Origin of the sequence: Microbacterium sp. T2.11-28 (genome assembly GCF_950097975.1) — a bacterium.
In the GTDB taxonomy this organism is placed as follows: domain Bacteria; phylum Actinomycetota; class Actinomycetes; order Actinomycetales; family Microbacteriaceae; genus Microbacterium.
The window spans coordinates 109105-166617 of record NZ_CATNHF010000012.1; the positions used below are offsets into that span (position 1 = coordinate 109105).

52 protein-coding genes and 3 tRNA genes (2 of these 55 cut by a window edge) are annotated in these 57513 nt (G+C 70.0%); 28 read left to right on the top strand and 27 right to left on the bottom strand.

What is annotated here, in order from left to right; genetic code table 11:
* Nucleotides 1-363, top strand: partial view of a hypothetical protein gene (locus QQZ13_RS07585; RefSeq protein ID WP_284528419.1) — the 3' end only. The gene continues 843 nt to the left of window position 1, outside the view; 363 of the gene's 1206 nt are visible here — the last part of the coding sequence; the start codon falls outside the window, past its left edge; the stop codon is at nucleotides 361-363.
* On the opposite strand, the gene QQZ13_RS07590 is transcribed toward QQZ13_RS07585, so the two are convergent.
* The 6 genes from QQZ13_RS07590 to QQZ13_RS07615 form a co-directional block, all read right to left on the bottom strand.
* Nucleotides 344-766, bottom strand: a complete 423-nt coding sequence (locus QQZ13_RS07590; RefSeq protein WP_284528420.1) for a DUF779 domain-containing protein — start codon at nucleotides 764-766, stop codon at nucleotides 344-346. The two genes, QQZ13_RS07585 and QQZ13_RS07590, sit on opposite strands and share 20 nt — an antisense overlap.
* A gap of 133 nt (nucleotides 767-899) precedes the next feature.
* Entirely contained in the window at nucleotides 900-2447 is a 1548-nt protein-coding gene (locus tag QQZ13_RS07595) for an aldehyde dehydrogenase family protein (protein ID WP_284528421.1), read from the bottom strand.
* A 201-nt stretch (nucleotides 2448-2648) separates the two neighbouring features.
* Nucleotides 2649-4784, bottom strand: a complete 2136-nt coding sequence (gene malQ / locus QQZ13_RS07600) for a 4-alpha-glucanotransferase (RefSeq protein ID WP_284528422.1) — start codon at nucleotides 4782-4784, stop codon at nucleotides 2649-2651.
* Nucleotides 4785-4848: 64 nt separating this feature from the next.
* Complete coding sequence (locus tag QQZ13_RS07605; protein ID WP_284528423.1) at nucleotides 4849-6165, bottom strand: GAF domain-containing protein; 1317 nt, start codon at nucleotides 6163-6165, stop codon at nucleotides 4849-4851.
* 108 nt (nucleotides 6166-6273) lie between these two features.
* The gene (locus QQZ13_RS07610; protein ID WP_284528424.1) at nucleotides 6274-7719 is read right to left on the bottom strand and encodes a CCA tRNA nucleotidyltransferase; all 1446 of its coding nucleotides are present in this window, start codon (nucleotides 7717-7719) and stop codon (nucleotides 6274-6276) included.
* 68 nt (nucleotides 7720-7787) lie between these two features.
* The gene (locus tag QQZ13_RS07615) at nucleotides 7788-9344 is read right to left on the bottom strand and encodes a methyltransferase (RefSeq protein ID WP_284528425.1); all 1557 of its coding nucleotides are present in this window, start codon (nucleotides 9342-9344) and stop codon (nucleotides 7788-7790) included.
* A 144-nt stretch (nucleotides 9345-9488) separates the two neighbouring features.
* On the opposite strand from QQZ13_RS07615, the gene QQZ13_RS07620 reads away from it, so the two are divergent.
* The 4 genes from QQZ13_RS07620 (at nucleotide 9489) to trxA (ending at nucleotide 14728) form a co-directional block, all read left to right on the top strand.
* Entirely contained in the window at nucleotides 9489-11594 is a 2106-nt protein-coding gene (locus tag QQZ13_RS07620; RefSeq protein ID WP_284528426.1) for a DUF6049 family protein, read from the top strand.
* The gene (gene murJ, locus QQZ13_RS07625; protein ID WP_284528427.1) at nucleotides 11587-13188 is read left to right on the top strand and encodes a murein biosynthesis integral membrane protein MurJ; all 1602 of its coding nucleotides are present in this window, start codon (nucleotides 11587-11589) and stop codon (nucleotides 13186-13188) included. Before QQZ13_RS07620 ends, murJ begins: the two co-directional genes overlap by 8 nt.
* 147 nt (nucleotides 13189-13335) lie before the next feature.
* The gene (trxB, locus tag QQZ13_RS07630) at nucleotides 13336-14322 is read left to right on the top strand and encodes a thioredoxin-disulfide reductase (RefSeq protein WP_284528428.1); all 987 of its coding nucleotides are present in this window, start codon (nucleotides 13336-13338) and stop codon (nucleotides 14320-14322) included.
* An 82-nt stretch (nucleotides 14323-14404) separates the two neighbouring features.
* Nucleotides 14405-14728: a thioredoxin gene (gene trxA, locus QQZ13_RS07635; protein WP_284528429.1), complete on the top strand. Its 324-nt coding sequence runs from the start codon at nucleotides 14405-14407 to the stop codon at nucleotides 14726-14728.
* 89 nt (nucleotides 14729-14817) lie between these two features.
* Here trxA and QQZ13_RS07640 read toward each other — a convergent pair whose 3' ends face one another.
* The 9 genes from QQZ13_RS07640 to rpmH form a co-directional block, all read right to left on the bottom strand.
* On the bottom strand, nucleotides 14818-15159 hold the full coding sequence (locus tag QQZ13_RS07640; protein WP_284528430.1) for a tryptophan synthase subunit alpha: 342 nt from the start codon (nucleotides 15157-15159) through the stop codon (nucleotides 14818-14820).
* Between the two features lie 62 nt (nucleotides 15160-15221).
* Complete coding sequence (locus QQZ13_RS07645) at nucleotides 15222-16172, bottom strand: ParB/RepB/Spo0J family partition protein (protein ID WP_284528431.1); 951 nt, start codon at nucleotides 16170-16172, stop codon at nucleotides 15222-15224.
* Nucleotides 16172-17104, bottom strand: coding sequence for a ParA family protein (locus QQZ13_RS07650; RefSeq protein WP_284528432.1), 933 nt, complete (start codon nucleotides 17102-17104; stop codon nucleotides 16172-16174). Before QQZ13_RS07650 ends, QQZ13_RS07645 begins: the two co-directional genes overlap by 1 nt.
* 171 nt (nucleotides 17105-17275) lie before the next feature.
* The gene (gene rsmG / locus QQZ13_RS07655; protein ID WP_284528433.1) at nucleotides 17276-17905 is read right to left on the bottom strand and encodes a 16S rRNA (guanine(527)-N(7))-methyltransferase RsmG; all 630 of its coding nucleotides are present in this window, start codon (nucleotides 17903-17905) and stop codon (nucleotides 17276-17278) included.
* Between the two features lie 19 nt (nucleotides 17906-17924).
* Nucleotides 17925-18416, bottom strand: a complete 492-nt coding sequence (locus QQZ13_RS07660; protein WP_284528434.1) for a R3H domain-containing nucleic acid-binding protein — start codon at nucleotides 18414-18416, stop codon at nucleotides 17925-17927.
* Nucleotides 18417-18436: 20 nt separating this feature from the next.
* Nucleotides 18437-19654, bottom strand: a complete 1218-nt coding sequence (gene yidC, locus QQZ13_RS07665; RefSeq protein WP_284528808.1) for a membrane protein insertase YidC — start codon at nucleotides 19652-19654, stop codon at nucleotides 18437-18439.
* A 6-nt stretch (nucleotides 19655-19660) separates the two neighbouring features.
* Nucleotides 19661-20002, bottom strand: coding sequence for a membrane protein insertion efficiency factor YidD (yidD, locus tag QQZ13_RS07670; RefSeq protein WP_284528809.1), 342 nt, complete (start codon nucleotides 20000-20002; stop codon nucleotides 19661-19663).
* A gap of 11 nt (nucleotides 20003-20013) precedes the next feature.
* The gene (rnpA, locus tag QQZ13_RS07675) at nucleotides 20014-20352 is read right to left on the bottom strand and encodes a ribonuclease P protein component (RefSeq protein WP_284528435.1); all 339 of its coding nucleotides are present in this window, start codon (nucleotides 20350-20352) and stop codon (nucleotides 20014-20016) included.
* A gap of 12 nt (nucleotides 20353-20364) precedes the next feature.
* Entirely contained in the window at nucleotides 20365-20502 is a 138-nt protein-coding gene (gene rpmH / locus QQZ13_RS07680) for a 50S ribosomal protein L34 (protein WP_005054680.1), read from the bottom strand.
* A gap of 357 nt (nucleotides 20503-20859) precedes the next feature.
* On the opposite strand from rpmH, the gene dnaA reads away from it, so the two are divergent.
* From dnaA to QQZ13_RS07725, 9 genes are all read left to right on the top strand, one after another.
* Nucleotides 20860-22278 (top strand): chromosomal replication initiator protein DnaA, encoded by a 1419-nt coding sequence (gene dnaA / locus QQZ13_RS07685; protein ID WP_284528436.1) that lies wholly within the window; start codon nucleotides 20860-20862, stop codon nucleotides 22276-22278.
* Nucleotides 22279-22731: 453 nt separating this feature from the next.
* Nucleotides 22732-23880 carry a DNA polymerase III subunit beta gene (dnaN, locus tag QQZ13_RS07690; RefSeq protein WP_284528437.1) on the top strand — a complete coding sequence of 383 codons (1149 nt, stop codon included), beginning with the start codon at nucleotides 22732-22734 and terminating at the stop codon, nucleotides 23878-23880.
* A gap of 90 nt (nucleotides 23881-23970) precedes the next feature.
* The gene (gene recF / locus QQZ13_RS07695) at nucleotides 23971-25155 is read left to right on the top strand and encodes a DNA replication/repair protein RecF (protein WP_284528438.1); all 1185 of its coding nucleotides are present in this window, start codon (nucleotides 23971-23973) and stop codon (nucleotides 25153-25155) included.
* Entirely contained in the window at nucleotides 25148-25642 is a 495-nt protein-coding gene (locus QQZ13_RS07700) for a DUF721 domain-containing protein (protein WP_284528439.1), read from the top strand. Before recF ends, QQZ13_RS07700 begins: the two co-directional genes overlap by 8 nt.
* Before the next feature lie 122 nt (nucleotides 25643-25764).
* Nucleotides 25765-27807 (top strand): DNA topoisomerase (ATP-hydrolyzing) subunit B, encoded by a 2043-nt coding sequence (gene gyrB / locus QQZ13_RS07705; protein WP_284528440.1) that lies wholly within the window; start codon nucleotides 25765-25767, stop codon nucleotides 27805-27807.
* A gap of 191 nt (nucleotides 27808-27998) precedes the next feature.
* Nucleotides 27999-30605, top strand: coding sequence for a DNA gyrase subunit A (gene gyrA / locus QQZ13_RS07710; protein ID WP_284528441.1), 2607 nt, complete (start codon nucleotides 27999-28001; stop codon nucleotides 30603-30605).
* The gene (locus QQZ13_RS07715; RefSeq protein ID WP_284528442.1) at nucleotides 30602-31006 is read left to right on the top strand and encodes a DUF3566 domain-containing protein; all 405 of its coding nucleotides are present in this window, start codon (nucleotides 30602-30604) and stop codon (nucleotides 31004-31006) included. Before gyrA ends, QQZ13_RS07715 begins: the two co-directional genes overlap by 4 nt.
* Before the next feature lie 81 nt (nucleotides 31007-31087).
* Nucleotides 31088-31161 (top strand) — tRNA-Ile (locus tag QQZ13_RS07720).
* Between the two features lie 17 nt (nucleotides 31162-31178).
* Nucleotides 31179-31251: transfer RNA gene (locus QQZ13_RS07725), tRNA-Ala, on the top strand.
* Nucleotides 31252-31309: 58 nt separating this feature from the next.
* On the opposite strand, the gene QQZ13_RS07730 is transcribed toward QQZ13_RS07725, so the two are convergent.
* Both QQZ13_RS07730 and QQZ13_RS07735 read right to left on the bottom strand, forming a co-directional pair.
* On the bottom strand, nucleotides 31310-32944 hold the full coding sequence (locus QQZ13_RS07730; RefSeq protein ID WP_284528443.1) for a DUF1501 domain-containing protein: 1635 nt from the start codon (nucleotides 32942-32944) through the stop codon (nucleotides 31310-31312).
* Between the two features lie 10 nt (nucleotides 32945-32954).
* Nucleotides 32955-34574 carry a DUF1800 domain-containing protein gene (locus QQZ13_RS07735; RefSeq protein WP_284528444.1) on the bottom strand — a complete coding sequence of 540 codons (1620 nt, stop codon included), beginning with the start codon at nucleotides 34572-34574 and terminating at the stop codon, nucleotides 32955-32957.
* 133 nt (nucleotides 34575-34707) lie between these two features.
* Between QQZ13_RS07735 and QQZ13_RS07740 the strand changes: the two genes are divergently transcribed.
* Nucleotides 34708-35136, top strand: a complete 429-nt coding sequence (locus QQZ13_RS07740; RefSeq protein WP_284528445.1) for an NUDIX hydrolase — start codon at nucleotides 34708-34710, stop codon at nucleotides 35134-35136.
* Between the two features lie 9 nt (nucleotides 35137-35145).
* Here QQZ13_RS07740 and QQZ13_RS07745 read toward each other — a convergent pair whose 3' ends face one another.
* Both QQZ13_RS07745 and QQZ13_RS07750 read right to left on the bottom strand, forming a co-directional pair.
* Nucleotides 35146-35640, bottom strand: coding sequence for an aminoacyl-tRNA deacylase (locus QQZ13_RS07745; protein WP_284528446.1), 495 nt, complete (start codon nucleotides 35638-35640; stop codon nucleotides 35146-35148).
* Nucleotides 35637-36209, bottom strand: a complete 573-nt coding sequence (locus QQZ13_RS07750) for a DNA helicase (RefSeq protein ID WP_284528447.1) — start codon at nucleotides 36207-36209, stop codon at nucleotides 35637-35639. The genes QQZ13_RS07745 and QQZ13_RS07750 overlap by 4 nt, the downstream gene beginning before the upstream one ends.
* A gap of 123 nt (nucleotides 36210-36332) precedes the next feature.
* Between QQZ13_RS07750 and QQZ13_RS07755 the strand changes: the two genes are divergently transcribed.
* On the top strand, nucleotides 36333-36890 hold the full coding sequence (locus QQZ13_RS07755) for a peptidylprolyl isomerase (protein WP_284528448.1): 558 nt from the start codon (nucleotides 36333-36335) through the stop codon (nucleotides 36888-36890).
* Between the two features lie 27 nt (nucleotides 36891-36917).
* Nucleotides 36918-37790: a rhomboid family intramembrane serine protease gene (locus tag QQZ13_RS07760; protein ID WP_284528449.1), complete on the top strand. Its 873-nt coding sequence runs from the start codon at nucleotides 36918-36920 to the stop codon at nucleotides 37788-37790.
* A 186-nt stretch (nucleotides 37791-37976) separates the two neighbouring features.
* On the opposite strand, the gene QQZ13_RS07765 is transcribed toward QQZ13_RS07760, so the two are convergent.
* Nucleotides 37977-38216, bottom strand: a complete 240-nt coding sequence (locus tag QQZ13_RS07765; RefSeq protein WP_284528450.1) for a cell division protein CrgA — start codon at nucleotides 38214-38216, stop codon at nucleotides 37977-37979.
* A 70-nt stretch (nucleotides 38217-38286) separates the two neighbouring features.
* Here QQZ13_RS07765 and QQZ13_RS07770 point away from each other — a divergent pair, with 70 nt between their 5' ends.
* The 3 genes from QQZ13_RS07770 to QQZ13_RS07780 are packed head-to-tail and all read left to right on the top strand — an operon-like array spanning nucleotide 38287 to nucleotide 39849.
* Nucleotides 38287-39057, top strand: coding sequence for a class E sortase (locus QQZ13_RS07770; protein WP_284528451.1), 771 nt, complete (start codon nucleotides 38287-38289; stop codon nucleotides 39055-39057).
* The gene (locus tag QQZ13_RS07775; RefSeq protein WP_284528452.1) at nucleotides 39057-39215 is read left to right on the top strand and encodes a hypothetical protein; all 159 of its coding nucleotides are present in this window, start codon (nucleotides 39057-39059) and stop codon (nucleotides 39213-39215) included. The genes QQZ13_RS07770 and QQZ13_RS07775 overlap by 1 nt, the downstream gene beginning before the upstream one ends.
* Nucleotides 39208-39849 (top strand): aminodeoxychorismate/anthranilate synthase component II, encoded by a 642-nt coding sequence (locus QQZ13_RS07780; protein ID WP_284528453.1) that lies wholly within the window; start codon nucleotides 39208-39210, stop codon nucleotides 39847-39849. The genes QQZ13_RS07775 and QQZ13_RS07780 overlap by 8 nt, the downstream gene beginning before the upstream one ends.
* Before the next feature lie 12 nt (nucleotides 39850-39861).
* Here QQZ13_RS07780 and pknB read toward each other — a convergent pair whose 3' ends face one another.
* The 7 genes from pknB to QQZ13_RS07815 all read right to left on the bottom strand — a co-directional run bounded on the left by pknB (nucleotide 39862) and on the right by QQZ13_RS07815 (nucleotide 48857).
* Nucleotides 39862-41562: a Stk1 family PASTA domain-containing Ser/Thr kinase gene (pknB, locus tag QQZ13_RS07785; RefSeq protein ID WP_284528454.1), complete on the bottom strand. Its 1701-nt coding sequence runs from the start codon at nucleotides 41560-41562 to the stop codon at nucleotides 39862-39864.
* A gap of 78 nt (nucleotides 41563-41640) precedes the next feature.
* On the bottom strand, nucleotides 41641-43413 hold the full coding sequence (locus QQZ13_RS07790) for a serine/threonine-protein kinase (protein ID WP_284528455.1): 1773 nt from the start codon (nucleotides 43411-43413) through the stop codon (nucleotides 41641-41643).
* Nucleotides 43410-44867, bottom strand: a complete 1458-nt coding sequence (locus QQZ13_RS07795; protein WP_284528456.1) for a penicillin-binding protein 2 — start codon at nucleotides 44865-44867, stop codon at nucleotides 43410-43412. The genes QQZ13_RS07790 and QQZ13_RS07795 overlap by 4 nt, the downstream gene beginning before the upstream one ends.
* Before the next feature lie 58 nt (nucleotides 44868-44925).
* Complete coding sequence (locus QQZ13_RS07800; RefSeq protein WP_284528457.1) at nucleotides 44926-46302, bottom strand: FtsW/RodA/SpoVE family cell cycle protein; 1377 nt, start codon at nucleotides 46300-46302, stop codon at nucleotides 44926-44928.
* Nucleotides 46299-47579: a PP2C family serine/threonine-protein phosphatase gene (locus QQZ13_RS07805; protein ID WP_284528458.1), complete on the bottom strand. Its 1281-nt coding sequence runs from the start codon at nucleotides 47577-47579 to the stop codon at nucleotides 46299-46301. Before QQZ13_RS07805 ends, QQZ13_RS07800 begins: the two co-directional genes overlap by 4 nt.
* Nucleotides 47580-47592: 13 nt before the next feature.
* Nucleotides 47593-48129, bottom strand: coding sequence for an FHA domain-containing protein (locus tag QQZ13_RS07810; protein ID WP_284528459.1), 537 nt, complete (start codon nucleotides 48127-48129; stop codon nucleotides 47593-47595).
* Complete coding sequence (locus QQZ13_RS07815; protein ID WP_284528460.1) at nucleotides 48126-48857, bottom strand: DUF3662 and FHA domain-containing protein; 732 nt, start codon at nucleotides 48855-48857, stop codon at nucleotides 48126-48128. Before QQZ13_RS07815 ends, QQZ13_RS07810 begins: the two co-directional genes overlap by 4 nt.
* A gap of 146 nt (nucleotides 48858-49003) precedes the next feature.
* On the opposite strand from QQZ13_RS07815, the gene QQZ13_RS07820 reads away from it, so the two are divergent.
* The 8 genes from QQZ13_RS07820 to QQZ13_RS07855 form a co-directional block, all read left to right on the top strand.
* Nucleotides 49004-49087, top strand: a tRNA-Leu gene (locus tag QQZ13_RS07820).
* Between the two features lie 712 nt (nucleotides 49088-49799).
* Complete coding sequence (locus QQZ13_RS07825; RefSeq protein WP_284528461.1) at nucleotides 49800-51929, top strand: RHS repeat-associated core domain-containing protein; 2130 nt, start codon at nucleotides 49800-49802, stop codon at nucleotides 51927-51929.
* 1 nt (nucleotide 51930) lies between these two features.
* Nucleotides 51931-52380, top strand: coding sequence for a hypothetical protein (locus QQZ13_RS07830; protein ID WP_284528462.1), 450 nt, complete (start codon nucleotides 51931-51933; stop codon nucleotides 52378-52380).
* 130 nt (nucleotides 52381-52510) lie between these two features.
* Nucleotides 52511-52858, top strand: coding sequence for a hypothetical protein (locus QQZ13_RS07835; RefSeq protein ID WP_284528463.1), 348 nt, complete (start codon nucleotides 52511-52513; stop codon nucleotides 52856-52858).
* Nucleotides 52859-53356: 498 nt separating this feature from the next.
* Entirely contained in the window at nucleotides 53357-53683 is a 327-nt protein-coding gene (locus QQZ13_RS07840) for an immunity 53 family protein (protein WP_284528464.1), read from the top strand.
* A gap of 314 nt (nucleotides 53684-53997) precedes the next feature.
* Nucleotides 53998-55017, top strand: a complete 1020-nt coding sequence (locus QQZ13_RS07845; protein WP_284528465.1) for a TerC family protein — start codon at nucleotides 53998-54000, stop codon at nucleotides 55015-55017.
* A gap of 8 nt (nucleotides 55018-55025) precedes the next feature.
* The gene (locus tag QQZ13_RS07850) at nucleotides 55026-56312 is read left to right on the top strand and encodes a hemolysin family protein (protein WP_284528810.1); all 1287 of its coding nucleotides are present in this window, start codon (nucleotides 55026-55028) and stop codon (nucleotides 56310-56312) included.
* A 119-nt stretch (nucleotides 56313-56431) separates the two neighbouring features.
* Nucleotides 56432-57513, top strand: partial view of an SPFH domain-containing protein gene (locus tag QQZ13_RS07855; RefSeq protein ID WP_284528466.1) — the 5' portion only. Its footprint extends 391 nt past the window's final position; the window shows 1082 of its 1473 coding nt (coding positions 1-1082); the start codon lies at nucleotides 56432-56434; the stop codon falls past the right edge of the window.

The window sequence follows — 57513 nt, forward strand, 5'->3', positions numbered from 1 at the left end:
TCGACGCTCGATCCCGGCACGTGGGCGTGGCTGTTCTCGGTCGTCGGGGCGTTCCTCGACAAGTTCGCGCAGTGGGAGCGGTGGCGCGACGACCGTCTCACCGCCGGAGCCGGGGCCGGGACCGCCGGATCGGTGCCCGCCGGCTCGCCGGCCGGGGTCGCCACTCCGGACGGGGCGACGCCGCTGCCGTTCGCCGCGCCGACCGCCCTGCTCCGCCCGCCGCCGGGGGTCGCTCCGCAGGGGCGGCGGCTCAAGCGGGGAGTGCCGTGGGGCGCGATCATCGTCGTCGCGGTGTTCGTCGGGATCTGGCTGCTGATGCAGAGCGGCCTGCTCGGCGCGATCCTCACCGGCTTCGCGCGCTGACGGCCCCCGGGCCGAGCCCGAAGTGCTCGAGCTCGGCCTCGGTGAGCATGCGCGAGCGGACGATGAAGCGCATGCCCGTCGGGCCCTCGACGCTGAATCCCGCCCCGCGGCCGGGCACGACGTCGATCGTGAGGTGCGTGTACTTCCAGTACTCGAACTGCGCCTCCGAGATGAAGACGTCGATCGGGTCGTCGAGGCCGACGTCCAGCGCGTCGAGCTTCACGTCGCTCGGTCCTGTCAGGAACATGCCGACGGGGTAGCACATGGGTGCGCTGCCGTCGCAGCATCCTCCCGACTGGTGGAACATCAGCGGGCCGTGCTGCAGGGTGAGCGTCCGCAGCAGCGCCGCCGCGTCGTCGGTCACATCGACCCGGGTGTAGCGGTCGGCATCGGTCGTCGTCATGGCATCCTCCTGTTCGCCCGTGGGTAGGGCACCATGTCCCACTTTCGGTCGATTTGCGGGAGGTCGACCGACCGAAAGTGGGACATGCTTCGCCGATAGTGGGACATGACCTGCGGGAGCAGGCGGGCTGAGCTCAGAAGAAGCCCATCGCGCCTTCGGCGTAGGAGACGAGCAGGTTCTTCGTCTGCTGGTAGTGGTCGAGCATCTTCAGGTGGTTCTCGCGGCCGATGCCCGACTGCTTGTACCCCCCGAACGCGGCGTGCGCGGGGTACTGGTGGTAGGTGTTCGTCCACACGCGGCCGGCCTCGATCCCGCGCCCGGCGCGGTACATCGTGTCGGCCGAGCGGCTCCACACGCCCGCGCCGAGGCCGTAGAGGGTGTCGTTGGCGATCGACAGCGCGTCGTCGAAGTCGTCGAAGCTCGTGACCGACACCACCGGCCCGAAGATCTCCTCCTGGAAGATGCGCATGTCGTTGGTGCCCTCGAAGACCGTCGGCGCGACGTAGTAGCCGCCGCTCAGCTCGCCGCCGAGGTCGACCCGCTCACCGCCGGCCAGCAGCTTCGCGCCGCCCGCCTTGCCGATGTCGATGTAGGACAGGATCTTCTCCAGCTGGTCGTTCGAGGCCTGCGCGCCGATCATGGTCGCCGGGTCGAGGGGGTTCCCCTGCACGATCTTGCCGACGCGCTCCAGGCCGTCGGCGAGGAATCCGTCGTAGATCGAGCGCTGGATGAGCGCGCGCGAGGGGCACGTGCACACCTCGCCCTGGTTGAGGGCGAAGAACGTGAAGCCCTCCAGCGCCTTGTCGTAGTAGGCGTCCTTGTCGCGGGCGACGTCCTCGAAGAACACGTTCGCGCTCTTGCCGCCGAGCTCGAGGGTCACCGGGATGAGGTTCTGCGACGCGTACTGCATGATGAGGCGCCCGGTCGTGGTCTCGCCGGTGAAGGCGACCTTGCGGATGCGCTTGTGCTGGGCCAGCGGCGCCCCCGCCTCGATGCCGAAGCCGTTGACGATGTTGACGACGCCGGCGGGCAGCAGGTCCCCGATGATCTCGAAGAGGAAGAGGATCGACGCCGGGGTCTGCTCGGCCGGCTTGAGCACGACGCAGTTGCCGGCGGCGAGCGCGGGAGCGAGCTTCCAGGTGGCCATGAGGATCGGGAAGTTCCACGGGATGATCTGCCCCACGACGCCCAGCGGCTCGTGGAAGTGGTAGGCCACCGTGTCTTCGTCGATCTGGCTGAGGCTGCCCTCCTGTGCGCGCAGGACGCCCGCGAAGTAGCGGAAGTGGTCGACGGCGAGCGGGATGTCGGCGGCGAGGGTCTCGCGCACCGGCTTCCCGTTCTCCCAGGTCTCGGCGACCGCGATCTTCTCGAGGTTCTGCTCCATGCGATCGGCGATCTTGTTGAGGATCACCGCGCGCTCGGCGGGCGTCGTCCGCTTCCAGGAGTCGAACGCCTTCCACGCGACGTCGACGGCGCGGTCGATGTCCTCCACGGTGCCGCGCCCGACCTCGGTGAACGGCTTGCCGGTGACGGGCGTGATGTTCTCGAAGTACCCGCCCTTGATCGGCTCGACGAACTCGCCGCCGATGTAGTGCCCGTACCGGGCGCGGTACTCGGCGACCGAGCCGCGCTGGCCGGGTGCGGCGTAGACGCTCGAGACGCCCTCTTCGACGATGGTCATGTTGTCTCCTTCGACGGCATGAGTCGCGGCAGCTGTGCCGCGTTCGGATGCCGACGACGCTAGGTCGCGCAACGTTGCATCCCGTTGCGCCGCGCCCCCCCCGGTCGTTGAGCGAGGGAGCGCAGCGACCGAGACGAAACGCGGCCCGACCCCCGGTCGTTGAGCGAGGGCGCGCACCGACCGAGACGAAACGCGCGACCGCTACAGGGCGCGGTCGACCGCCGAGAGCAGCGAGGTGAAGCGCGGGTTCCCCGCGAGGTCGTCCAGGAGCACCGCACGACCGGCGGAGTCCGCCAGCGGCACCTGCCAGTTGGGGTACTCCTTGTCGGTGCCCGGCTGGTTCTGCACGCGACGTTCGCCGACCGCGTCGACGAGCGCCACGCCCAGGAGCACCGAGGGCGACGCGGTGATCAGGACGTTCAGCGCCTCGATCACCTCCTCCTCGGTCGGCGCCTCGCCGAGCAGGCCCCGCTCGCGCAGGAGGGCGAGCATCGCGGCGCGCTCCTGCACGGCGTCGGCGAGCTCCTCGGCCACCGGACGCGTCAGGAGCCCCAGGCGCGCACGCAGCGCGACGTGCTCGTCGGCGAGGTATCCCGCCGTCGGCGGCAGGTCGTGCGTGTTCACGGTGGCCAGCAGCGATCTCCGGTACTGCTCGGGCGGCCGGAACCCGTCGCCCTCGCGCTCGAACCACAGCACGCTCGTGCCGAGGATGCCGCGGGCGGACAGGTAGTCGCGCACCCACGGCTCGACGTTGCCGAGGTCCTCTCCGATGAGCACGGCTCCGGCGCGGTGCGCCTCGAGCGCCAGCACGCCGATCATCGCCTCGTGGTCGTAGCGCACGTAGGTCCCGGCGCCTGCGCCGAGGCCGGCCGGGATCCACCACAGCCGGAACAGGCCGATGACGTGATCGATCCGCAGCGCGCCGGCGTGACGCAGGAGCGTGCGGATCATGTCGCGCAGCGGCGCGTAGCCGGCGCGGGCGAGGGCGCCCGGGAGCCACGGCGGCTGGTTCCAGTTCTGGCCCTGCTGGTTGTACATGTCCGGCGGCGCGCCGACCGTGATCCCGGGCGCGTACATGTCGTGGAGCGACCACGCGTCCGACCCCTTGGTGTGCACGCCGACGGCGAGATCGTGCATGACGCCGATCGCCATGCCGGATGCCGTCGCCGCCGCCTGCGCGCCCCGGGCCTGCTCATCGGCGATCCACTGCAGCCACACGTGGAACGCGACCCGCCCCGCCAGCTCGGCGCGCAGCCGCGTGACGAGGGCGGAGCGGATGTCCCACGCCTCGTCGGGGCGCACCGTCCCGGCGAAGTGCTCCTCGAGCGCGCACCAGAGCGCGAAGTCCTGCAGGGGCTGCCCGCCCGCCGCCGAGAACGCCGCGAGCTCGGCGGCCCTGCCCGGCGACCGCGGTACGGCGAAGATCGTCTCGAGCGCGGTGCGCTTGGCCGCCCACACGGCGTCGCGGTCGATGCGATCCGCGTCGTCGTCGGCAGCCGCGACGGCCGCCCGCGCCGCCTCGATCGCGGCGCGCCCGGCGGCGCTCAGGTACGCGGACTCGCGGATGTCCTCGGGCCGCAGGTACAGCGGGGCGAGGAAGCGGCGGGTGGCCGGCAGATAGGGCGACGGCTCGATCGGGCTCGTGACCTCGGCCGCGTGCAGCGGATTGACCAGGAGGAAGTCCGCCCCCCGGGCCCCGGCGACGGCGGCCAGGTCGCCGAGGTCGGCGAAGTCGCCCATGCCCCAGGAGGCACGGGAGCGCACCGAATAGATCTGCGCCATGAGACCCCACCCGCGGTCGCGGCCGGGACGCGTCGGGGGATCGGGCAGCCGCTCGGGCGTGATGACCAGCGGCGACGACGCCGTGCGATCCGGCTCGCCGCCGCCGAAGGGCCGCTGCCACGCGTGCACGGTGTGCCAGCCGAGCGGGAGGTCCGCCGGCAGGGGCACCTCGACCCGCCACGTCAGCACGCCGCCGACCAGCCGCGCCGCCGGACGCTGCTCGGGGATCGGGAGCTCCCGCCAGCCGCCGTCCTCCAGCGCGACGGCCGCGGTGACGTCGTGCCCGTCGGCGACGTGGAGCAGCAGCGCGCGGACGCCCGGTCGCGTCACGAGCGACGGCGGCAGCAGGTCGCGCCACGGGCCCTCGTCGACGTCGGCCAGCGCGGCCTCCACCTCGGCATCGGTCCGCGGGTCGACGCCCATGGCGCGCAGCACCGTGCGGAGGGTCTCGGCGGGCACCGTCACCCGGTCGCCGAAGAACGACCAGTACGCGGTGGCGACACCGTGCGCCTCGGCGAGGGCGGTGAGCGCGGGGCTCGGGTGCTCGTCGGTCATGTCGGTCCCTCCGTCTGGGCCCATCCTGCCAGGCGAAGGGCTTCAGGCTGCCAGGCGCGAGGCGTCAGGCCTGCAGGCGCTCGATCCGCGCGACGAGGCCCGCGCGCTTGGGGGAGCGGGCGGGGAGCATGCTGAGCGCGAGGCTCAGCACCTCGGCATCGTCCGCTCCGTCGTCGGTGTCGGCGTACGCGAGCAGCACGTCGACCGAGGCCTCGGCCAGGAGCGCCTCGCGCAGGGCCAGTCGCACGGTGTCGCGGAACTCCTCCACGCCGGGCGCGAAGGAGTCGGGCAGCACCCGGCCCCGGTAGGCGGCGAGCGCGACGCGGTGCGCGCCGCGGTCGAGGAGCGAGATCACCTGGTGCGCGTCGGTCTCGAGGTCCGCCGGCAATCGGTACGGGCGTGAGGTGGGCACCAGATGCGGCGCGGTGCGCTCGAGCGCCTTGCGCAGTCGCACCAGTTCCGGGCGCAGCGTCGCCTCGGCGTCCTCTCCGTAGACGAGCTCGGCGAGCCGCTCGGACGACAGGCCCTGCCGGTGCACGGCCAGCATGAGGAGGATCTCGGCATGGCGGGCGGACAGCTCGGTGATCGACTCGCCCGACGCCCCCGAGACCTCCAGCAGCGCCCGGTCCCGCCCGAGCACGCGCAGCACATTGCGCTCGGGCGACCGCAACGCGGTGCGCCGGACGGGCACCGGCGCGGTGGCGGCGGACCTCGCCCGCAGCCGCGCGACGAGGAGCTCGCTCTCGATCGCGCGGGCGGTCGCGTCGACGAGCAGCTGGGCCTGCGGCGTCGCGGCATCGGTGCCGCCGGTCACGTCGATCAGGCCGACGACGCGGCGGGTCTCGGGGTCGTGCAGCGGAGCGGCCGTGCACGACCAGGGCTGCACGAGACGGTTGTAATGCTCCGCGCCGTGGATCTGCACCGACCGGTCGAGGGCCAGCGCGGTGCCCGGCGCCGAGGTGCCCACGGCCTGCTCGGACCAGTTGGCGCCCTCCACGAATCCCATGGCGCCGGTGAGCGACCGCACATGACGGTCGCCTTCGATCCAGAGCAGCCGCCCCGCGGCATCCCCGACGGCGACGATCACGCCCGAGTCCGAGTCCGGGGCGAGGAGGGCCCGCACCATGTCCATCGCCCCGGCGAGCGGGTGCGCGCTGCGGTAGGCCTCGAGCTCCTCGGCGGTGAGATCGACGGGCGGTGCGCCCTCGGCGCCCACGAGGTGCGCCAGCGAGCGTCGCCACGAGTCCCGCACCAGCGGGCGCACGTCGGCGAGGCGGGGATCGCCGACGTTGCCGACGACCAGCTCCTCGTGCGCGCGCTCGATGAGCAGACGCGATGTCTCGGGTGAGACCTCGCGCCGTGACGACCACGACGAGGGCACGGCGCTCCCTTCACCGGTGAGGGACGGCTTCGGCGGCCGGCGACGGGCATCGACCGCGAGTGCCCCCAGTGTAGGTCGCGCCACGGCGCCACGGGCAGGGGATCGCGCTCAGCCCCGCGCGGCCCACCATTCGCGGAGCCTCTGCTCCGCCACCTCGGGGCCGACGATGCCCTCGTCGAGGCGCAGGTCCAGCAGGAACCGGTACGCGGCGCCCACCTCGGGCCCGGGGCGCAGTCCGAGGATCTCCTGGATGCGGTTGCCGTCGAGCTCGGGACGCATCGCGTCCAGCTCCTCCTGGGCGGCGAGCTCCGCGATGCGGCGCTCGATGTCGTCGTACGCGGCGCGCAGGATGGCGGCCTTCCGCCGGTTGCGGGTGGTGACGTCGGCGCGGGTGAGGATGTGGAGGCGTTCGAGCTCGGCCCCGGCGTCGCGGACGTAGCGGCGCACGGCCGAGTCGGTCCAGGCGCCCTCCGAGTAGCCGAAGAACCTCAGGTGCTGCTCGATCAGCTGGGTGACCGACGTGATCGTCGCCGCGTCGAACCGCAGCGCGTTGAGCCGCTTGCGGGCCAGCCGCGCCCCCTTCGCGTCGTGGTGGTGGAAGCTCACGCCCCCGCCGGGCTCCAGGCGCCGGGTCGCCGGCTTGCCGATGTCGTGGAGGAGCGCCGCGAGCCGCAGCGGCACGTCGGGCTCGGTGCCCGGATGCCGAGTGCGCTCCAGCTCGATGGCCTGACGCAGCACCGTCAGGGAGTGCTCGTAGACGTCCTTGTGATGGTGGTGCTCGTCGACCTCGAGCTGCAGGGCCGGGACTTCGGGGAGGAACTCCCCGGCGAGCCCGGTCTCGACGAGCAGCCGGATCCCGCGCACCGGGTCGTCCGCCTGCAGGAGCTTGACGAGCTCGCCCTGGATCCGCTCGGCGCTGACGATGCGGAGCGTGTCGCGCAGCCGCGCCATGGCCTCGAGCGTCTCGGGAGCCACCGTGAACCCCAGCTGCGCGGCGAAGCGGGCCGCGCGCAGCATGCGCAGCGGGTCGTCGCCGAAGCTCACCTGCGGGTCGCTCGGCGTGCGCAGAACCCCGGCGACGAGGTCCTCCACGCCGCCGGTGGGGTCGACGAGGGTGGGACCGGGGATCCGCAGCGCCATCGCGTTGACCGTGAAGTCGCGGCGCACGAGGTCCTGCTCGAGGGTGTCGCCGAACTCGACGGTCGGCTTGCGGGTCACGCCGTCGTAGCTGTCGGCGCGGTAGGTGGTGATCTCCACCTGCTCGGCGCGCCCGCTGCCGGCATCGCGGATCTTGGCCCCGATCGTGCCGAACTCGCGCCCCACGTCCCATGTCGCCGAGGCGATCGGCTTCACGATCCGGAGGATGTCGTCGGGGCGCGCGTCGGTGGTGTAGTCGAGGTCGTGCGTGGTGCGTCCGATGAGCGCGTCGCGCACGGGCCCGCCGACGAGGGCCAGCTCGAACCCGGCCGCGGCGAACGCCTCGCCGAGCGTCGCGGTGACCGGCGACGCGGCGAGCGCGCCGATCCGGGCGAGGCCCTCGGCCATGTTGAGCATGCGTCGAGCCTACCGATCGGGCGGGCCGCATCCCGGCTCGCCCGGGCTCCGGGACGGGCCGGCCGGGGTCAGGCGAACGCCAGGAAGCCGGTGAAGACGAGCTCGCGCACGCGCGGCAGGAGGTCGGCGGCCAGGTCGGCGCCGTCGACCTCGAGGAGCTCGGCGATCGCCGCGATGAGCACGCCGACGGCGAGGTCCCCGTCGCACGCGCCGACGAGCGCGGCCAGGGCCGGGTCGACCTCCAGCGTGCGGCCGAGGCCGCCGCCCTGGCGCAGCTCGATGACGCTCGGGCTCTCGGCCCCCGGCATGTGATGGCGCGCCTCCGTCACGTCGCCCGCGACGGTGAGGACCGCGGCGGAGAGCGCGGCGTCGTCGAGCGCGGAGAGGCGCTGCCAGGCGGTGACCGCCGCGAGCAGGTGCGGTCCGAGCGCGCCGCCGACCGGCTGGGGCGAGCGCTCGTAGCGCGCGAGCGTCGAGGAGCCCGACGCGGGCCGGTGCAGCAGCAGGTATCCGAAGCCGATCGCGGTCACCCCGCGCGCGGCGAAGTCCTCGAGCCAGGCCTGCACCATCCGGGCGTACGCGGGCGTGCCCGGGACGGTGCCGCCGTCGCGCACCCACAGCTCCGCGTAGGCGAGGGGATCCAGCCGCTCGCGCTCGATCACCCACGCGTCCAGCGGCACGGGCGAGGATTCGACCCATCCGCGCACCCGGCGCAGGCCGTCGCCGTCGTCGCCGTCGCGGTACTCCCAGTTGCCGAGCAGCTGCGCGGCGCCGCCGGGCGCCAGCACGGTGCCCACCTGCGAGACGAACGCCTCGATCAGCGCGTCGCCCGCGTAGCCGGCGTCGCGGTACTCGTACTCCGGGACGCCGGCGCTGCGCGGCGTGATGACGAACGGCGGGTTCGAGACGACCCGGTCGAACTGCTCGCCGGCGACGGGCTCGAACAGGCTTCCGTGGCGGGTCTCGATGCCGGTGACGCCGTTGAGGAGCGCGTTGAGCTCGGTGAACCGCAGCGCCCGCGACGAGACGTCGGTCGCGACGACGCGATCGGCGTAGTGGCGTGCCCGCAGCGCCTGGATGCCGCAGCCGGTGCCGACGTCGAGCACCCGCCCGGCCGGCGCCGGCAGCTGCAGCCCGGCGAGGGTCAGCGAGGCGCCGCCCACCCCGAGCACGTGATCGGTCGGGAGCACGCCGCCCGTGCGCGCCGCGAGCGCCGCCTCGTCGAGGTCGCTGGCGATCCACCAGTGGCCGGCACCGGCCTCGTCGGCCACGTCCTGGGGACGCACGAGCGCCGACGGGACGACCAGGCCCTCCTCGACGGTCGCCAGGTGCAGCGACACCAGCCCGGCCACCCCGCATCGGGGCAGCGCCGCGTCCACGGCATCGACCTCGGTCGGCACGCCCAGGAAGAGCAGTCGCGCCAGCACCGCGAGGGCGTCGCCGGCCCCCCGTCGCCCGAGGGCGGCCAGCGCCGGCCCGGTCAGACCGTGGCCGACGGCCTCGTCCGCGAGCGGACCCCAGCCGTCCCGCACCGCATCGGCCGTGTAGCCGGCGTCGCCGAGATCCGCGCGGAGCGCCGCGCACCGATCCGGGTCGGGGGCGGGCTCGGCAAGCGCAGCTGTCACGCCCCCATTCAACCCCAGCATCGGCCGGGGCACCGGCGCGCCGCCGGGGAGACGGGCTCCCACGGCCCGTCTCAGGGGGAACGCAGGGCCGGAACCATAGAATGCGTGCAGTCGTGCGGTCATGGATCGCACACCTCTGCTGCCATGACCATGACACCCCCTGCCTCCGCGGCGCACGGCGCTCGTCGCCCGAGCGCGCCCCGCACGACCCGCCGCCGCGGCGCGGGCGCCCGGGTGATGGCCCGGGCCGCGGCCGCGCTGGCCGCCGCCGCGATCCTTTCGCTCCTGACGGTCGGCGTCTCGCCCTCGGTCGCGCAGGCCGCCGCCCCGCAGGTGCCCTCGGCGCTGTCCTTCCGGGTCGCTGCCGAGGACGACGGCGTCATCGCGGCCGACGGGGAACTGCGCGTCGCCCTGTCGGTGGTCAACCAGACGAGCACGGCGGTGCCGGCCGCACCGGCCGCCGTCGCCGTCGGCCGCGCCCCGCTCGCCTCGCGCAGCGCCGTCGCGGCGTGGCTCGAGGGCTCCAGCTCGCCGTCGCTGCGCCGTGTCGGATCCGAGCAGCTCGCCACCGTGCCCTCGCTGTCGTCGGTGACGGCGACGACCACCGTGGACGTCGGCGACGACCTCGCCCCCGGCGTGTACGCGCTCCGCGCGACGTACGCGTCGTCCCAGGGCACCCTCGTCGCCCGCGGTGTCTGGGTCGTCCCCGACGAGGACGCCGGGCAGATCGCGGTCGTGGTGCCGATCACCGCCGGCCCGCTCACCTCGGGCCTGCTGAGCGCCGAGGAGCTCGCGACGCTGACCGCCGAGGACGGGAGCCTGCGCACCCAGCTCGACGCCGTCACCGGCACCGACGCCGTCCTGGCGGTCGACCCGGCGATCGTGGCGGCGATCCGCGTGCTCGGGACCACCGCCCCCGCGTCGGCGACGGAATGGCTGGACGATCTGCTGGCCCTGCGCAACTCCCGCTTCGCGCTGCAGTTCGGCGATGCCGACCTCGCCACGCAGTTCGCTGCCGAGCTGGCCGCTCCCCTCACCATCCCCACCCTCGCGCCCTCGCTCGTGGCCGCCGGGGCCGTCCCGCCCACGCCGGACGCCACGGCCACCCCTGGTGCGGAGGAGCCGGCCACGCCCGATGTCGAGACGCTCACCGACATCGGGGAGTCCCGCTCCGACGTCTTCTGGCCGGCCGACGGGACGGCGGGCTCCGACCTCCTCGCGTGGCTCGACGCCCAGGGCGACGACCCTCTCACGATCGTCGCGTCCGATGCCGTCGACGGCGAGGAGGGACCGCGGGCGCGCGCCGGCGAGGCCGAGCTCCTGGTGCACGACGCCGCCGTCTCGGACGCGCTCCTCACGGCGAGCACGGCGCCGCGCCGCATCGACCGGTCGGCGGCCCTGGCCACGGCGTCGGCGTTCGCGTCGTTCGCCGACGGCGGCGCACCCCTCCTCGTCACCGTCGGACGCGCCGACGATCGCACGCCCCTCGCGCTGCGGACCGCCGTGCGCGCCGCCGTGGGCCTCGACGGCCGCGAGGCCATCGGACTGGACGCGCTGATCGCCACGGGCCCCGGCTCGGCGGTCACCGCCGACGCCGTCGAGCCCGACGACCGCCGGGCGGGCGTTCTCGAGGGCTTCCTCGACGACGAGCGGGAGCTCAACCGGTTCGCGTCGATCCTGGAGGATCCCGCCGTGCTGACGGCACCCGAGCGCGCGGCGGTGCTGCAGCTGATCGGCACCGCCTGGCGCGACCACCCCGATGCGTGGGACGTCGCCGTCGGCGCCCACCGGGAGGCGACCGACGCGACCCTCGACGCGGTGCGGATCGTGCCGTCGCCCGACGTCAACCTGCTCGGCTCGAGCGCCCCGCTGACGTTCTCCGTGCGCAACGACCTGCCCTGGCCGGTGACGCTCGTGCTCGTGACCGAGCCCAACGACCCCCGCCTCGTCGTGCAGGCCACCACCGAGGTGGCCGCCGGGGCCGAGCAGACCACCCGCGTCGACGTGCCCGTGCAGGCCCGGGTGGGAAGCGGCGAGTCGAGCATCGACCTGCATCTGCGGAGCACCTCCATGGTTCCGATCGGCGAGACCACGACGATCGTGGTCACCGTGCGGGCGGAGTGGGAGACGGTCGGGATCGTCGTCATGGCCGTGCTCGTCGGCGGGCTGTTCGTGCTCGGCGTGATCCGCACGGTCATGCGTCTGCGGCGCGGCACGGCCCCCGCCTCCGACGGGCGGTCCGATGGCTAGCCTCGGCCGCGCCAGCGCACTCATCGGCGCCGGCACGCTCGTCTCGCGCGTGACCGGCCTGATTCGCAACGTCGTCCTCGTCGGGGCGCTCGGCGTCGTCCCCTCCGCGGCCTTCGACGCGTTCGGCGTGGCCAACCAGCTCCCCAACAGCATCTTCGCCCTGATCTCGTCGGGCCTGCTGGCGGGGGTCATCGTGCCCCAGATCGTGAAGGCGGTCCGCACCCACGACGACCGCGGCAGCGCGTTCGTCTCGAAGCTGCTCACCCTCGGCGTCGTCACGCTCGCGGCGGTGACCGCCGTGGCGATGGTCGCCGCGCCGCTGCTCGTGCTCATCTACGGGGGGCGGTTCTCGGCCGACGGACGCGCGCTCGCGCTCGCGCTCGCGTACTGGTGCCTGCCGCAGCTGTTCTTCTACGGCCTCTACGCCCTGGTCGGCGAGGTCCTCAACGCCCGGCGGATCTTCGGCCCCTACGCGTGGTCCCCCATCATCAACAACATCGTCTCGATCGCCGGGTTCGGGGCCTTCATCTGGCTGTTCGGGCTCCGTCGCTCCGCGACCGGGTGGACGCCCGAGATGATCGCGCTGCTGGGCGGCACCGCGACGCTCGGCATCGTGCTGCAGGCCGTCGTGCTGCTGCTGTTCTGGCGGCGGGCGGGGCTCACCGTGCGGGCGGACTTCCGGTGGCGCGGCATCGGGCTCGGCCACATCGGCCGGCTGGCGGGGTGGACCTTCCTCATGGTCGTCGTGGGGCAGGTGGCGGGCGCCGTGCAGGCGAACCTCGTCGGCTCGGCCTCCGGTCTGGGCGCCGCCAACGGCGCCATGCAGACGGCCTGGCTGCTGTTCATGCTGCCGTTCTCGGTGATCGTGATCTCCCTCGGCACCCCGTACTACACGCAGCTGAGCGAGCACGTCGCCGAGGGGCGCACCGACGCCGTCACCGCCGACCTCTCGACGCTCACCCGCACGATCGGCGTGTTTATGGTCGGCGTCCTGGGGGCCATGGTCGCGGCCATCGTGCCCCTGTCGGCGATCTTCGCCGACCACCCCGACGAGGCGGTGGCGCTCGCCTGGGTGCTCGGCGCCTTCCTCGTGGCGCTGCTGCCGCTGTCGTTCCAGTTCGGCATCCAGCGCACGTTCTACGCCCTCGGCGACACCCGCACGCCGTTCCTCTACACCGTGGTGCAGGCGGTCCTCGTCGTCCTCACCTCCGTCGTCGGCTTCCTCGTGCTGCCCGCGCCGTGGCTCGCGGTCGGGATCGCCCTCGGCCAGTCCCTGGCCAACATCGTGCAGTTCGCCCTCGCGGTCGCGCTCCTGCGTCGCAAGCTCGGCCCCCTCGGCCTGGGCGGCGCGGCCCGCTCGGTGCTGCGCTTCCTCGCGGCCGCGGTCCCCGCGACCGGCGCCGGATGGCTCGCGTTCGAGCTGCTGGGGGGCGCCGCCGGCTGGCCCGCGTCCGATCGCCTGGCCGGGTTCCTCGCCGCCGCGCTCATCGGCCTTCTGACGCTGTGCGTGTACGTCCTGTTCCTGGCCCTCCTCCGCGCCCCGGAGCTGCGCACCGCGCTCCAGGCGGTCCGCCGGTTCCTCCCGGGCCGCTGACCGGCGCGGAGCGGCGCCGAGCCGCGTCGAGCCGCCTGAGACAGCCCTGAGACACCCCTGCGAGAGCCCGCGTGCGGGAATGCCGCGCGGCTACCATGGGTTGAATGTGCCGGGGCCGGAGAGCCCCGCAGACGAAGGGACATCGACGTGCGGCAGGTCATCATCATCGGATCGGGACCGGCGGGCTACACCGCGGCGATCTACGCTGCGCGGGCCAACCTCGAGCCCCTCCTCATCGCGAGCTCCGTCGAGGCCGGCGGCGAGCTCATGAACACGACCGAGGTCGAGAACTTCCCCGGGTTCCCCGAGGGCATCATGGGCCCGGAGCTCATGACGAAGATGCAGGAGCAGGCGGAGCGCTTCGGCACCGAGGTGCTCTACGACGACGTCACCGCCGTCGACTTCTCGGGCCGCGTCAAGAAGGTCACCCTCGGCTCCGGCGCCACCCACGAGGCCGACGCGATCGTCTACGCGACCGGATCGGCGCCCCGCAAGATCGGCATCGAGGGCGAATCGCGCCTGTCCGGCCACGGCGTCTCCTACTGCGCGACCTGCGACGGGTTCTTCTTCCGTGAGCGCACGATCGCCGTCGTCGGCGGCGGCGACTCCGCCATGGAGGAGGCGACGTTCCTCACGAAGTTCGCGACGAAGGTCTACGTGATCCACCGTCGCGACGAGCTGCGCGCGTCGAAGATCATGCAGGAGCGCGCCTTCGCGAACGAGAAGATCGAGTTCGTGTGGAACAGCGCGGTCGTCGACGTGCTCGGCGAGGACTCGGTGACCGGTGTGGTCCTCGAGGACACCGTCGACGGATCGCGCCGCGAGCTCGCCCTCGACGGCATCTTCGTCGCCATCGGCAACGACCCGCGCACGCACCTCGTGCACGGCACGCTCGACCTCACCGAGCACGGCACGATCTGGGTCGACGGCCGCTCGTCGCGCACCTCGGTGCCCGGCGTCTTCGCCGCCGGCGACGTGATCGACCCCACCTACCGCCAGGCGGTCACCGCCGCCGGCAGCGGAACGGTGGCGGCGCTCGACGTCGAGCACTACCTCGCCTCCCTCGCCGACGCCGGTGCTCCGGCCGTGGACGAGGCGCAGATCGACGGCCTCCCCGAGGCCGACGCGGCCTGACGCGGGCGGTCGCAGACCCACGGAACAAAACGCGACCCCGCCGCGTTCCACCCCACGACAGCTTCCTAAGGAGACATGGATTATGAGCGCCAAGGCCACCAACGAGAGCACCTGGCAGCAGGACGTCATCGACGCCGAAGGCCCCATCCTGGTGGACTTCTGGGCGGAGTGGTGCGGTCCCTGTCGCATGGTCGGACCCATCCTCGACGAGATCCAGGCGGAGAACGGCGACAAGATCACCGTCCTCAAGCTGAACGTCGACGAGAACCCGAACCTCGCGATGAAGTACCAGATCACCTCGATCCCCGCGATGAAGGTGTTCCACAAGGGTGAGGTCGAGAAGACGATCATCGGTGCGAAGCCGAAGTTCGCGCTCGAGCAGGACCTCGCCGCCTACCTCGGCTGAGAAACGTCAGGAGCCCCGGTCAGATAGTTGTTCTGACCGGGGTTTTCCTTTGCCCGCGCGGGGCGTGGGGAGTGCGGCCGGACGGTTCGTCAGGAGGCTTCGGCGCGCACCGAGGCATCCCAGGTGCGGTGCGGCTCGCTTCCCAGCAGGCGCCAGACGGCGCGCGTCAGCGGCGGGTACTCGATGGCGATCTGACGGAGCACGCGGTAGTTGCGCGCGGCGGTCGGGCGGACGCCGCCGTCGGATGCGATGTTCTCGGCGCGGAGCGTGAGGACGACCAGCTCGTCGACCGTGGGAAGGTCCTCCATGAACTCCCACGGGTCCTCGCCGTCGCGCAGACGCTCCTCGATCAGCACCGACAGCTCGTCGCCCGCTTCGGCGCGCAGCAGTTCGAGGCTGGCGCGTCGGGGAACGTGGGGCTGATCGGTCACCTATCCAGGGTACGACCGGTCGGCGACGTCGGCGTCGATCTCCGGCGATCGGGTGCCCCCGATCAGTGCGTCCCGTACTCGGTCTCGCCGAGCTCGGCGAGGATGCGGTTGAGATCCTGGATCGTGGCGAAATCAATGTTGATCTGGCCTTTTTTCGCGTTCAGCGTGATCTTCACCTTGGTGTTCAGGCGATCACCCAGGCGCTCGGCGACGTCGTCGAGGTGGGCGCGTCGCGCACCTGCCTTGGGTGCGACGCGGCGTGCCCCGGCCTCGGGAGCCTTCGATGCCGCCTCCGCGGCCCGGACCGACAGATCCTCGTTGACGATCTTGTCGGCGAGGCGCTGCATGGCCTCTGCGTCCTCGAGCGAGAGGATCGCCCGCGCGTGTCCCGCGCTGAGGACGCCCGCGGCCACCCGCTGCTGGACCGGCACCGGCAGCTTCAGCAGGCGGATCGTGTTGCTGATCTGCGGCCGCGACCTGCCGATCCGGCCCGCGAGCTCCTCCTGCGTGATGCCGAAGTCGTCGAGCAGCTGCTGATAGGCGGACGCCTCTTCCAGCGGGTTCAGCTGCGACCGGTGGAGGTTCTCGAGCAGCGCGTCGCGCAGGAGGTTCTCATCCGAGGTGTCGCGGACGATGGCGGGGATGGCGGTGAGGCCGGCCTCGCGCGACGCGCGCGTGCGGCGCTCGCCCATGATGAGCTCGTACTTGCCGTCCTCGTTGGTGCGCACGACGACGGGCTGGAGCACGCCGAACTCGCGCACGCTGTGGACGAGCTCGGCCAGGTCGTCGGCGTCGAAGTGGGTGCGCGGCTGGCGGGGATTGGGGACGATCTCGTTCGGATCGATCTCGATGAGCCGCGTCCCGGGGATCGCCAGCAGCTCGGCCGTGTCGCCGTCCTCGGCGGTCGCCGCGGGCGCGCCGGGGAAGAACACGTCGACGGGACGCGCCTCACCGGACTCCGCTGTGGGGATGAGTGCGCCGATTCCGCGGCCGAGGCCGGTTCGCTTCGCCATCAGGATGCTCCTTCGTCGGGGTGCTGGTGTCCGCGCCGTGCGATCTCGACGGCGGCCTCACGGTAGGCGACCGCGCCGGCCGACGCTCCGTCGTAGGCGATCACGGTCTGGCCGAAGCTCGGCGCCTCCGAGACGCGCACCGAGCGAGGGATGACGGTCTGGAGCACCTCCTTCGGGAAGTGCGAGCGGACCTCGTCCGCCACCTGCTGGGCGAGACGGGTGCGCCCGTCGTACATCGTCAGCAGGATCGTCGACAGGTGCAGACGCGGATTGAGGTGCTTCTGGATCATCCGCACACTGCCCAGCAGCTGGCTGAGGCCCTCCAGCGCGTAGTACTCGCACTGGATCGGGATCATGAGCTCGTCCGCGGCCGTGAACGCGTTGATCGTGAGGAGGCCGAGCGACGGCGGGCAGTCGACGATCACGAAGTGAGGCGGCTCCTCGCTCGCGGCGAGGTAGTCCTCGAGCGCGGTGCGGAGGCGGTGCTCCCGCGCGACCTGCGAGACGAGCTCGATCTCTGCGCCCGCCAGGTGGATCGTCGACGGCGCGCACATCAGTCGATCCGACTCCGGGCTCGTCTGCACGATGTCGGCGAGGGGGAACTCGTCGATCAGCACGTCGTAGACGCTCGGGATGTCCGCTGTGTGCGGCACACCGAGCGCGGTGGACGCGTTGCCCTGGGGATCGAGGTCGACCACGAGCACGCGGGCGCCCAGGCTCGCCAGTGCCGAGGCAATGTTGACGGTCGTGGTCGTCTTGCCGACCCCGCCCTTCTGGTTCGACACCGTGATCACGCGGGTGGGGCCGGTGAAGTCGACCCGCACGCCCTCCAGGACCTTTCGGCGCGACGTGAGGTCGGCCAGCTCCCGTGCAATGGGGCTGTCATCGAAAGAGAAGGGTGCGGAGGGTGTCGTGCTCTCCGATTCCGCCACCTGCATCTCCTGTCTTTCGGGACGATTCCACTGTAGTCGAGGCCACCCCCAGCCCCGACCGCGGCCGGGTGCGTCCGCGATGTTTCACGTGAAACGCCGCACGAAGGGGCGGCTGGGCGAGTGCGACACTCGCTGCTCGATGTTTCACGTGAAACATCAACGCGATAGAGGTCAGCGCACGGTGGCGCGGATGACGCGCGTCGGCTCGTCGATCACGCCCTCGCCGACGGGTTCGACGCGCACGTCGCTCAGTCGGTGCTTGCGGATCACCTTCTCCGCCGCGGCGATCTCGTTGGCGGCGTTGGCGCCCTTGAGCAGGATGAGCTCGCCTCCGGAGCGCACGAGCGGCGCAGCGATCGGGACGAGTGTCCGGAGGGCGCTCACCGCGCGTGCCGTCACCGCATCGAGCACCGGCCCCTCCTTCCAGTCCTCGCCACGCGCGCGAAGGACCTCGACGTTCGTGAGTCCGAGGGCGGCGACCTGCTCATCCAGCCAGGCCACGCGACGCTCCATGGGCTCGATGAGCACCCAGCGCACGTCGGGTCGCGCGATGGCCAGCACCAGGCCGGGGAGTCCGGCACCGGATCCCAGGTCTCCGACACGGCCACCGACGGGGAAGAGCGGAGCCGCCACCGCGCTGTTCAGCACATGACGCGTCCACAGCCGCGGCGGTTCGAGTGGGCCGATGAGCCCCCGCTCCTCACCGTGCGCTGCGAGCGCGGCGGTGAAGGCGCGGGCCTGCTCGAGATGGTCTCCGAAGACGGTGGTCGCCGCCGCGGGCTCGGGTTCGACGTCGATCATCGATGTTTCACGTGAAACATCAGCCACGGCGGATGACAGTGTGACGGTCGGCGCCCTCGCCGTACGACTCGGACACGAAGCCGCCGCGCTCGGCCACCACATCGTGCACGAGCTTGCGCTCGTAGCTCGACATCGCCGGCAGCGACGCCTGGGAGGCGCCGTCCTCGATGCGCTCGATCGCGCGGTCGACCAGCTTCTCCAGCTGCTGCTGGCGCGCGTCACGCGAGCCGCCGATATCCAGGATGAGTCGCGAGAAGCGACCGGTCTTGGTCTGCACCGCGATCCGCACGAGCTCCTGGAGCGCCTGCACCGTGTCGGGGGAGGAGAGCAGGCGCAGGGAGGCCGCGTCGTCGTTCTCGACGGTGACATAGGCACGGCCGGCGCGCACGTCGAGGGCGAGGTCGCCGTCGATGTCCGCGATGTCCAGCAGCGCCTCCAGGTAGTCGGCGGCGACGTCGCCTTCCTCCTCCAGCTGCGCGACGGTGACGGTGGTCTCGGGAGAGGTGGTCATGGGGATCCTCGGTGACTCGATCAGGACTTGTTGTCGGGGTTTCCGGGCTTGCCCGGTGCGTCGGGCCCGTCGGTGGGCTTCTCGGGCTTGTTGCCCGGCTTGCTCTCGGGCTTGTTCTGCTGCTTGTTCTCGGGCTTGCTGCCGGGCTTGTTCTCGGGCTTGTTCGGCTGGCCCTGCTTCTTGGCGCGCTGCTTGCCCATGGGCTGCTGACGCTTGGGGGCCTGCTGCTTGGCGCGCTGCGCCTCTTCATACAGACGCTGCTGCTCGGCCTGGTACTTCTCGAGGGGCACGATGCGGCCCTGTGCATCGACCGCCTTGCCCTTGCGCGCCAGTCGCTCCTCGCGCGCCTTGGCGGCTTCGGAGCCCGGGGTGGGCAGATTGCGGATGACCAGGAACTGCTGCACCATCGTCCAGATGTTGCTCGTGAACCAGTAGAGGACCACGCCGAGCGGGAAGAAGACGCCCGAGAAGATGAAGGCGAGCGGCAGGACGTAGAGCATGATGCGCTGCATCTGGTACGCCTGGCCGGTCTTGGCCTCGGGGGAGAGGTTCTTCGAGATGATCTGCAGCTGCGTGATGAACTGCGAGACGATCATCAGCACGACCAGGATCACCAGGATGATCACCGTCGCGTTCTGACCCAGGCCGATGGCCTCGATCATGTTGGTGTGGAGCGGTGCGACACCGAACAGCTGGGCGTCGTAGAACTGCTTGGTGAGGTCGGCGTTGAGCAGCCCGACGCCGCCCACACCCCACTCGGCGTGCCGCTTGACGTCCGAGAGCGTGTAGAACATGCCCAGCAGGATGGGCATCTGGACCAGCAGCGGAAGACAGCTCGAGACCGGCGTGGTGCCGTGCTTCTTGTAGAGCGCCATCGTCTCGCGGCTCATGGCCTCACGCGAGAGCTGATCCTTCTTGCCGCGGTACTTCTCCTGGACTTTCCGCAGTTCAGGAGCGATTTCCATCATCTTGCGCTGGCTCTTGATCTGACGCACGAACAGCGGGATCAGCGCCGAGCGGACCACGATCACCAGGCCGATGATCGACAGCACCCACGTGAGACCGGCGTCGGCCGGCAGTCCGAGCGAGGTGAACACCCAGTGCCAGAACACGAGGATCGTCTCGACGATCCACTTGAACGGCCACATGATGGCGCTGAAGAAGTCGAGACCCTCCGCCGGGGGCGGGGTCGTCGGGGTCGGCACGGCCGGCGTCGGGGTCGCGGCGAAGAGATCCAGCAAGGATCAGTCCTTTCTCGGGTGCACGACGAAGCCGTGCGGAGTGAGGCGGTGTCGGAAGTGCTCGTGCGGCGGCACGTCGTCGATGCCGCCCTTCGCCCAGGGGTGGCAGCGGGCGAGGCGGGCGGCGGTGAGCGCGGCGCCCTTCAGCGCACCGTGCTGCTGGACGGCGCCGACGGCGTAGGCCGAGCACGACGGATAGTACTTGCAGACGTCTCCGTACAGATGGGAGATCGTGGCGCGATAGCCGTGGAGCGCGGCGAGCACGAGGTTGCGCGGGATCAGCCCGACGGACGCGAGCGGATCGGAGGCGGAGAGGGTGCCGTCGCCGAGTGCGTACGACGGCAGTGTCGACGTGCTCACGCGGCCGCTTTCCGGCTGAGGCAGCGGGCGACCTCGTCGCGCAGCTGCGGGAACTCCGCCGACGCCGACGCGGGCAGCGCGCGGATGACGACGTCGGATCCGGGACGCACTGCAGGGAGCGCCTGTGCGCAGACGGCCTTCAGCCGCCGGCGCACAGTGTTGCGGGTGACGGCGGATCCCACCTGCTTGCTGACGATGAATCCGAAGCGGGCCGGGCGGTCCTCACCGGATGCCACCACGTAGGTCACGGTCAGCGCACCGGCACAGCGGGCACCCCCACGGACGACGGCCTTGTACTCCGCCCCGCGGGTGATGCGGTTCCCGCGCGCCAGCAACGGTATGTCGGATCAGGCCGAGAGCTCGGTGCGCCCCTTGGCGCGGCGAGCGGAGAGGATGCTGCGGCCGGCGCGCGTGCGCATGCGGGCGCGGAAGCCGTGCTTCTTGGCACGACGGCGGTTGTTGGGCTGGAACGTACGCTTGCTCATGAGGATCACTCCGGATCGGCGGTCACCGGAAAGCTGGAGGCCGGAGACACATGTACACGGGACTGCCCAAGACGGGCATAAGTCAACCGACTAAGGGTACGTCGAGTCGCGCGCGAACTCAAACCGGCACCGCGCGCGCGGCACATTATCCACCGACTTCACAGCCCGCCTGGCGAGGACACGCGGGGCGGAACTACAGTGGATTTGGCCACTCGGAGCCGCGTGACTAGCGTGGCACGGGCCACTTATCCACAGGCACCTATCCACAGGCGCGAGCGCGCGAGACGACGTCCGTCCGGCTGCACCGCATCCGCGCCTCCGCTCACACACGGCCCAGCCACGACGACACGGGGAGTCATGACACACCACGAACCGCCCGACGTCCCGGTCTGGTCCGCGGTCCTCGATGTGCTGCGCGTCGACGAGCGCGTGACGCCGCAGCTGCAGGGGTTCCTCAACCTCGCCGTCGCGCAGGGCGTGATGGGCGGCACGCTGTACCTCGACGTGCCCAACGACCTGACGGCGGCGCAGCTCAACAAGCGGCTCCGCACACCGATCATGGAGGCGCTCTCCCACGTCGACGCCGAGCCCGGCGCATCGACCTTCCGCGTCGTCGTGAACCCCGAGCTCGCCGACGCGCACCTCACCGCGCCCGTCCCGGTGCAGGCCGCCACGAACTCGACGCCGGTGAGCCGGCCTCCGCTGGAGGACTACCCCGAGCCGGCGCTGCCGCCCTCGCGCAACGACACGCGGCTGAACCCCAAGTACACGTTCGACAACTTCGTCATCGGACAGTCCAACCGGTTCGCGCACGCGGCGGCGGTCGCCGTCGCCGAAGCGCCGGCCAAGGCCTACAACCCGCTCTTCATCTACGGCGATTCCGGACTCGGCAAGACGCACCTGCTCCACGCCATCGGCGACTACGCGCTCAGCCTCTACACCGGCATCCGCGTGCGCTACGTGTCGAGCGAGGAGTTCACGAACGACTTCATCAACTCCATCGCCAACAACCGCGGATCCGCGTTCCAGGCGCGCTACCGCGACGTCGACATCCTCCTCATCGACGACATCCAGTTCCTGCAGGGCCGCGCCGAGACGCAGGAGGCGTTCTTCCACACCTTCAACACCCTGCACGACCACGACAAGCAGGTCGTGATCACCAGCGACGTGCCGCCGCGCCACCTCACCGGCTTCGAGGACCGCATGCGCAGCCGGTTCGAATGGGGCCTCATCACCGACGTCCAGGCGCCCGACCTCGAGACCCGCATCGCGATCCTCCGCAAGAAGGCCCAGTCCGAGCGCCTGCTCGTGCCCGACGAGGTGCTCGAGTACATCGCGACCAAGGTCTCCTCGAACATCCGCGAGCTCGAGGGCGCCCTCATCCGGGTCTCGGCCTTCGCGAACCTCAACCGCTCCACCCTCGACATCTCGCTCGCGCAGACCGTGCTCCGCGACATCGTCGACCAGGACGACGCGAACGTCATCTCCCCGACCGACATCATCACCGCCACCGCGCAGTACTTCCGGCTGTCGGTCGACGATCTGTACGGCTCGAGCCGCTCGCAGTCGGTGGCCACCGCCCGCCAGATCGCCATGTACCTGTGCCGCGAGCGCACGAATCTGTCGCTGCCGAAGATCGGCCAGCTGTTCGGCAATCGCGACCACACCACCGTGATGTACGCGTACAAGAAGATCAGCGAGCTCATGAAGGAGCGCCGCTCGATCTACAACCAGGTCTCCGAGATCACGACGCAGCTCGGCCGCGTCGGCCGCTGACGCGCCCCGCCGCTCCCGCAGAGGCGCTCATGCCGCCGCCGGCACGCGTATTCCGTGATCGGCGCTTGACATCCGCGCTGCCGACGCTCCATCATTCGCGTTCTACACAGTGTGGACAGCCTGTGGATAACTTCGCGTCGAGGTCGGATGATTGTGAGCGGATCCGGCTGTCCTGTGGATGAGCGCCGTCGGTCCCGGGTCGGCGCGATCCCACTCCCCACGCGGATTCCGCAGCTCGCCCACAACTTACACGCGTGTGGTTCCCGCGTGCCGACAGGCATCGGCCGACTTATCCACAGTTTCCACAGCTGTTAACACCATGACAGAGAACTATCTCTATGAAGCCGATCCGATCACCTCGAGGGCGGCGGCCTGTGAGCGGGCGCCTCTTCCGAATCACACGGGTCGGGGCACTAGCATGGGAGAGCCCTACTCGACCCCAAGGGAGCCCCAGTGAAGTTCCACGTGAATCGCGATGTGTTCAGCGAGGCCGTGTCGTTCGTTGTGAAGCTCCTGCCGCAGCGCAATCCCCAGCCCATCCTGGCCGGTGTGCTGATCGAGGCATCCGAGTCCGGTCTGTCCCTCGCGGCGTTCGACTACGAGGCGTCGGCGCGCACGACGATCGAGGCCACCGTCGACGAGCCGGGCACGATCCTCGTCCACGGCCGTCTGCTCTCCGAGATCGCGAGCCGGCTCCCGAACGCACCGATCCAGATCGAGCAGGACGACGAGAACGGCATCGTGCTCACCTGCGGGTCGGCCCGCTTCACCCTCGCTTCCATGCCGGTGCAGGAGTACCCCGCCATCCCCGAGGTCTCCGGCGAGGCCGGCCTCGTCCCGGCCGAGGACTTCGCCACCGCGATCGCACAGGTCGCCTTCGCCGCGTCCCGCGACGACGTCACCCCGGTGCTCACCGGTGTGCAGCTCGAGGTGGCGGGCAACGAGCTCAGCCTCGTGGCGACCGACCGCTATCGCGTGGCCCTGCGGCAGATCCCCTGGGATGCCGGCACCACCACCACCTCCGGCGACGAGGCCACCGCCGCACTCGTCCCCGCGCGCACGCTGACCGAGGTCGGCAAGACCTTCGCGCACTCGGGCGACATCCAGGTCGCGTTCTCCGGCTCGGGCGACCGCGAGATCATCGCCTTCACCGCCGGCAACAAGACGGTGACCTCGCTGCTGATCAAGGGCAACTTCCCGCCGGTGCGGCGCCTGTTCCCCGAGCAGACCGATCACTACGCGGTCGTCAACACGGCCGACCTGATCGAGGCGGTCCGCCGCGTCTCCCTCGTGCTCGACCGCTCCGCTCCGCTGCGGTTCACATTCACCGACGAGGGCGTCTCGATGGACGCGTCCGGCACCGAGCAGGCCCGCGCGACCGAGTCGGTCGACGCGACGCTCACCGGCGAGGACGTCACCCTCGGCCTGAACCCGCAGTACCTGCTCGAGGCCCTCGGCGCCGTGAAGAGCGAGTTCGCCCGGGTGACCTTCACCTCCAGCGAGAACGCGAACAAGCTCAGCCCGGTGCTGATCACGCCCCAGACGTCCGGTACCCCCGAGAGCTTCAAATACCTCCTGCAGCCGAACCTGCTGCTGCGCTGACCTTCGGCGTTTCGTCTCGCTGCGCTCGCTCAACGACCGCCGGGCGCGCGGACTCGCGGCGACGTCGGTCACGAGAACTAGGCTGACGGGGTGATCGTGGAGCAGCTCAGTCTCGTCGACTTCCGCAACTATGCGGCCGCCGACGTGACCCTCCACCCGGGCACGAACGTCTTCGTCGGCCGCAACGGCCAAGGCAAGACGAACCTCGCCGAGGCGATCGGGTACTTCGCCACCCTCGGCTCCCACCGGGTGTCGCAGGACGCTCCGATGGTGAGGCACGGCGCGGATGCCGCGATCGTGCGCACGCGGCTCGCCCACGGGGAGCGCACGGTGATCCTCGAAGCGCAGCTGAACCGCACGGGGTCCAACAAGGCCCGGGTGAACGGATCCGCGGTGAAGTCGGCCGAGCTGCCGCGGTACGCCCAGGTCGTGCTGTTCGCCCCCGAGGACCTGCAGATCGTGCGCGGCGACCCGTCCGCGCGCCGGCGCTTCGTCGATCAGCTGCTCATCCAGCGCGCTCCGCGCATGTCGGCCGTCCTGTCGGACTACGACCGCGTGCTCAAGCAGCGCACGGCGCTGCTGAAATCGGCACGCGCCCGCGGCATCCGCGGCGAGGAGCTGACGACCCTCGACGTGTGGGACGACAAGCTCGTCCAGCTGGGCACGCAGGTCATCCGCGCGCGCCTCGCCCTGGCCGACGATCTGGCCGTTCCGCTCTCCCGCGCCTACACGACCATCGCCGGCGCCGATCATCGGCCCGAGCTCGAGTGGGCTCTCACCGTCGACGGCGCACGATCCGACGACGACGACGAGAGCGAACGGGGCGGCGCCGACCCGGCTCCGGGCGTGCGCGGTCGCTCCACCGAGGAGGTGGAGGCACGGTTCCGCGCGATGCTCGCCGCGAAGCGCCCCGCCGAGCTGGAGCGCGGGGTCACGCTCGTCGGCCCGCACCGCGACGACCTCGTCCTGCGCGTGCGGGGCCTTCCCGTCAAGGGGTACGCGTCGCACGGCGAGTCGTGGTCGGTCGCCCTCTCGCTCCGCCTCGCCTCCGCCGAGCTCCTGCGCGAGCACTCGCTGCTGGGCGACCCGGTCCTGATCCTCGACGACGTGTTCGCCGAGCTCGACGCCGACCGTCGGTCGCGGCTGGCCGGGGTCGTCGCCGGATTCGAGCAGGTGATCGTGACCGCGGCGGTCGAGGCCGATGTGCCCGAGGCGCTCCGCGCCCGCACCGTCTATGTCGAGGCGGGGACCATCCGGGAGAGCGCCGATGCCTGAGGACGAGGTCGAACCGGTTCCCGAGACGATCTCCACCTATCTGCGCCTGCGCGGGCTGGAGCCGTCGCCGCGCGGCAAGCGCCGCCGGCGCCGGCGGGACGACGACGACGAGAACCAGCCGTTCACCGCCGGTCGCGATCCCAAGGGCCTCGGCGACGCGCTCGCCGACCTCACCCGGCAGTCCGGATGGAACTCGCAGCTGGCGCGCGAGGACCTGGTGCTGCAGTGGGAGCAGGTCGCCGGCGAGGAGACCGCCCGTCACGCGGCTCCGGTCGCACTCTCGGACGGTCTGCTCACCGTGCAGTGCGACTCGACGGCATGGGCGAAGAACCTCCAGCTCATGCGCGGCGCCATCGTCACCGAGCTCATGAGCAGGTTCCCGGATGCGGGTGTCGAGAACGTGCGTTTCATCGGTCCGGACGTCCCCTCCTGGAAATGGGGCCCCAGAGCCGTTCCAGGGCGCGGTCCTCGCGATACCTACGGATAATCCAGGTCCCGCGGCATCCGGAGGGATTTCAGCGCGCCACAGCGCCGTTCAGGCGCCGAAAAGCACGCCCGGACGGCTAGACTGGAGGGAGTGTGGAATCCGATCTGGAGTGTTCGAAACCTATGACGTCCGATAACCCCGACACCGTTCCCGAGGTCGACCCCCAGCAGCCGACTGAGCGGGTGCAGAACGAGTACGGGGCCGATGCCATCCAGGTGCTCGAAGGCCTCGAGGCGGTGCGCAAGCGGCCCGGCATGTACATCGGCTCGACCGGTGAGCGCGGCCTGCACCACCTCGTCTACGAGATCGTCGACAACGCCGTCGACGAGGCGCTCGCCGGCTACTGCGACACGATCCACGTCACGATCCTCGAGGACGGCGGCCTGCGGGTGGTCGACAACGGCCGAGGGATCCCCGTCGACCCGCACTCGTCCGACCCGACCAAGTCGACCGTCGAGGTCGTCCTGACCGTCCTGCACGCCGGAGGCAAGTTCGGCGGTGGCGGCTACGCGGTCTCCGGCGGTCTCCACGGCGTCGGCTCCTCGGTGGTGAACGCGCTCTCGACGAGGTTCGAGGTCGAGATCCGCCGCCAGGGGCACGTGTGGCGGCAGTCCTTCTCCGGCGGCGGCAAGCCGGATGGACCGCTCGCGAAGGGCGAGGAGACCGACGAGACCGGCACCATCGTCACGTTCTGGCCCGACGACTCCATCTTCGAGACGGTCCACTTCGACTACGACACGCTCCGCACCCGCTTCCAGCAGACCGCGTTCCTCAACAAGGGGCTGCGGATCACGCTGAGCGACGAGCGCCCCGACTCCGCGTACATCGTCGACGGCCCCGACGGCACCGCCATCTCGACGCAGCCCCACGACGACTTCCTCTACGAGCGCGGTCTCGTCGACTACGTGGAGTACCTCAACAAAGTGCGCAAGGCCGAGGTCGTCAACGAGGAGATCATCGAGATCGAGTCGGAGGACACCGTCCGCCACATCTCGCTCGAGCTCGCGATGCAGTGGACGACCAGCTACACCGAGAACGTCTTCACCTTCGCCAACACGATCAACACCCACGAGGGCGGCACCCACGAAGAGGGCTTCCGCGCGGCGCTGACGACGAAGATCAACAGCTACGCGCGCGAGAAGGGCATCCTCAAGGAGAAGGACGACAACCTCACGGGCGACGACATCCGCGAGGGCCTGACCGCGGTCATCTCGGTGAAGCTGTCCGAACCGCAGTTCGAGGGGCAGACGAAGACCAAGCTCGGCAACACCGAGGCGAAGGCGTTCGTGCAGAAGATCGTCGGCGACCAGCTGACCGACTGGCTCGACCGCAACCCCGCCCAGGCAAAGCGCGTCATCACGAAGGCGCTCGACGCGGCGACCGCCCGACTGGCGGCCCGCAAGGCCCGCGAGACCGCCCGGCGCAAGAGCGTGTTCGAGTCGGCGTCCATGCCCGACAAGCTCAAGGACTGCACGAGCAAGGACCCGTCGATCAGCGAGATCTTCCTCGTCGAGGGCGACTCGGCCGGCGGCTCGGCCGTGCGCGGTCGCGACCCCGAGACCCAGGCGATCCTGTCGCTGCGCGGCAAGGTCCTCAACGTCGAGAAGGCGCGGCTGGACCGCGCGCTCGGCAACAACGAGATCCAGGCCATCATCTCGGCCTTCGGCACCGGCATCGGCGAGGACTTCAACGTCGAGAAGGCGCGGTACCACAAGATCGTGCTCATGGCCGATGCCGACGTCGACGGTCAGCACATCACGACGCTGCTGCTGACGCTGCTGTTCCGCTACATGCGCGGGCTGATCGAGGCTGGCTTCGTGTACCTCGCGATGCCGCCCCTGTACCGGCTGAAGTGGTCGAACCACGAGCACGAGTACGTCTTCAGCGACCGGGAGCGCGATGCGCTGCTGGCCGACGGCCTGGCCAACGGCAAGCGCATGCCGAAGGACTCGGGCATCCAGCGCTACAAGGGTCTGGGCGAGATGAACCCGAAGGAGCTGTGGGAGACGACGATGGACCACAACACCCGGACGCTGCGCCAGGTGACCATCGACGACGCCGCGGCCGCCGACGAGATCTTCTCCGTCCTGATGGGCGAGGACGTCGAGTCGCGCCGCAGCTTCATCCAGCGCAACGCGAAAGACGTCCGCTTCCTGGACATCTGACCACCACTATCCACCTCCCGCTGCGCAGCGGCCGGGACGACGAAGACGAAGAGAAGGGCGGAGGGATGCGTGCTTCAGGACAATCGGGGTGCCGCGAAGCGGCGGGGCCCCCGCTCTTGTCCTGAAGCACGCATCCCGTAGCCCTGGCCCCCCTCCCGGAGCCCGCCCGAGCATGACGAAGACGAGAAGACATGACTGACGAAGTACGCCCCGACCCGACGGCCGCTCACAACCACGGCAACATCGACCAGGTCGACCTCCAGGTCGAGATGCAGCGCAGCTATCTCGACTACGCGATGAGCGTCATCGTCGGACGCGCCCTCCCCGATGTCCGCGACGGCCTGAAGCCGGTTCACCGCCGCGTGATCTACGGCATGTACGACGGGGGCTACCGTCCCGACAAGAGCTTCAACAAGTGCGCCCGCGTCGTCGGCGAGGTGATGGGTCAGTACCACCCGCACGGCGACGGCGCGATCTACGACGCGCTCGTCCGGCTGGTCCAGCCGTGGTCGCTGCGCTATCCGCTCGCCGACGGCCAGGGCAACTTCGGCTCGCCCGGCAATCAGGGTGCGGCCGCCCCGCGGTACACCGAGACCAAGATGGCCCAGCTCGCCATGGAGATGGTCCGCGACATCGACGAGGAGACCGTCGACTTCGAGGACAACTACGACGGCAAGACGCAGGAGCCGACGGTCCTCCCGGCCCGCTTCCCGAACCTGCTGGTCAACGGCTCGGTCGGCATCGCGGTCGGCATGGCGACCAACATCCCGCCGCACAACCTCCGCGAGGTCGCCGACGGCGCGCTGTGGGCGCTCGAGAACCCCGACGCCTCGCGCGAGGAGCTGCTCGAGGCGCTGATGTCGCGCATCCAGGGCCCGGACTTCCCGACCGGCGCCCAGATCCTCGGCACCAAGGGCATCCGCGAGGCCCAGCGCACCGGCCGCGGGTCCATCACGATGCGCGCGGTCGTCAACGTCGAGGAGATCCACGGTCGCACGTGCCTCGTGATCACCGAGCTGCCGTACCAGGTGAACCCCGACAACGTCGCGATCAAGATCCGCGACCTCGCCCGCGACGGCAAGATCACGGGCATCGCCGACATCCGCGACGAGACGAGCGACCGGACCGGCCAGCGCCTGGTCATCGTGCTCAAGCGCGATGCGGTCGCGAAGGTCGTGCTGAACAACCTGTACAAGCACACGCAGCTGCAGGAGAACTTCGGCGCGAACATGCTGGCGATCGTCGACGGCGTGCCCCGCACCCTCGCGCTCGACGGCTTCATCTCTTACTGGATCGAGCACCAGGTCGAGGTCATCGTCCGCCGCACGGCCTACCGGCTGCGCAAGGCCGAGGAGCGGATGCACATCCTCCGCGGCTACCTCAAGGCGCTCGACGCGCTCGACGACGTCATCGCGCTGATCCGCCGTTCGCCCACCGTCGACGAGGCCCGCGAGGGTCTGAAGACGCTGCTGGAGATCGACGACGCGCAGGCCGACGCGATCCTCTCGATGCAGCTGCGCCGCCTGGCAGCCCTCGAGCGGCAGAAGATCATCGACGAGGCGGCCGAGCTCGAGCTCCAGATCGCCGACTACAACGACATCCTCGCCACCCCCGCCCGTCAGCGCGAGATCATCCGCGACGAGCTCACCGGCATCGTCGACAAGTTCGGCGACGAGCGCCGCACCCACATCCTGCACGGGTTCGACGGCGACATGTCGATGGAGGACCTCATCCCCGAGGAGGAGATGGTCCTCACCGTCACCCGCGACGGCTACATCAAGCGCACGCGCAGCGACAACTACCGCTCGCAGCATCGCGGCGGCAAGGGCGTGAAGGGCGCCCAGCTGCGCGCCGACGACATCGTCGAGCACTTCTTCGTCACGACCACGCACCACTGGCTCCTCTTCTTCACGACGAAGGGCCGCGTCTACCGCACGAAGGCTTACGAGGTTCCCGAGGCCGGGCGCGATGCGAAGGGTCAGCACGTCGCGAACCTCCTCGCGCTGCAGCCCGGCGAGGAGATCGCGCAGATCCTCGACATCCGCGACTACAGCGTCGCGACCTACCTGGTGCTCGCCACCCGCGACGGCAAGATCAAGAAGACGGCGCTCTCCGACTACGACACCAACCGCCAGGGCGGGATCATCGCGATCCGCCTGCGCGGGCAGGAGGAGGAGGACGGCGACGAGGTCGTCAGCGCGCTCCTCGTCGACGAGACCGACGACATCCTGCTGATCTCCCGTCAGGGCATGTCCCTCCGCTTCACCGCGACCGACGACTCGCTGCGTCCGATGGGACGATCGACCGAGGGCGTCAAGGCGATGACCTTCCGCGAGGGCGACAGCCTGCTCTCCGCGTCGGTCGCCGGCGACGACGGATTCGTCTTCGTCGTCACCCAGGGCGGCTACGCCAAGCGCACCTCCGTGGACCAGTACCGCGTGCAGGGCCGCGGCGGCCTCGGCATCAAGGTCGCCAAGCTGAACGAGGATCGCGGCGATCTCGCGGGCGGTCTGATCGTCGGCGAGGACGACGAGGTCTTGGTGGTTCTTGCCAGCGGCAAGGTGGTACGCTCTGCCGTGGCCGAGGTCCCTGCCAAGGGACGCGACACCATGGGCGTCGTGTTCGCCCGCCCCGATGACGACGATCGCATTCTCGCGATCGCGCGCAACGGGGAGCGTGGACTGACCGAGGCCGCTGCCGATGCCGCCGGAACCGAGCCGGTCGCGGAGTCCTCCGAAGGGCCCGCTGCGCCGGAGGACGCGGCCCCCCAGACCCCCGAAGAAAGTCCTGAAGCATGAGCACAGTAGCTGACAAGCTCGCGAAGAAGTCGTCGAGCAAGACCAGCGCCAAGCAGGTCCGCCTCCGCTTGGTCTACATCGACTTCTGGTCGGCCGTGAAGCTGTCGTTCCTGGCGGCCGTCGCCCTCGCGGTGGTGACCCTCATCTCCGTGCTGCTGGTGTTCCTCGTGCTGCAGACCACGAGTGTGCTCACCCAGCTCGAGGAGCTGCTCCTGGCCTTCACCGGCAACGAGTTCCGGCTCACCGATGTGGTGAACCTGCCGCAGGTGATGGCGTTCGCCGCGATCGTCGCGATCCTGAACCTCATCGTCGTCACCGTCCTCGGCGCGGTCGTCGCCGGGATCTACAATCTGATGGTCAAGGTGACCGGCGGCCTGCTCGTCGGCTTCACCTCGAACTGACGGCAGCGTCCCGGATTTCGGATTACCTCGCGATTCGGGTAAAGTCTTGGAGGTTGACGGCGCTGGCGCCGGTCTCCAGACGGGGCTATAGCTCAGGCGGTTAGAGCGCTTCACTGATAATGAAGAGGTCCCAGGTTCAAGTCCTGGTAGCCCCACACAACATCTCCCTCTCGGGGCCTTAGCTCAGTTGGTAGAGCGCCTGCTTTGCAAGCAGGATGTCAGGAGTTCGAATCTCCTAGGCTCCACAACTCTCATCCACCGGCCGTCGAGCGAGCGCAGCGCGACGACGCGACGTGGACACCGCTACTTCTTCTTCTTCACGGTGCCCCACGAGAACACCTTCGTCTTCGGCTTGTAGCCCTTCGCCGTGTAGGTCACTTTCACGCGCAGCCCGTAGCCGCGATACGTGGCCGGGATCCGGAACGAGCGCGTCGTGCGGCGCTTCTTGACCTTCCCGCTCTTGACCGTCTCCCACCGGTAGCTCGTCTTGACGCGGGCCTTCTTGCCGGCCGCGGTCAGCCGGGGAGCCGGTGCCGTGACCTTCGACCCCACGCGGCCCGACCCGGCGCGTTTGCCGTACGAGGAGAAGAAGCTCGACGGCATCGTCTTGACGACGGGGGTGCTCGGGCCGGTGTCGCCGCCGGTGACGAGGGGGGCCATGAACCCGAGCCGCCGATGCTGGAACTGGGGGAAGATCGCCGCGAGACTCCGCTCGGGGTACAGCGCCGCCACCACTTCGCTCAAGACGTCGCGATAGTCGGTCGTCACGGCCAGATCGGCGTTCTGCGTGTTCTCCAGTCCCGGCCACCGGCCGTAGTAGCCGCCCTTCACGCCGGCACCGAGCACGAACATGACGTTGCCGTGTCCGTGGTCGAGGCCGCCGTTGCCGTTCTCCTTCACGCGCCTGCCGAACTCGGAGATCGTGACGAGGGTGACCTTCTTGTCCATCGCGCCGAGATCGGAGAAGAAGGCGGCCAGGCCCTTCCCCAGCGGCTCGGCCATGTTCTTGAGGTTGCCGTTCGAGAGGTCGCCCACCCACTGGTGGTGATCCCAGGACCCCTGATCGATCGTGATGACCTCGGCTCCGACATCGGCTTTGATCACCTTCGCCGCACCCTGCAGCGCCTCGCCCAGGCTGCCCTTCGGATACTCGACGGTGCTCGTGACCGCGCCGCGCGCGGTCGCATAGGCCTGCGCGACGGCCAGGGCACGCCCGCCGCCGCTCGCCACGGCATCGGGCGCGTCCGCCCAGAGTCCCCGCAGTGCCGTCTCCCACCCGGCGGCATCGCTTCCCCCCGGTCCGACGACCTTGAGCTTGTCGAACCCGGCCGTCGACACCGCCGGCGCGGGACCTGCCAGCTGCGTGGCCAGCACCGTCTCGCCCAGCTGCAGGGCTGTGGTGTCGCTCGCGCCGCCGGCTCGCACGGAGATGAGCCGGTTCAGCCACCCGACCCGCGCCTGCGAGCCGGGGTCGGCATCCTCGACCTCCTCCATCGCGGCGAAGTGCGACCGTGTCGTCACCGCCTGACCGGTGGCGTGGACCGCGGCGACACGTCCCGCCTTCCACAGCGGCATGATCGGGGCGAAGGCGGGATGCAGGCCGAACTGCGCGTCGCCGGCCAGCAGCTTGTCCTTCGGCACGGCGATGTTCGGGCGCGCCGCGTAGTAGACAAGGTCGGCATGCGGCACGACCAGGGACAGACCGTCGGCGGCGCCGCGCAGCGACAGCACGACGAGCACGCGGTCCGCCTTCCGTCCCCCCGATGCGTACGCGGTCTCGACGAAGGCGTCGCCGAACACCGAGGCGGCGACGAGGCCGAGTCCGATGCCGAGCGCGGATCGGATGGCCGTGCGTCGCGACACGCTGGACGCGAAGTCGTCGCAGCCGGCGGCGAGCGGATCGGCGACGGTGGGACCGGAGTGGGGGGATTCGATCACGGCGCCGTCCCTATCGGAGGTAGAAGAGCGGTTGGTTGAGCACAAGCGCGAGCACCCAGGGCATCTGCCACCGCACGATGGAGTGCTGCGCGTTCACGAGCGCCGACGGGCGGACCTTCGTGGCCGTGCACACGGCCTCGAGGAGACCGGAGGTGGACCCCTGGCCCGTCATCCGCCGGGCGAGATGATCGACGAACTCCGCCAGGGTGAGCTCGGGCTGGGGCAGCCGCTTCGCGGCCGGGACGTGCGTCGTGTCCTTCGTCGGCCACCATCCGCCCGACAGGGTCCAGTGCGCATCCCAGGAGGCGAGGAAGCGCGACGGAGAGTTCCACGCGTCGTTGTGCTGCGGCGGTCCGTCGGGCCGGGGGTGCGACCAGGCGCTCGCACCGATACCGCCCGCCATGTAGTGCGCCTGCACGGCTCCGGTGTCCTGCGCGGTCGGCTTCGCGAACGAGACGCCCAGCGCGCGGTTCACCGAGACGAGCTCGTCGGTCGGCGTCTTCACCTTCGCCCCGGACGACGCCCAGAACTCGGGGTGGTCGACGAGCGCACGGAGCACGGGCCGGATCTGCGTGCCGTTGTCGAGGTAGACGGACGCGAGGTGCTCGATCAGCGCCGACGAGGGACTGTCGCTCACGAACCGTCGTGCGAGCTTGCGCGCGATCCGCTCGGCGGTCGCGGGATGCCGGGCGAGGTAGGAGAGGTAGGCCCTCACGGCGGCGCGTCCGTCGGGGTCGGAGTTGGGGTGGGAGAAGCCCAGCACCGTCACCGGAGCGGTGTCGTGCCAGGTGGGATCGTAGGACACCTGCCATGTGGACCACGTGTCGACGCGGTAGCCCGTGAGGAGACGGGCCGACGCCTTCACAGCGTCTTCGTCGTATCCCGCGCCCTTGCCGACGGTGTGCAGTTCGAGCAGCTCCCGACCCAGGTTCTCGTTGACCGAGCGCTTGGTCGAGCGGGCGTTGTCGAGCGAGCATCCCATCGCGGGATGCACCGTGGCCGCCTGGAGAAGCTCCTCGAAGCTCGTGAGCGCGAGCTCGCGCATGCGGTGCCCGAACGCGATGCGGAACGGGAAGACCCCGTCATCGTGGATCGGGATGTAGAAGTGGTCCTCCCAGAACTCCGTCATCAGCTCGAGCACCTGTCGAGTCGACTCCTGGCGCCTCACCATGGCGTACCCCGCGTAGGCGGCCATCGCCCGCCAGGCCGGCTCCTCCCCGCTGCGGTCGCGGGCGACGATGTCGAGGGGATCCGCGGTGATGCATCGCCACCAGGAGTCGAGGCCGGCGGCCGTGGCGGACTCGGCGACATCCTGCGGCGCCAGTTGCGTCTCGAACCACGCCCGCGGGCCTCCCGCCTCGCGCACCGCAGCCAGCGCGGCGGGCTGGAATCCGTACGTCCAGCGGCGGATCACGTGCAGTTCCTCGTCGGTCGCGACGGGCGTCGCGGGGTAGGCGACCGGCGCGTAGCTGTCGGCCGCGTGAGCGACGGGGGCATCGAGCAGGGGCACCGTGAGGGCGGCCGCCGACGCCGCAGCGACACCGCCGAGGAAGCTGCGGCGCGGAAACAGGGGCGTCGACGGTGGAGGAGCGATCGCCGATTCGCCCGCGGGGGGGACGCGGGGAGTCATGCGCCGCAGTATAGCGTCACGCCCCTCCGACGCAGGAGAGCCGAAGAATGTGGCGCAGATCGTCGCCATTTCGTGAGCGAAGCGGGCCTTTGCGCCACGTTCTCGGCGCCGCGGTCCCAGTAGGGTGACGGGCATGGACCTGCGCGTCGCGGCCTACGCCGTCATCACTGACGATGACGGCCGGGTGCTGCTCGCGCACTGGCACGAGGGCCGGCGCTCCTCGTGGACGCTTCCCGGCGGCGGACTCGAACCCGGCGAGGATCCCGAGGTGGCCGCGCGCCGCGAGGTGAGGGAGGAGACCGGCTACCGCGTCGAGCTCGACGGCCTGCTCGGCATCGATTCGCGCGTCATCCCCGCACGCCAGCGCGTGCGCAGCGGACACGATCAGCCGCTGCACGCGCTCCGCATCATCTACCGGGCGCACATCGTCGGCGGCCGGCTGCGCAACGAGGTCGACGGCTCGACCGATCGTGCCGAGTGGTTCCCCGTCGCCGCCGTCGGCGAGCTGCACCACGTCAAGCTCGTCGACGTCGCGCTCCGCCTGGCGGGACTCGCGGACTGAGCTGCCGCGTCAGTTCGATGCGACGGGCTGCGAGATGTCGGCGACGGTCGCGCCGTACGCGGCGATGAGCGCGTCGGCGTCCACGAAGAGGCTGTAGCCGTGAGCGCCGGCCCCCATCGCGACCCGCCTGCCGGTGATCGACTCGTCGGCGAAGATCGGCCAGTCGGTGGTGCTCCCGAGGGGGACGATCGTCCCGCGCTCGTAGCCGGTCGCCGCGAGGGCGCGCTCGGGATCGGGGAGCTGGAGCTTGTTGACGCCGACGACCGCGCGCAGCTTCGGCCAGGAGATCGCCTTGTCACCGGGGATGAGTGCGAACAGGTAGGTGTCGTCGGCGCGCTTGACGACCAGCGTCTTCACGATGTCCGCGGGCTGCAGACCCAGGAGCGCCGCGGCCTCCTCGAGGCTGCGCGCAGCGGGGCGCTCGCGGATCTCGATGTCGAGTCCGTGCTCGGATGCCGCAGCGCGGACCCGATCCAGGCCCGCGCTGCCGTGTCCGTCGGTCACGCGTCGGGTGCGCGGAGCGGGTCGTCGGCGACCCAGAGCTCGTCGTCCGCGCGGAGGGTCTGCCACGCCGCATACAGCACGCCGGCGGCCGCAACCACGCCGAAGATGATCGCCAGCACGCCGCCGGCGCCGATGCCCTTCTTGGCGGGCGGGGCGACGACGAGCTTCTTCGCGGCGTTCTTGCCGTACTTCTGCGCGTTCTTCTGGAGCTTGGCGACGTCGATGGAGCCGAAGCCGCGGCCCGATGCGAGCGCCTCGCGCTTCTCGTTGGCGGCGTCCCAGACCGACAGGGCCGAGCCGATGACCGCGCCTGCGGCCGGAGCGACCCGCTCGTTGTAGAGCTTGGCGGAGGTCCTCAGTCCCTGGTCGACGTAGGGTGCGGCGTACTTCTCGTAGCCGTGCTGCACCGTCGGCACGACGTGCTCGCGGTTGTAGTGACCCAGCTGGCGGCCCGCCTCGCGCGCGACCTCACCGGCCTGACCGATCAGGACCTGCTGCGACTCCCACAGGGTGTTCGCGTGCTTCTGGAGCTTGCGGAGTTCCTTCTTGCGCTTGCGGCTGAGGCTCACGGGGTGCCCTCCCTTGTACGGCTCGCCCTCTGCGGGCGCGCCTGGCTCGTCTGAGTGACCTGGTCCCATCTTGCCAGACCCCGCAGAGCGCGCCAGGGGTTGACAGATGTGAGAATGGTGAGCATGCCGATCCACACCGCAGTCGCGACGATCCACACCAACCACGGCGACATCGTCGTCAACCTCTTCGGGGACCACGCGCCCCGCACCGTGCAGAACTTCATCGGCCTCGCCGACGGCTCGCAGGCCTGGACGAACCCGGCGACGGGCAAGCCCGGCGAGGGCCCCCTCTACACCGACGTCATCTTCCACCGCATCATCCCGAACTTCATGATCCAGGGCGGCGACCCGCTCGGCCAGGGCGTGGGCGGTCCCGGGTACACCTTCAACGACGAGATCCACCCCGAGCTGACGTTCGGCTCGCCGTACCTGCTGGCCATGGCCAACGCGGGCCTCCGCCGCAACGCGATCACGGGTCAGGCCGAGGGCACGAACGGCTCGCAGTTCTTCATCACGACCGACCCCACGCCGTGGCTCAACGGTAAGCACACCATCTTCGGCGAGGTCGCCGACGACGCCTCCCGGGCCGTCGTCGACGCGATCGGCGCGGTTCCCACGGGTGCGGGCGACCGTCCGGTCCAGCCCGTCGTGATCTCGTCGATCGACGTCGTCGCGGCCTGAGTCCGCGACGGGGCCTCGGCGCAGCACGTGACGACACCGGACTACCGGGCCGACCCGGAGAACTTCTGCTATCGGCATCCCGATCGGCAGAGCTTCGTGCTGTGCCAGCGGTGCACCCGCACGATCTGCCCGGAGTGCCAGACGCAGATGCCGGTGGGCGTCATCTGCCCGGAGTGCCTGCGTGACCAGCAGAAGGCGGCGCAGGCGACGCGGCCGCCGCGCTCGCAGCGGATGCTGCGGGCGGTCCGCTCCTCGGACGAGCGCCCGCTGGTCACCTACGGCCTGGTCGCCGTCACGCTGCTGTTCTACCTGATCGGGCTGATCCCCGGCGGGATCGGCGATCAGGTGCAGTCGTGGCTGGCGTTCAACAGCGGATTCCTCGTGCCGGGCCCGTTCTTCCAGCCGTGGCGGCTGCTGACGGTGACCCTCGTCCACGCGAGCATCTGGCACGTCGCGCTGAACATGCTCGCGCTGTGGGCCCTCGGTCGCAGCCTCGAGCCGCTGCTCGGACGATGGCGGTTCGCGGTGCTGTACCTGCTGAGCGCGCTCGGCGGCTCGGTGCTCGTGGCGCTGCTGGCCCCGGGCACCTGGGTGGTCGGAGCATCCGGCGCGGTATGGGGTCTGCTCGGCGCCATGTTCGTCATCGGCCGCCACCTCGGTGTGAACGTGACGGCGATCGCCGTGCTGCTGGGACTGAACCTGGTGATCACCTTCCTGCCGGGCTCGAACATCTCGTGGCAGGCGCACATCGGCGGCGGACTCGTGGGCCTGCTCGTGGGGTTCGTCTTCGCGCGGACGCGGGCGGTCCGTCAGCAGCGCACGCAGAAGCTCCTGCTCGCGGCGACCGCCGTGGGCCTGCTGGCTCTCCTGGTCGTGCCGCTGCTGGTGTACTACAGCTGACACCCGCCGATCACTGGTCGCGCGGCACTTCGCACAGGGTATCCACACCTGTGAATGACACCGGTGTAATTCATCCCCACCTGTGGACAGAGCTGTGGATAACTCCCGCCGACGACGCGCCGGGATACGACGAGACGCCGCCTCGGCGAACCGGGGCGGCGTCTCGTGTGCGCGGGTGCGGGCGGGTCAGCGCCAGCGCGTGGTCATGAGGAACCCGACGAAGGCGATGCCGAAACCGATGACGAGGTTCCATGCGCCGATGTCGGGGATCGGGAAGCGCGATCCGCTGAGGTAGAAGACGATCACCCAGATCAGTCCGATGATCATCAGACCGAGCATGATCGGCTTGAACCAGACCGGGTTCGGGGCGGGCTCGCCCTCGTGGTGCTCGACGATCGGGTCGCCGTCGTTGCCTGAACGTGCCATGCGAACGATCCTATCGTCCAGTGCCCGTTCACCAGCAGCCATCCATGCGTGGTGTGGGAGAATCGGCGGCATGGGGGAGAACGCGGCGGCGGCACCGCGCCCGCGGCGACGCGGTGCGACGATCGCAGGCGTGCTCGGCGAGCTGCTGATCACCGCCGGCGTGATCGCCCTGCTGTTCGTGGCGTGGCAGCTGTGGATCGGCGACTGGATCATCGGCTCGCAGAAGCAGGCCGAGGCGTCGCAGCTGACGCAGACGTGGGCGCAGGAGTTCGCGAGTGCGACCCCCGCCGCGCCGTCGCCCACGGAGGAGCCGGCGGATCCCGGCGAGCCGATCGTCCCCGTGCTCGACCAGCCCCGCCACGGCGCCGAGTTCGGCGTGATGCAGATCCCCCGGTTCGGCAAGGACTGGAAGTTCACGATCGCCGGCGGCGTCACGCGCCCCGACATCCTGGACGAGGGCGAGATCGGCCACTATCCCGACACGGCGATGCCGGGCGAGGTCGGCAACACCGTCTACGCCGCGCACCGGTGGACCTCGGGCGCGCCGTTCGACCCCATCGACAAGCTCGTGGTGGGCGATGCCATCGTCATCGAGACCAAGGACGGCTGGTACACCTATCGCTTCCGCACGCTCGAGTACGTGCAGGACACCCAGGTCGAGGTGCTGCTGCCCGTCCCGCAGCAGGTGGGCGTCGAGGCCGATGGTCGCTACCTCACGCTCACCAGCTGCGCGCCGAAGCTGAACATGCTCGAGCGCATCATCGCGTACGCGCTGTTCGAGAGCTTCACCCCCCGCGCCGACGGACCGCCCGCCTCTCTCACCGAGGGGGTGAGCGCCTGATGTACGCCGCGCTGTGGCGCATCCTGCCCGGTCCTGCCTGGGTGCGCGTGCTCATCCTGCTGGCTCTGCTCGCCGCCGTCCTGTACGGCCTCTTCTGGTACGTCTTCCCGTGGGCGGCGCAGTTCATCACCCCGCAGGAGTCGACGATCGGTGGCTAGCGTGCCGCGGGTGCTCGTGGTGGACAACCACGACAGCTTCGTCCACACCCTCGTCGGGTATCTGCGCGAGCTCGGCGCCGAGACCGATCTGGTCGAGGCGGATGCCGTGAGCGATCCGGCCGCCGCCCTCGATGCGTACGCGGGAGTGCTCGTCTCACCCGGCCCGGGTGCCCCGGCCGACGCGGGGGCCTCGATCGCCGTCGTGCGCGCCGCGGCGGACCGGCGACTGCCGCTGCTCGGAGTGTGCCTCGGCCATCAGGCGCTCGCCGAGGCGTACGGCGCGACCGTGTCGCATGCGCCCGAGCTGCTCCACGGCATCACCTCGCCGGTGCACCACGACGGCAGCGCGCTCTTCGCGGGTCTGCCCGATCCGTTCGCGGCCACCCGTTACCACTCGCTGGCCGTGGTCCGCGAGACGGTGCCGTCCGAACTGGAGATCACCGCGACCACCGACTCGGGTGTGGTGATGGGCCTCGCGCACCGCTCACTGCCGCTGTGGGGCGTTCAGTTCCACCCGGAGAGCGTGCTGTCCGAAGGCGGCTACCGGCTCCTCGGCAACTGGCTGGAGCGCGTCGGCGTCGGGGGCGCGGCCCTGCGGGGGGCGGAGCTCACTCCCCACCGCCGCGTCGGCTGAGCGGCGCCGCCGTCACTCGCCGGTGCAGACGACGAGTTCGATCGTCGAGTGGATCGGCACATCGCCGATCGCCGACTGCGACTTCACGATCTGGTTCTCGGGATCGCCCGTGCAGTTCGGGTCCTCGACGACGCTCGGCGTCAGAGCGAGGTCCTCGGCCTCGAGCGCACGCTGCGCGGCGTCGAGGCGGTAGCCGGCCATGTTGACGACGGTCACCTTGCCGCTGGCCACCACCAGGTTCACCGTCGTGCCGACGGCGACCTCCTGACCCTGATCGAGGCTCGCGTCGATCACCGTGTCGGCCGGGAGGTCGGGATCGTTGCGCGTGGTCACCGTACCGAGCTTCAGACCGGCATCGGCCAGCGCCTTGGTCGCCTCGCTGCGGGAGAGCGACTCCAGGACGGGCACGCTCGCGAGCTCCTGCCCGGTCGAGACGTACACCTTGATCTCCTGGCCGGGCGTCACCGTCGTGCCGGCGACCGGGTCGGTGCGGATGACGTTGCCCGCCGCGATGGTCTCGCTGCTCTCGTCGAGCTGCTGCCCCTGCAGGTCGTTGCGCCCGAGCTCTTCGTTGGCGCGCTCCCAGGACATGTCGATCAGGTCGGGCACCTCGCGGGCGGTGCTCGGCACCTCGGCCGTCGGCCGGATCATCAGCACCCAGATGAAGACGGAGACCAACAGCGCCGCCAGCACGACCACGCCGGTCCAGATCCACGCCACGGGCGGCCCGGCCTGGGTGCGGCGCATCGTGGTGTCGGTGCTCAGCTGTCGCAGCGAGCGTGCCGTCTCGGCGGCCTGACGCGGGTTCGCGCCGTACAGCTCGCTGTGCAGAGCGCCGACCTGGCGCTTGCTCGGCGTCTTGCCGTCGACCGTCGCATCGAGGGTCTCGCGGAAGGTCGCGGCGTCGGGGAACCGCTGGAAGGGGTCCTTCGCGAGCGCGCGCAGCACGATCGCGTCGAGGGAGCGGGGCACGGTGCCCACCAGCTCGGACGGCGGGACCGGTGCCTCGCTCACATGCTGGTAGGCGACGGCGACCGGCGTGTCGCCGCGGAAGGGCGTGCGGCCGGTCAGCAGCTCGTAGAGCACCACGCCGGCCGAGTACAGGTCGGCGCGGGCATCGACCGGCTCTCCCTTGGCCTGCTCGGGCGAGAAGTACGAGGCGGTGCCGATGATCGCGGTGGTCTCGGCGACCGTCGAGGACGAATCGGAGACCGCGCGTGCGATCCCGAAGTCCATGACCTTCACCTGGCCCTGCTCGGTGACCATCACATTGCCGGGCTTGATGTCCCTGTGGACGACCCCGGCGCGATGCGAGTACTCGAGGGCCTCGAGGATGCCGTCGACGTAGCGCACCGCGTCGGGAACGGTGACGGGCCCGGCGGAGATGATGTCCTTCAGCAGCCGGCCCTGCACGAGCTCCATGACGATGAACGGCAGCGGGTGCTGCGTTCCGTCGGGGTCGGTCTCCACGTCCTCGCCGGCGTCGTAGACACGGACGATCGCGGGGTGCGACATGCGCGAGGCGGCCTGGGCCTCCAGGCGGAAGCGCGTGCGGAAGGCGTTGTCGGCGGCCAGCTCGCGCTTGAGGATCTTGATCGCGACGGTGCGGCCGAGCGTCAGATCCTGTCCGCGATAGACGGTCGCCATACCGCCGCGACCGACCAGTTCGTCGATGCGGTAGCGGCCCGAAAGCACGCGCGCCTCTGCTGCCACTTCACTCCCTGTGCTGAACCACGCCAGCCTATCCGACCGTTCCTGGGACAACGGAGGGAGCGACGCGGCGCGACGGGCTCAGCCGTCGGCGCCGTCGCCCTCGCCGTCACCGGTGTCGGCGGCCGGGACGATCGTCGCGGTGGCAGGGTCGGAGGTGGGCGAATCGCGTTCCCGCTCGCCGTTGGTGCAGTTCACGGCGTAGGACACCGACAGGGTGCCCGAATCGCCCACGACGATGTTCTGGGTGCGCGGGTCGGCGCTCGTGAACGACGCCGTCGTGTCACCCGTCTCGAAGGAGCCTCCCTCGACGACGAAGTTGTAGAACTGGACCGTCTGGGTGCCCGCCGGGCAGGTGAACCCGGGCCACACGACCTGCACGGTCGACCCGGCCTCCACAGAGCTGGCGTTGAGACCGCCCTCGATGCTCGGCGTGGTCGGCGTCGCGATCGGCGTCTCCGCGTCGTACACGGTGAGGTTCAGCGCCGTCGTGAACGGCACGTCGCCCTCGGGCTGCACGCGGTACACGAGGCCCTCCTGGTCCGCGGACGGTGCGGGATCGCCCGCCGTGCACTGGACGCCGGCCGTGAAGCCCGCTCCCTGCGCGATGGACCGGGCGCTCTCGCAGGTCTCGCCCTCGAGGTTCAGCGTCGCCACATCGACGCTCGTCGGCTCGGGGTCCGGACTGGGCGTGTTCGGCGGAGTGCTGGGCGCCGAGGACGACGGCGAGCTGGGAGGAGGCGAGCTCGGTGCCGGCTCCTCGCCGCCGCCGCCGTTGAGGAGCGCGAAGATGGTGCCGCCGAGGATGAGCAGCAGCAGGACGATGAGCGCGACCAGCGGCCACGTCCACGGGCTCCGCTTGCGCTTCTGCTCGGCGGGCTCATCGGTCTGCTCCACGCGCTCGTCGATGACCGACGTCGCGGGAAGCAGGCGCGTGGCCTGGTCGGTCCCCAGCCCGCCCGTGAGCAGCCGTGTCACGTCGTCGACGGCCGCGGCCCCCGCGATGGCGGGCACGATGGCGGCGGCGCCCGCGACGTCGCCGCGGCGCAGCGCGGTGGCCGCACGTGCCACCGCCGACGCGGTCGCCGGACGCTCGTCGGGCTTCTTCGCGATCATGCTCATCACGAGGTTCTGCACCGGGGTCGCCACCGTGGGCGGCAGCGGCGGGGGCGTGTCGTTGATCTGCGCCATCGCGATCGCGACCTGCGACTCGCCCGTGAACGGACGCTTGCCCGCAAGGCACTCGTACGCCACGATCCCGAGCGAGTAGATGTCGGTGGCCGGCGACGCCGCGTGCCCGGAGGCCTGCTCGGGCGACAGGTACTGCACCGTGCCCATGACCTGACCGGTCGCCGTCAGCGGGACCTGATCGGCGATGCGCGCGATGCCGAAGTCGGTGATCTTCACGCGGCCGTCGGGGGTGATCAGCAGGTTGCCGGGCTTGATGTCGCGGTGCACGAGTCCGGCGGCGTGGGCCGCCTGCAGCGCGGAGGCCGTCTGGGCGACGATGTCGAGCGTCTTGTCGCTGGACAGCGAGCCCTCGCGCTCGAGGATCGTCGACAGGGCCTCGCCGGGGACGAGTTCCATCACCAGGAAGGCGGAGCCGTTCTCCTCGCCGTAGTCGAAGACGCTGGCGATGCCCTCGTGGTTGACGAGCGCGGCGTGGCGGGCCTCGGCGCGGAAGCGCTCCAGGAAGCCCGGGTCGCCCATGTACTCGTCTTTGAGGATCTTGATGGCGACGGTGCGCCCGATCACATGGTCGGTGGCCTCCCAGACCTCGCCCATCCCGCCGATCGCGATCCGCGACTCCAGCTCGTAGCGCCCGCCGAAGCTCACACCCTGCGTCGGTCTCATCTGCTCAGCACCGCCTCAATGACTTTCTTCGCGATGGGGGCCGCGATCCCGTTACTCGTGCCGTTCTGGCCGAGTCCTCCACCGTCCTGCACCATCACCGCGACGACGACCTCCGGGTCCTCCGCGGGCGCGAACCCGGTGAACCAGAGGGTGTACGGATCGCCGGGGCCGTGCTCCGCCGTGCCGGTCTTCCCGGCGACGTCCACGCCGTCTATTCTTGCACCGCTCGCCGCGCCCTCACGGACATTGGCGATCATCATCGTGGTCATGGTCTCGGCCTGCTCGGCGGTCAGAGCGCGGCCGAACTCGGTGCTCTCGAACCGCTCCTGCTCGGTGAGGTCGGCGGCCACGACGGAGTCCACCATGCGGGGGTTCATGACCACGCCGTCGTTGGCGATGCCGGCGGCCACCATCGCCATCTGCAGCGGCGTCGCGCGCACGTCGCTCTGCCCGAAGCCGCTGAGCGCCGTCTGCGGCTCGTTGAGCACGGCGGGGTAGACCGACGCGGTCGAGGTGAGCGGGAGCTCGAAGGAGCGGTTGAACCCGTACTTCTCCGCCTCGGCGCGGATCGCGTCGTCGCCGAGGGCCACGGCCAGCTGCGCCATCGGGATGTTGCAGCTCAGGCGCAGGGCGTCGGCGAGGGTGACCTTCTCGCCGGGGCCGCACGTGCCGCGGTCGAAGTTGTGGATGTCGGTGCTGGTGCCCGGGAGCGTCCATGTCGCCGGGTTGTCGAACGTCGACTCGGGCGTGTACTGACCCGATGCCAGAGCCGCCGACGCGACGACGAGCTTGAAGGTCGACCCGGGCGGGTCGAGGTCGCCGCCGATCGCCCGGTTGTAGAGCGGCTTGGCGGGGTCGGCGACGAGCTCGTCGTTCGCCTCGTTGACCGCCGCCGAATCGTGGGACGCGAGCTGGTTCGTGTCGAAGGACGGGCTCGTGGCCATGGCGAGGATGCGGCCGGTGTCGGGCTCGATCGCGACGACCGCGCCCTGGTAGCCGTCGAGGGCGTCGAACGCGATCTTCTGCAGCTCGGGGTCGAGCGTCGTGAGGACGTTGGAGCCGCGCGGCGGCTGACCGCTGACGATCCGCTCGATGCGGGCGAGGAACTGCGAGCTCCCGGTCCCCGCCAGCTGCGCGTTCATCGCCTGCTCGAGTCCCGTCCGGGAGTTCAGCACCGGGTTCATGTACCCGGTCACCGGCGCCCACATCTCGGCGTCGGGGTACTGGCGCTGCCAGCTGTACACGTCGTCGCTGGCGACCGAGGAGGCGATCACCTCGCTGCCGGCGAAGATCGATCCCCGCTGCACCTCGTACGAGTCGTACACGGCGCGCTTGTTGTGCGGGTTGGCCTGCAGCTCGTTGGCGGCGACCACCTGGATCCAGCTCGTCGCCCCGAGCAGGCCGAGGAACATCACTAGCATGACGATGCTGAGACGGCGCAGTTCCTTCGTCATGCCGACACCCCCGTCTCGTCTCGTCGCCCGGCTTCTCGCGACATGTCGCGCACCCCGCTCATCCGATCACCACGCGGGGCCGGGAGCGGACGGCGTCCGAGATGCGCAGCAGGATCGCGACGATCATCCAGTTCGCGATCAGCGAGGAGCCGCCCGCCGCGAGGAAGGGCGTCGTGAGACCGGTCAGCGGGATCAGGCGCGTCACGCCGCCGACCATGATGAACACCTGCAGCGCGATCGTGAACGACAGCCCCGTCGCCAGCAGCTTGCCGAAATCGTCCTGCCCGGCGATGCCGACGCGGATGCCGCGGCTCACGAACACCATGTAGAGCGCGAGGATCGCGAACAGGCCGACGAGGCCGAGCTCCTCGCCGAGGCTCGGGATGATGTAGTCGCTCCACGCCAGCGGGGTGATCCCGGGCCGGCCGAGGCCGAGGCCGGTGCCGAACAGGCCCCCCTGGGCGAGCCCGAACACGCCGCTGGCCAGCTGCAGGCTCGACCCGTCGATCGTCTCGGGGTTGAAGGCGTCGAGCCAGTTCGTGAAGCGCGCGTGCACGTACGGGAGCACCTGGGCGGCGGCCAGCGCACCGGCGACGGCGAGCGTGACGCCGATGATCACCCAGCTCGTCTTGCCGGTCGCGACGTAGATCATCGCGATGAACATGCCGAAGATCAGCAGTCCCGTGCCGAGGTCGCGCTGGAGCACGATGATGCCGAGCGAGACGCCCCACACCACCAGCACCGGGCCCAGCTCGCGCGCCCGCGGCCAGGTGACCCCGAGGAAGCGGGTGCCCACCGAGGCGAGCGCCTCGCGGGTGCGCACGAGGTAGCCCGCGAAGAAGATCGCCAGGGCGATCTTGGCGAGCTCGCCCGGCTGGAACGAGAAGAGCCCCGCCACCGAGACCCAGACGTCGGCCCCGGCCTCGACGCCCAGTCCCGGCACGAACGGGAGCAGCAGCAGCGCGATGCCCGCGAAGCCGAAGACGTAGGTGTAGCGGAAGAGGACGCGGTAGTTGCGCAGCGCGATGACGATCGCGATGGCGGCGGCGATCGCGATCGCCGACCAGGCCAGCTGGCGCAGCGAGAAGCCCTCCCAGCCCTCCCATCCCTTGCCGAGGTCGATGCGGTAGATCATCGCGATGCCCAGCCCGGTCAGCAGCGTGGCGATCGGAACGACGAACGGGTCGGCCGCCGGAGCCCGAAGGCGCAGCACGACGTGCAGGATCAGCGCGAGCACCGTCAGCCCGCCGCACAGGTAGAGGAACGTCCACTCGATCTCGCCCAGGACGCCCAGCTGCACGAGGGCCGTCGCGCTGCCGTTGACGAGGAACGCGAACAGCAGCAGCCACAGCTCGCGGTTGCGGTGGGTCTGCGGCATGCGGATGCGGCGCAGCGCCTTCATCACCTGGGTGTCGGCCTGGATCTCGGCGGTCACGGGGTCACCTCCGGCGTGGGCTCCGGCGTCGCCTCGGGCTCGGGCGTCGGTTCTGGCTCTGGGCGCAGGTTGTCGATGCGGGCCTGCGCGTCGGCGAGCGAGCGCACCGCGATCGTCTGCTCCACGGAGATGCGCTGGTAGGCACGGAGGTCGGCCAGCAGGATGCCGGTGTCCTCGTAGACCGACGCGAGCGAGATCGGGCCGATGTCCTGCGGGATCCCGCGGTAGATCACGACCGAGTCGTCGTCGGGACCGATGAAGTAGCGGGTCTGGGTCCACTGGTAGGCGCCGAACAGCGCGCCCGCGAGGGCGGCGAGCACCACGAGGAGTCCGACCAGCCACCAGATGCGGCGGCGGCGGGCGCGGCGGCGATCCTCCTCGATGACCTCCTCGAGGAACTCGGCGGCGGGCTCGAAGTGCGTGGGCTCGTTGGCGGCCTGGCGGCCCGGGTGCAGCCAGCTCGTGCGGCCGGGCCGCGCGGCGGGGACCTCGATGCCCTGCGGCGTCGAGGCCGACCCGACGATCGTCGGGGTGCCGCTGACGACGGGATGCGCTCCGCCGACGTCGACGAGGACGATCGTCACGTTGTCGGGCGCGCCGCCGTCGAGCGCCTGCTTCAGCAGCAGGTCGGCCGTGCGCCCTGGGGCCAGGCCCTGGCCGAGCACCTTGCCCGTGTGCGCGTCGTCGACCACTCCCGACAGGCCGTCGGAGCAGATGAGCCAGCGGTCGCCCGGCTGGGTCTGCATGACGAACGCGTCGATCTCGGGGTCGGGGTCCATGTCGCCCAGCACGCGCATGAGCACGGAACGGCGCGGGTGGTAGCGCGCCTCCTCGGGGGTGATGCGTCCCGAGTCGACCAGCCGCTGCACGAAGGTGTGGTCGGTCGTGATCTGCGTGAGGGCGTCGTCGCGGTACAGGTAGACGCGGGAGTCGCCGATGTGCGCGATCACGGCGTGGTCGTCGACCATCACGATCGCGCTGACCGTCGTCCCCATGCCGGCCAGCTCCGGCCGCACCACCACGGTGTCGATGAGCTCGGTCGCGGTGTCGGCGATGGCGTCCCGCAGCGCCCGCTCGGCCGCGGCGGTCGACGGGAAGGCGTGGTCGAGGTCCTTCAGGCGGTGGATCGCGAGGCTCGACGCGACGTCACCGCCGGCGTGGCCACCCATGCCGTCGGCGACCGCGAACAGGTTCGAGCCGGAATAGCCCGAGTCCTGGTTGTTCGATCGCACCTTCCCCGTATGGGAGATGGCGACACTCGAGCCCTCGAAGACCATGGATCGGCGCCCGCTACTTCCGCAGCTCGAACGTCGTCGCGCCGACCTTGATCGTCGCGCCGACGATGACCGGCACCGGGGTGGTGACGCGCTCGCCGTTGTGCCAGGTGCCGTTGGTCGAGTCCAGGTCCTGGACCATCCACTGCTCGCCCCACAGCAGCAGGCGCGCGTGGTGCGATGACGTGTAGTCGTCGCGGATGACGAGACCCGACTCGCTGGATCGGCCGATCGTGACCGGCTCCGAGCCCAGCGGCACCTCGAGCCCCGCCTTCGGGCCGCTCGTGATCACAATGCGCGAGACCGTGTCGGTGGTGGCCTTGTCGACGCCGCTGCGGCCGGGCGCCGGCGACGAGACCGGGGCCGTGGCTGCGGCCGGAGACGGCGCGGCGACGTTCGGCGCGGGCGCCGGCGCGGCGGCGGGCGGCTCGGGGAGCTTCCGCGCCTTCACGCCGAACAGGTCGGCGCGGAGCGAATACACGACGGCGAAGACGAAGAACCACAGCAGGACCAGGAACCCGACCTGCAGCAGCAACAGGGTCAGTGAGCTCACGACGCTCCTCCGAAGTCGAAGGCACGCGTCGCATCGTCGGCCGACATCGAGGGCCGGGCCGGCGTCGTCTGCGGCACCACGGTGAAGACGATGTCGGTGCGGCCGATCGTCACGACCGAGCCGGGCGTCAGGCCCGCCTCGACGACCTTCGCGCCGTTGAGCTTGGTGCCGTTGGTGGAGTTCATGTCGCGCACCATCGCGCGCTCGCCGTCCCACAGGATCTCGACGTGGCGGCGGCTCGTTCCAGCATCCGCGATGGTGATGTCGGCGTCGCTGCCGCGGCCGATGACCGTGCGGCTCTTGACCAGCGGGTGCCGCTTGCCCTCGACCTCGACGACGGCCCGCCACGACACATCGCCCGCGGCGCTGCGCGAATCGACGCGGAGGGTGCCGGTGGACAGCTGCTCGTCGGTGTTCACGGAGATCGTCACAGGGCCGGCGAAGCTGTAGCCCTGCGCCTTCGCGTGGTCCTCGACCAGGCGGAGCAGTTCGGTGTCGAGCGTGGAGCCGAGCGTGCTCAGCCGCTCGGCGTCGGTCGGCGACAGCCGCACGGCGAACGTGTTGGGCGCGAGGATGCGATCGCGGCTCACGACGGCGGCCTTCTTGTCGAGCTCGCTCCGCAGCGCGGACGCGATCTCGACAGGCTGGACACCGCTGCGGAAGGTCTTCGCGAACGCGCCGTTCACGGCGCGCTCCAGCCCCTTCTCGAAGCTGTCAAGTAGTCCCACGGGGCTCCTCTGGCAGGCGGACCGGTGCTCACATGGTAGTTGCAGAGTCTGAACACACGCCTGTGCGCGCTCCGGACACGGCGATTCTGCGCACCGACGGGGCCGTGATATCCTCGGGAGGTTGAGTTCGCGGAGACGCGGATTTCGCGCGAGTGGCGGAATAGGCAGACGCGCTGGCTTCAGGTGCCAGTGCCCGAAAGGGCGTGGGGGTTCAACTCCCCCCTCGCGCACAGCGAAGAACAACCATGAAGCCGGTCGGAGTCAGAAGCTCCGACCGGCTTCGTCGTTTCCGGCTGGGCGTCGCAGGTCGCTGCGTGAGCGGCGCTCGCCGCCGGAAGTACGAGTACTGTCGCGGCAGGACTGACTGACAGAGTCCGGCGTCAAGCACCTCTTCGAGACCGACAGAGCGGGTTCACGATGATCAGATCTCGGAGCGTCCAAGCTCAAGGGGCTCGATCATCGTTGTGCGTCGCAGTCGTTGTCGCGGTGACATCCGTTGGGCTCACTGGTTGTGCGACGTCGACCTCGCCTTACGACGATCTGGAGCGTGCCGCTCAATCCTCTGACCAGCTCCCCGGTTCGGTGGCTGACGATGCCGTCCTCACCCCCGAATCGGCAAGACTCGTCGGCGAGTACGAGGGGACGCGTGTCTGGATCGCACGAGGCGCGTCCGAAGACCACGCATGTCTCGTGATCGTGCCGACGGATGGCGATACCCAAGCGGCCTGCGACTTCTTCGGTCGAGAGATCACGGTGTCAGAGAGCACAGCCGTGAACTATCTGCTCGTACCCAACAGCGGTGAAGCTCCGGACGGTGACCACCTCCGACTCTCCACGAACGTGTACGTGATCGCGAAGTAGCGAGAGCCCGATGATGGGTACGAGGTGCACCAGGCATGATTCCCCCATGGACGTAGCCGCCGCCACGACATCCCGACGGGCGTGCGCACCACGTTGCCGACGTCGACGAGCCTGAAGGCGCTGTCGGGACAGTCGTACGACGTCGGGTACACGTACACCGCGGACGGCCAGGTCGCGAGCACGACCCTGCCGAAGGTGTCGCGCCCCGACGGGACGACGGTGATGGGCAAGGAGACCGTCACGACGGTCTACGACGACGTCTCGATGCCGCACTGGCAGACCGGCGGCTTCGGCTGGGGCACCTACGTCGCCGAGTCGATGTTCGACGCTCAGGGGCGTCCGCTCGCGATGGACCTGGGGAACACCTACGGCGCCGTCGTCACCTATCAGTGGCAGGACGGCACAGGGCAGCTGAGCCAGCTCGCGCTCGACCGTGAGCGCGTCGATGGCACCGAGATCCAGATCGGCTATGAGTACGACGAGGCTGGCAACGTTCTTTCGGCGATCGATCAGCCGGCGAACGCGGCGGTGCTGGGCAATGTCGATGCGCAGTGCTTCCGGTACGACGCGTTGCGCCGGTTGAAGACGATGTGGACGGTGGGGGCTTCGGAGTGTGGTGCAGTGCCGTCGTCGTGGTCGCAGGTGGGCGGTCCGGCTCCGGGATGGACGGATTTCGCCTATGACGCGCTGGGGAATCGGACGTCGAAGACGGTGCGGTCGGCGTCGGGGAGTGTGGTGACGGCGTCGACGTTCGGGACGGGTGCGGCGGGTCCGCATCAGGTGGTGTCGCAGACGGTGACGGGTCAGTCGGCGGTGTCGTTCTCGTGGGATGCGGCGGGTAACCGGACGGGTCGGACGCAGGGCACGTCGTCGTCGACGTATGCGTGGGATGCCGAGGGTGAGTTGTCGGGCACGACCGGCGCCTCCGGGTCGGTGTCGAACGTGTATGACGCGGACGGGTCGCGCCTGGTGAGGGTCGATGGTGCGAACGTGACGGTGTTTCTGCCGGGTGGGATGGAGGTGACGTCGTCGTCGGCGTCGGCGGTGTCGGCGACCCGGTGGTATTCGTTTGCGGGGAAGCTGGTCGCGCATCGCACGGGGAACGGTCTTGCGGGGGTGACGAGTGTGGTCACTGATCCGCAGGGCAGTGTGGTGGGGACGGTGCACAACACGGATTGGGCGTCGGGGGTGGTGCGGAAGCGTCCGGATCCGTTCGGGGGTGCCCGGTCGGCTGGGTCGGTGACGTCGCAGGGGCGTGGGTTCTTGGGGGCGGCGCATGACAGTAACGCGTTGGTGTTGTTGGGTGCGCGGTTCTTCGATCCGGGGTCGGGGGTGTTCGTGTCGGTGGATCCGTTGCTGGATCCGGGAAACCCGGCGCAGTTCAACGCGTATGTGTATGCGGGCAACAACCCGGCGACGTGGTCTGACCCGTCGGGGCTCGCGTGGACGGGGCCGGTGGCCGACGGCGGTGACCACCGGTACACGTGGAAGGGTAAGACCGGCACCGGGAAGACCAAGACCAAGACGGGTGCCAGCTCCGGGTCGACGAGGTCGTCGGGTGGGACGTCGACGGTGATCAGTGGTGTGACCGTCACGTCGCACACCGCGTTCGGTGCGTGCGGGCAGAGCTACAACCCTTGTGCGTCGAAGCCATTGACAGCAGAGCAACGCAAGCAGACGAGCATCGCGATGCAGGGCGTGCTGACCGCGATCGGGCTGGTCCCGGTGGTGGGTGAGTTCGCGGACGGGTTGGCGGCGCTGATCTGCCTCGGTGAAGGGGACATGGCCTGCGTCGGGCTCAGCGTCGCCGCCATGGTGCCCGTCGCCGGCTGGGCCGCAGCTGGCGCTAAGGGCGTCAAGATCGGCGACGACATCGTCCAAGCGACAACTAGCGCGGGCCGCGGGTGGGCTAGGGGAGACAACATATACTCGGCCACCAGAGCGGGGAACTCACCGTCCTGGTCCACTGTCCGATCCCGCTTCTGGAAGAACGAGGCAGCAAACCCTCAGCACGGGGTGTGGACCGAAAGTCAGTTGGTCCGAATGAAGGCTGGCGGGGCGCCGCAACGCTATAACCCTGATAAGGGAGGGATAGAGTCCATGGAGCTCAGTCACGAGCCGATACCTCGCCGAGATGGTGGCATCGACGTTGTACCGCGCTGGCCGCAGGACCACGCGGCGGTCGACCCATTCCGACACCCCGGATATTGACATGCAGATGGACCTTTCTGATCGGTTCGCCGAGGAGCGAGCTACCCGTATCTACGTCGATGGGCCAGTGGACAGCATTGTCGAGCTACCCGAGACCACCTCGCGCCTCACGGTGAAGCTAGTTGCCGCGGAGGGCCGATTGCCGCAGGGGCTTCGTTTGAAGGTGCGCGGCGGTTCCCTCATCGTGAATGGTGTCACCCTCTCGGATGCCGTCATCTGGGAGGACACCGCGCCAGACATCGTCGAGGTTCGCGTGCGCTGGGGGCGCGGGGCGGCCAGGTCGTTGCGCGCCTGGAATGTCTGGCGCGTGGGTGAGGTGCAGCACGCGTGGACCGGCAACGCGGGCATGCGCGTGTCTCGGCTTGGTGAAGGCGAGATAGAACTCAGATGCAGCGACGGGGAGGGTGATGCCGACTTCACCAACTTGATCGTTCTCCTCACCGTCGAGTGATCCGGTGATGACGCGTGAGTTCGAGATGGTGGGCCGGAGACGCGCGCACCCGTTCTGAGGGTCTGGACCAACTCACGGGAGACTAAGGGCATGAGCTCGATGGACCCGCAACATCTGGAACGGTGATCAGGTGAGCGAAGAGTTCAGCATTCCCGCGAATCTCAGGTCTGCTCTCGCCCGTCTCGGCGCCCCGGCTGACGAGCAGCTGAACTATCTACGTGGTCTGGGAGTCGAGGGGTCCCTCGACGAGCTGGCTCTTGAGTTCGATGATGCGTACCGACCGCTCGCGGATGTGGTCGGCCTCCGGCCCGATCGGCCGGATGTCGCAAAGCTCCTGCGCCAGCTGGACTCAGCGCTAGCGAGTGACGCACTGCGGTGGGCCGCTGATGACATCTATTCCGACGAGTGGGAGTCCATCAGGCGTCTGGCGCGCCGGGTACAGACCGCGATGGATGGGGGAGATCGACCGGCAGAGTAGGCGCGGCACAATCGCGCATTACGGCCGAGGTGGCCTGGCGGCGGCAGGCCAGAGGAGGTTTGAGTTCACGCAGTGATAGGAGGGGGCTATTGAGCGACGAGATGCGTAAAGCTATGGAGTTCACGCGGGTCTGGACCCAGCCTCCCTGGTCCGGTAGCCCGTTCAAGCTCAGTGGCCGGCTCCAGCCGCCCGCCTCACTGGAGCAGGTGCTCGAGTCCCATTCGTCTGAATGGCCACCTGTTGGCCCAACGATCGCTAGCTTCATCACGACGTTCTTGGAGTTCGGCGCGGAGAAGTTCTGGGAGCCCTGACGCCCGTCCCGACCGAGGAGCCGGGAATCAACGGAGTAAAGTCACAGCCTCGTGGGTACGACTGGGTCAAGCACATTGATCTTGAGGGTGGCTCACACTTTGACAAGCTGACCAAGTCGAGAGTCGCCACGCCGCACGTTCAGTGGCCGGGTGGGCGAGTCGCACCAGCCAAACCGCCGGAGATCCCATGACCATGACCGATCCGTCATTCGCGTTCCTTCAAGACTGGTTTGCCCAGCACTGCGATGGGGACTGGGAGCACGACCTCGGTGTGTCCATTGCCACACTGGACAATCCCGGCTGGTTACTGAGGGTACGTATCGAGGACACCGAACTTGAGGGCATAGAAGCCCCGTGGACTTCGAGTGAAGAGTCGGAGCATGAATGGCTGACATGGCGGTCTACCGGCTTGGCATTTGAGGCCTACGGGGGCTCACGCGATTTGTTGAGACTAGTCGCGGCTTTCCAAGCGTTCGCTACGCAGCACGGCCAGGCTGTCGACGAGGGTGGGTGATCGCGGCGGGTAGGGCTTCGCGCCGCATACGTCGGCGACGCGGTGGTATTCGTTTGCGGGGAAGCTGGTCGCGCATCGCACCGGGGGTGGTCTTGCGGGGGTGACGAGCGTGGTCACTGATCCGCCCGCACTTCAGCGATCGTTCAGGAATCGTTCCGCACGACCCCGTAGGATCGCTGTCGTTCCAAGGGGAGTACTCCGGCACGGTCGGCTCGTCATTACGGATGCATCGCATCCCGGGTCACCGGTCCTCGATCGTGAGGATGGAGAAGACTTTGGCGCTGATTCGCTCACGCCATCGTTAGGACACCTCTGTGAACATCACTCCGCTCGTGTGGATCATCACGATCGCGGTCACCATCGCGTTCTTCGTCTACGAGTTCTACGCGCACGTGCGCAAGCCCCACGAACCGACGATCGGGGAGTCCGCCCGCTGGTCGGCGTTCTACATCGGACTGGCCCTGCTGTTCGGCGTGGGCGTCGGCGTGGTGTCGGGGTGGACGTACGGCGGCGAGTACTTCGCCGGCTATCTCACCGAGAAGGCGCTGTCGATCGACAACCTCTTCGTCTTCCTCATCGTGATGACGGGCTTCGCGGTGCCGAAGATCTACCAGCAGAAGGTGCTGATGATCGGCATCGTCATCGCGCTGATCATGCGCGGGATCTTCATCGCCGTCGGCGCCACGCTCATCGAGAACTTCTCGTGGATCTTCTACGCGTTCGGCGCCCTGCTGCTGTTCCTCGCCTACCGTCAGGCCTTCACGCACGGCGACACCAACCCCGCCGACGGCCGCTTCATGCGGCTCGTGCGCCGGGTGCTGCCGGTCAGCGACGAGTACGACGGTGACCGGCTGACGGTCGTGCGCGACGGACGGCGCTTCGTCACGCCGATGCTGCTCGTGATCGTTGCGATCGGCTTCGTCGACCTCATCTTCGCCGTCGACTCGATCCCCGCGATCTACGGACTGACGGAGGAGGCTTACATCGTCTTCACCGCCAACGCGTTCGCGCTCATGGGTCTCCGCCAGCTCTACTTCCTCATCGGCGGTCTGCTGGAGCGTCTCGTGTACCTCGCACAGGGGCTCGCGGTGATCCTCGCCTTCATCGGCGTGAAGCTGCTGATCCACGCGCTGCACAAGAACGAGCTCCCCTTCGTCAATGGCGGCGAGCCGTTCACCGTGATCCCCGAGATCCCGATCTGGCTGTCGCTGCTGTTCATCGCCGGCACGATCACGGTGGCGACCATCGCCAGCCTGATGAAGACGCGCGGCGACCGCCTGCGCGCCCCGGAGGCGGCGGCCGATGAGGTCGCGCGCGGGCACGACCCCCGGTGAGCGCCGCGATGACCGGCGATCTGCTGTGGAACATCGGTCTGGTGATCGCGTTCGTGCTCATCGGCGGGGTGTTCGCCGCCACCGAGATGGCGCTCGTGACCCTGCGGGAGAGCCAGATCAACGCGATCGCCGCGCGCGGCCGCCGGGGCGCGAAGGTGGCGGACCTCGCCCGCAACCCCAACACGTTCCTGTCGGCGGTGCAGATCGGCGTGACGGTCGCCGGCTTCGCCTCGGCCGCATACGGAGCGACCTCGATCGCGCCGTCCGTGGCGCCGCTGCTCGAAGCGGCCGGCGTGCCGCAGCCGCTCTCGCTCACTATCGCGACGGTGCTGCTCACCCTGGTGATCGCCTACCTCTCGCTCGTGCTGGGCGAGCTCGTGCCCAAGCGCCTCGCTATCCAGCGCAACGCGCAGTTCGCGTACGCCGTGGCGCCCGCGCTGAACGGTTTCGCCACCCTCATGCGGCCGGTCATCTGGCTGCTCTCGGTGTCGACCAACGCTCTCGTGCGACTTCTCGGCGGCGACCCGCACAAGACCGCCGACCAGATCAGCGACGAGGAGATCCGCGACATCGTCGCCAGCCACCAGGGGCTGCCCGTCGACGAGCGGCGCATCCTCGACGACGTGCTCTCGCTGCGCGGCCGCCAGATCAGCGAGGTCATGCGGCCGCGGCCCGAGGTGGTCGCCCTCGATGAGGCCGCCCGACTTGTCGACGCGGTGGCGCAGGTCCGCGAGCTGCCCTTCTCCCGCTACCCCGTCGTGGACAAGTCCATCGACGACATCGTCGGCTTCGTCCACGTGCGCGACCTGTTCGAGGCGGCCGCCGACGACCCCGACCGGCCGCTCACCGGTCTCGTCCGCCCGATCTCCTACTTCCCGTCCACGGCACGGGTGCTGCCGACGCTGACGCGCATGCGGGCCAGCAGCCACCAGATCGCCGTCGTGGTCGACGAGTACGGCGGCACCGACGGCATCGTCACGCTCGAGGACCTGGTCGAGGAGGTCGTCGGCGAGATCTTCGACGAGTACGACACCGCGATCGATCCGGTGGCCGCCGGCGGCGAGCTGGACGGCCGCCTCAACCTGCAGGACTTCGAGGAGGCGACCGGGCTCACCCTCGAGCGGGGGTCATCCGACACGATCGCGGGATTCATCACCGAGCGGCTCGGCCGTCTTGCGGTGGTCGGCGACACCGTCGACGTGCCGGGCGGCACGCTCCAGGTGACGGGGATGGACCGGCGCCGGATCTCGTCCGTGCGCGTCACGGTCCGCTCGGACGTGGAGAACGAGGGCTGATCCGGTCCCCGCGACGGCGGCGGGAACGTCGCTGCCGATAGGTTGGAGCCAGGTACGCCCCGCAGAGGTCTCGCACACCGGCCGCGACCGGCGGGCTCACACGAAAGACCCCTTCACGCATGGACTTCTTCGGGATCATCGTCGGCGGCATCGTCGCCGTGGCGGTGCTGTTCTTCGCCCTCATCGGCTTCTTCATCTTCCGTGCCTGGTACCAGGTGCCGCAGTCCGACGAGGCGATCGTCGTCGTCGGAAAGCGTCAGCGCGGCGAAGACGGCACGACCTCGGCCATGTCGGTGATCACCGGCGGCGGCGCCTTCGTCAACAAGCTGACGCAGCGCTCCGACAAGATCTCGCTGCGCTCGCGGCAGATCAAGATGGAGCCCGTCGCGCAGACCGCCAACGGCGTCACGCTGCACCTCGCCGGCGTCGCGCTCGTGAAGGTCGGCTCGCAGCCGAACCAGGTGCGGGCCGCGGCCGAGCGCTTCGCGTCGCAGGACCAGGCGATCGAGCAGTTCACCACGGAGCAGCTCGAGGGCGCCCTGCGCGGAGTGGTGGCGAAGCTGAGCGTCGAAGAGGTCATGCAGGACCGCCAGAAGCTCGGTGACCAGATCGCCGAGGGCATCTCGCCCGACCTGCTCGCCCAGGGCCTCGTGCTCGACTCGTTCGCCATCCAGGGGATCACCGACCCGAAGGGCTACATCGACTCGCTCGGCGCGAAGGAGGTCGAGCGCGTGCGGCGCGAGGCCGAGGTCGCCCAGATCGACGCCGCCCGCGAGGTCAAGAAGCGCCAGCTCGCCACCGAGGAAGCGAACCTCATCGAGCAGACGGCGCTCGACAAGAACAAGGCCGTCGCCAAGAGCGAGATCGGCCGCGCCAACGCGGAGGCCGAGCAGGCCGAGCACCTGGCGCGCGCCGAGCGCGAGCAGGCGGTGCTGCAGCAGAAGGCGGAGAACAAGCAGGCCGAGCTCGACGCCGACGTCAAGAAGGTCGCCGACGCCGAGCGCTACCGCTCGCAGACCGCGGCCGACGCGCAGGCGTATACGCGGCAGAAGCAGGCCGAGGCCGATCGCGCCGTCGCCCAGCAGACCGCCGACGCCGAGGCGTACGCGGTGCAGCGCGAGGCGGAGGCCCGTCAGGCGTCCGCGGCCGCCGACGCCGCCGCCGTCCTCGCCCGTGCCGATGCCGAGGCCCAGGCGCTGCG

What these genes read in the sequence shown, in the direction of transcription:
- QQZ13_RS07590 (WP_284528420.1), bottom strand. Translation starts at nt 766, where the DNA reads ATGACGACGACCGATGCCGACCGCTACACCCGGGTCGATGTGACCGAC.
- QQZ13_RS07595 (WP_284528421.1), bottom strand. Translation starts at nt 2,447, where the DNA reads ATGACCATCGTCGAAGAGGGCGTCTCGAGCGTCTACGCCGCACCCGGC.
- malQ (WP_284528422.1), bottom strand. Translation starts at nt 4,784, where the DNA reads ATGACCGACGAGCACCCGAGCCCCGCGCTCACCGCCCTCGCCGAGGCG.
- QQZ13_RS07610 (WP_284528424.1), bottom strand. Translation starts at nt 7,719, where the DNA reads ATGCTCAACATGGCCGAGGGCCTCGCCCGGATCGGCGCGCTCGCCGCG.
- QQZ13_RS07620 (WP_284528426.1), top strand. Translation starts at nt 9,489, where the DNA reads ATGACCATGACACCCCCTGCCTCCGCGGCGCACGGCGCTCGTCGCCCG.
- murJ (WP_284528427.1), top strand. Translation starts at nt 11,587, where the DNA reads ATGGCTAGCCTCGGCCGCGCCAGCGCACTCATCGGCGCCGGCACGCTC.
- trxA (WP_284528429.1), top strand. Translation starts at nt 14,405, where the DNA reads ATGAGCGCCAAGGCCACCAACGAGAGCACCTGGCAGCAGGACGTCATC.
- QQZ13_RS07645 (WP_284528431.1), bottom strand. Translation starts at nt 16,172, where the DNA reads ATGGCGAAGCGAACCGGCCTCGGCCGCGGAATCGGCGCACTCATCCCC.
- rsmG (WP_284528433.1), bottom strand. Translation starts at nt 17,905, where the DNA reads ATGATCGACGTCGAACCCGAGCCCGCGGCGGCGACCACCGTCTTCGGA.
- QQZ13_RS07660 (WP_284528434.1), bottom strand. Translation starts at nt 18,416, where the DNA reads ATGACCACCTCTCCCGAGACCACCGTCACCGTCGCGCAGCTGGAGGAG.
- rpmH (WP_005054680.1), bottom strand. Translation starts at nt 20,502, where the DNA reads ATGAGCAAGCGTACGTTCCAGCCCAACAACCGCCGTCGTGCCAAGAAG.
- dnaA (WP_284528436.1), top strand. Translation starts at nt 20,860, where the DNA reads ATGACACACCACGAACCGCCCGACGTCCCGGTCTGGTCCGCGGTCCTC.
- QQZ13_RS07700 (WP_284528439.1), top strand. Translation starts at nt 25,148, where the DNA reads ATGCCTGAGGACGAGGTCGAACCGGTTCCCGAGACGATCTCCACCTAT.
- gyrB (WP_284528440.1), top strand. Translation starts at nt 25,765, where the DNA reads ATGACGTCCGATAACCCCGACACCGTTCCCGAGGTCGACCCCCAGCAG.
- gyrA (WP_284528441.1), top strand. Translation starts at nt 27,999, where the DNA reads ATGACTGACGAAGTACGCCCCGACCCGACGGCCGCTCACAACCACGGC.
- QQZ13_RS07715 (WP_284528442.1), top strand. Translation starts at nt 30,602, where the DNA reads ATGAGCACAGTAGCTGACAAGCTCGCGAAGAAGTCGTCGAGCAAGACC.
- QQZ13_RS07735 (WP_284528444.1), bottom strand. Translation starts at nt 34,574, where the DNA reads ATGACTCCCCGCGTCCCCCCCGCGGGCGAATCGGCGATCGCTCCTCCA.
- QQZ13_RS07740 (WP_284528445.1), top strand. Translation starts at nt 34,708, where the DNA reads ATGGACCTGCGCGTCGCGGCCTACGCCGTCATCACTGACGATGACGGC.
- QQZ13_RS07755 (WP_284528448.1), top strand. Translation starts at nt 36,333, where the DNA reads ATGCCGATCCACACCGCAGTCGCGACGATCCACACCAACCACGGCGAC.
- QQZ13_RS07765 (WP_284528450.1), bottom strand. Translation starts at nt 38,216, where the DNA reads ATGGCACGTTCAGGCAACGACGGCGACCCGATCGTCGAGCACCACGAG.
- QQZ13_RS07770 (WP_284528451.1), top strand. Translation starts at nt 38,287, where the DNA reads ATGGGGGAGAACGCGGCGGCGGCACCGCGCCCGCGGCGACGCGGTGCG.
- QQZ13_RS07775 (WP_284528452.1), top strand. Translation starts at nt 39,057, where the DNA reads ATGTACGCCGCGCTGTGGCGCATCCTGCCCGGTCCTGCCTGGGTGCGC.
- QQZ13_RS07790 (WP_284528455.1), bottom strand. Translation starts at nt 43,413, where the DNA reads ATGAGACCGACGCAGGGTGTGAGCTTCGGCGGGCGCTACGAGCTGGAG.
- QQZ13_RS07795 (WP_284528456.1), bottom strand. Translation starts at nt 44,867, where the DNA reads ATGACGAAGGAACTGCGCCGTCTCAGCATCGTCATGCTAGTGATGTTC.
- QQZ13_RS07805 (WP_284528458.1), bottom strand. Translation starts at nt 47,579, where the DNA reads ATGGTCTTCGAGGGCTCGAGTGTCGCCATCTCCCATACGGGGAAGGTG.
- QQZ13_RS07830 (WP_284528462.1), top strand. Translation starts at nt 51,931, where the DNA reads ATGCAGATGGACCTTTCTGATCGGTTCGCCGAGGAGCGAGCTACCCGT.
- QQZ13_RS07840 (WP_284528464.1), top strand. Translation starts at nt 53,357, where the DNA reads ATGACCATGACCGATCCGTCATTCGCGTTCCTTCAAGACTGGTTTGCC.
- QQZ13_RS07850 (WP_284528810.1), top strand. Translation starts at nt 55,026, where the DNA reads ATGACCGGCGATCTGCTGTGGAACATCGGTCTGGTGATCGCGTTCGTG.